The sequence below is a fragment of the Micromonospora sp. NPDC050397 genome (genome assembly GCF_044901685.1).
GTDB lineage: Bacteria > Actinomycetota > Actinomycetes > Mycobacteriales > Micromonosporaceae > Micromonospora_G.
This window is the reverse complement of record NZ_JBJDPS010000004.1, coordinates 57,320-114,990: the sequence shown is the minus strand read 5'-3', so window position 1 is coordinate 114,990 and position 57,671 is coordinate 57,320. Positions and strand designations below refer to the sequence as shown.

49 protein-coding genes, 1 tRNA gene and 1 riboswitch (2 of these 51 running past the window's edge) are annotated in these 57,671 nt (G+C 70.8%); of the genes, 25 read left to right on the top strand and 25 right to left on the bottom strand.

Going from position 1 to position 57,671, the window contains the following annotated elements; genetic code table 11:
* From ACI2K4_RS16280 to ACI2K4_RS16270, 3 genes are all read left to right on the top strand, one after another.
* Window positions 1-1,421, top strand: partial view of a discoidin domain-containing protein gene (locus ACI2K4_RS16280; RefSeq protein ID WP_404512063.1) — the end only. It extends 2,074 nt beyond the left edge of the window; only the last 1,421 of its 3,495 coding nucleotides appear in the window; its start codon lies beyond the left edge, outside the window; its stop codon occupies window positions 1,419-1,421.
* 673 nt (window positions 1,422-2,094) lie between these two features.
* On the top strand, window positions 2,095-2,673 hold the full coding sequence (locus ACI2K4_RS16275) for a dienelactone hydrolase family protein (RefSeq protein WP_404512061.1): 579 nt from the start codon (window positions 2,095-2,097) through the stop codon (window positions 2,671-2,673).
* Window positions 2,674-2,950: 277 nt separating this feature from the next.
* Window positions 2,951-3,505: a hypothetical protein gene (locus ACI2K4_RS16270; RefSeq protein WP_404512059.1), complete on the top strand. Its 555-nt coding sequence runs from the start codon at window positions 2,951-2,953 to the stop codon at window positions 3,503-3,505.
* 110 nt (window positions 3,506-3,615) lie between these two features.
* On the opposite strand, the gene ACI2K4_RS16265 is transcribed toward ACI2K4_RS16270, so the two are convergent.
* The 7 genes from ACI2K4_RS16265 to ACI2K4_RS16235 all read right to left on the bottom strand — a co-directional run bounded on the left by ACI2K4_RS16265 (window position 3,616) and on the right by ACI2K4_RS16235 (window position 9,226).
* Window positions 3,616-4,920, bottom strand: a complete 1,305-nt coding sequence (locus ACI2K4_RS16265) for a hypothetical protein (protein ID WP_404512057.1) — start codon at window positions 4,918-4,920, stop codon at window positions 3,616-3,618.
* 147 nt (window positions 4,921-5,067) lie between these two features.
* Entirely contained in the window at window positions 5,068-5,850 is a 783-nt protein-coding gene (gene uppS, locus ACI2K4_RS16260; protein WP_404512055.1) for a polyprenyl diphosphate synthase, read from the bottom strand.
* A 24-nt stretch (window positions 5,851-5,874) separates the two neighbouring features.
* On the bottom strand, window positions 5,875-6,072 hold the full coding sequence (locus ACI2K4_RS16255) for a hypothetical protein (RefSeq protein ID WP_404512053.1): 198 nt from the start codon (window positions 6,070-6,072) through the stop codon (window positions 5,875-5,877).
* 272 nt (window positions 6,073-6,344) lie between these two features.
* Window positions 6,345-7,016 (bottom strand): pentapeptide repeat-containing protein, encoded by a 672-nt coding sequence (locus ACI2K4_RS16250; protein WP_404512051.1) that lies wholly within the window; start codon window positions 7,014-7,016, stop codon window positions 6,345-6,347.
* Window positions 7,017-7,060: 44 nt separating this feature from the next.
* Window positions 7,061-7,348, bottom strand: a complete 288-nt coding sequence (locus ACI2K4_RS16245; protein WP_404512049.1) for a hypothetical protein — start codon at window positions 7,346-7,348, stop codon at window positions 7,061-7,063.
* A 202-nt stretch (window positions 7,349-7,550) separates the two neighbouring features.
* Entirely contained in the window at window positions 7,551-7,760 is a 210-nt protein-coding gene (locus tag ACI2K4_RS16240) for a hypothetical protein (protein ID WP_404512047.1), read from the bottom strand.
* 257 nt (window positions 7,761-8,017) lie between these two features.
* Window positions 8,018-9,226 (bottom strand): helix-turn-helix domain-containing protein, encoded by a 1,209-nt coding sequence (locus ACI2K4_RS16235; protein WP_404512046.1) that lies wholly within the window; start codon window positions 9,224-9,226, stop codon window positions 8,018-8,020.
* Window positions 9,227-9,313: 87 nt separating this feature from the next.
* On the opposite strand from ACI2K4_RS16235, the gene ACI2K4_RS16230 reads away from it, so the two are divergent.
* From ACI2K4_RS16230 to ACI2K4_RS16220, 3 genes are all read left to right on the top strand, one after another.
* Window positions 9,314-9,955: a GNAT family N-acetyltransferase gene (locus ACI2K4_RS16230; protein ID WP_404512044.1), complete on the top strand. Its 642-nt coding sequence runs from the start codon at window positions 9,314-9,316 to the stop codon at window positions 9,953-9,955.
* A 17-nt stretch (window positions 9,956-9,972) separates the two neighbouring features.
* Entirely contained in the window at window positions 9,973-10,527 is a 555-nt protein-coding gene (locus ACI2K4_RS16225) for a UTRA domain-containing protein (RefSeq protein ID WP_404512042.1), read from the top strand.
* 315 nt (window positions 10,528-10,842) lie between these two features.
* Complete coding sequence (locus tag ACI2K4_RS16220) at window positions 10,843-12,000, top strand: hypothetical protein (protein ID WP_404512040.1); 1,158 nt, start codon at window positions 10,843-10,845, stop codon at window positions 11,998-12,000.
* Window positions 12,001-12,043: 43 nt separating this feature from the next.
* Here ACI2K4_RS16220 and ACI2K4_RS16215 read toward each other — a convergent pair.
* From ACI2K4_RS16215 to ACI2K4_RS16195, 5 genes are all read right to left on the bottom strand, one after another.
* Window positions 12,044-12,118: transfer RNA gene (locus ACI2K4_RS16215), tRNA-Val, on the bottom strand.
* A gap of 152 nt (window positions 12,119-12,270) precedes the next feature.
* Window positions 12,271-12,735, bottom strand: coding sequence for a peroxiredoxin (locus tag ACI2K4_RS16210; RefSeq protein WP_404512039.1), 465 nt, complete (start codon window positions 12,733-12,735; stop codon window positions 12,271-12,273).
* Window positions 12,736-12,824: 89 nt separating this feature from the next.
* On the bottom strand, window positions 12,825-13,262 hold the full coding sequence (locus ACI2K4_RS16205; protein WP_396815380.1) for a DUF3052 domain-containing protein: 438 nt from the start codon (window positions 13,260-13,262) through the stop codon (window positions 12,825-12,827).
* A 111-nt stretch (window positions 13,263-13,373) separates the two neighbouring features.
* Window positions 13,374-15,815, bottom strand: coding sequence for a transketolase C-terminal domain-containing protein (locus tag ACI2K4_RS16200; protein ID WP_404512950.1), 2,442 nt, complete (start codon window positions 15,813-15,815; stop codon window positions 13,374-13,376).
* Between the two features lie 141 nt (window positions 15,816-15,956).
* Window positions 15,957-16,421 carry a MarR family winged helix-turn-helix transcriptional regulator gene (locus ACI2K4_RS16195; protein WP_404512036.1) on the bottom strand — a complete coding sequence of 155 codons (465 nt, stop codon included), beginning with the start codon at window positions 16,419-16,421 and terminating at the stop codon, window positions 15,957-15,959.
* A 186-nt stretch (window positions 16,422-16,607) separates the two neighbouring features.
* Here ACI2K4_RS16195 and ACI2K4_RS16190 point away from each other — a divergent pair, with 186 nt between their 5' ends.
* Entirely contained in the window at window positions 16,608-18,272 is a 1,665-nt protein-coding gene (locus tag ACI2K4_RS16190) for an alkaline phosphatase D family protein (RefSeq protein ID WP_404512034.1), read from the top strand.
* A gap of 132 nt (window positions 18,273-18,404) precedes the next feature.
* Here ACI2K4_RS16190 and ACI2K4_RS16185 read toward each other — a convergent pair whose 3' ends face one another.
* Window positions 18,405-18,809, bottom strand: a complete 405-nt coding sequence (locus ACI2K4_RS16185) for a YjbQ family protein (RefSeq protein WP_404512032.1) — start codon at window positions 18,807-18,809, stop codon at window positions 18,405-18,407.
* A 233-nt stretch (window positions 18,810-19,042) separates the two neighbouring features.
* Here ACI2K4_RS16185 and aceE point away from each other — a divergent pair, with 233 nt between their 5' ends.
* Window positions 19,043-21,799 carry a pyruvate dehydrogenase (acetyl-transferring), homodimeric type gene (gene aceE / locus ACI2K4_RS16180; protein ID WP_404512030.1) on the top strand — a complete coding sequence of 919 codons (2,757 nt, stop codon included), beginning with the start codon at window positions 19,043-19,045 and terminating at the stop codon, window positions 21,797-21,799.
* A gap of 94 nt (window positions 21,800-21,893) precedes the next feature.
* Here aceE and ACI2K4_RS16175 read toward each other — a convergent pair whose 3' ends face one another.
* Window positions 21,894-22,361: an SRPBCC family protein gene (locus ACI2K4_RS16175; RefSeq protein ID WP_404512028.1), complete on the bottom strand. Its 468-nt coding sequence runs from the start codon at window positions 22,359-22,361 to the stop codon at window positions 21,894-21,896.
* 134 nt (window positions 22,362-22,495) lie between these two features.
* Between ACI2K4_RS16175 and ACI2K4_RS16170 the strand changes: the two genes are divergently transcribed.
* Both ACI2K4_RS16170 and ACI2K4_RS16165 read left to right on the top strand, forming a co-directional pair.
* Window positions 22,496-23,881: a GH1 family beta-glucosidase gene (locus ACI2K4_RS16170; protein WP_404512026.1), complete on the top strand. Its 1,386-nt coding sequence runs from the start codon at window positions 22,496-22,498 to the stop codon at window positions 23,879-23,881.
* Complete coding sequence (locus tag ACI2K4_RS16165) at window positions 23,878-25,158, top strand: MFS transporter (RefSeq protein ID WP_404512024.1); 1,281 nt, start codon at window positions 23,878-23,880, stop codon at window positions 25,156-25,158. The genes ACI2K4_RS16170 and ACI2K4_RS16165 overlap by 4 nt, the downstream gene beginning before the upstream one ends.
* Window positions 25,159-25,203: 45 nt before the next feature.
* Here the strand turns inward: ACI2K4_RS16165 and ACI2K4_RS16160 are convergent, their stop codons facing one another.
* Both ACI2K4_RS16160 and ACI2K4_RS16155 read right to left on the bottom strand, forming a co-directional pair.
* Window positions 25,204-26,388: an SLC13 family permease gene (locus ACI2K4_RS16160; RefSeq protein ID WP_404512022.1), complete on the bottom strand. Its 1,185-nt coding sequence runs from the start codon at window positions 26,386-26,388 to the stop codon at window positions 25,204-25,206.
* Between the two features lie 295 nt (window positions 26,389-26,683).
* Window positions 26,684-27,619 carry a hypothetical protein gene (locus ACI2K4_RS16155; protein WP_404512020.1) on the bottom strand — a complete coding sequence of 312 codons (936 nt, stop codon included), beginning with the start codon at window positions 27,617-27,619 and terminating at the stop codon, window positions 26,684-26,686.
* Between the two features lie 337 nt (window positions 27,620-27,956).
* Here ACI2K4_RS16155 and gltX point away from each other — a divergent pair, with 337 nt between their 5' ends.
* Complete coding sequence (gltX, locus tag ACI2K4_RS16150) at window positions 27,957-29,366, top strand: glutamate--tRNA ligase (RefSeq protein ID WP_404512018.1); 1,410 nt, start codon at window positions 27,957-27,959, stop codon at window positions 29,364-29,366.
* A gap of 2 nt (window positions 29,367-29,368) precedes the next feature.
* On the opposite strand, the gene ACI2K4_RS16145 is transcribed toward gltX, so the two are convergent.
* Entirely contained in the window at window positions 29,369-30,064 is a 696-nt protein-coding gene (locus tag ACI2K4_RS16145; RefSeq protein ID WP_404512016.1) for a copper resistance protein CopC, read from the bottom strand.
* A gap of 228 nt (window positions 30,065-30,292) precedes the next feature.
* On the opposite strand from ACI2K4_RS16145, the gene ACI2K4_RS16140 reads away from it, so the two are divergent.
* On the top strand, window positions 30,293-30,943 hold the full coding sequence (locus ACI2K4_RS16140) for a hypothetical protein (protein ID WP_404512014.1): 651 nt from the start codon (window positions 30,293-30,295) through the stop codon (window positions 30,941-30,943).
* Between the two features lie 203 nt (window positions 30,944-31,146).
* Here the strand turns inward: ACI2K4_RS16140 and ACI2K4_RS16135 are convergent, their stop codons facing one another.
* On the bottom strand, window positions 31,147-31,848 hold the full coding sequence (locus ACI2K4_RS16135; protein WP_404512991.1) for a hypothetical protein: 702 nt from the start codon (window positions 31,846-31,848) through the stop codon (window positions 31,147-31,149).
* A 392-nt stretch (window positions 31,849-32,240) separates the two neighbouring features.
* A complete protein-coding gene (locus ACI2K4_RS16130) occupies window positions 32,241-32,897 on the bottom strand; it encodes a phosphatase PAP2 family protein (protein WP_404512012.1) in 657 nt (218 codons plus the stop codon).
* Window positions 32,898-33,031: 134 nt separating this feature from the next.
* Here ACI2K4_RS16130 and ACI2K4_RS16125 point away from each other — a divergent pair, with 134 nt between their 5' ends.
* The 7 genes from ACI2K4_RS16125 to ACI2K4_RS16095 all read left to right on the top strand — a co-directional run bounded on the left by ACI2K4_RS16125 (window position 33,032) and on the right by ACI2K4_RS16095 (window position 40,444).
* Window positions 33,032-34,282 (top strand): PucR family transcriptional regulator, encoded by a 1,251-nt coding sequence (locus ACI2K4_RS16125; RefSeq protein WP_404512010.1) that lies wholly within the window; start codon window positions 33,032-33,034, stop codon window positions 34,280-34,282.
* Between the two features lie 88 nt (window positions 34,283-34,370).
* Window positions 34,371-35,543, top strand: coding sequence for an acyltransferase domain-containing protein (locus tag ACI2K4_RS16120; protein WP_404512008.1), 1,173 nt, complete (start codon window positions 34,371-34,373; stop codon window positions 35,541-35,543).
* Window positions 35,540-36,478: a beta-ketoacyl-ACP synthase III gene (locus ACI2K4_RS16115; RefSeq protein ID WP_404512006.1), complete on the top strand. Its 939-nt coding sequence runs from the start codon at window positions 35,540-35,542 to the stop codon at window positions 36,476-36,478. The genes ACI2K4_RS16120 and ACI2K4_RS16115 overlap by 4 nt, the downstream gene beginning before the upstream one ends.
* Window positions 36,479-36,596: 118 nt before the next feature.
* Window positions 36,597-36,839, top strand: a complete 243-nt coding sequence (locus tag ACI2K4_RS16110) for an acyl carrier protein (RefSeq protein ID WP_121156257.1) — start codon at window positions 36,597-36,599, stop codon at window positions 36,837-36,839.
* A 2-nt stretch (window positions 36,840-36,841) separates the two neighbouring features.
* Window positions 36,842-38,065: a beta-ketoacyl-ACP synthase II gene (fabF, locus tag ACI2K4_RS16105; RefSeq protein ID WP_404512004.1), complete on the top strand. Its 1,224-nt coding sequence runs from the start codon at window positions 36,842-36,844 to the stop codon at window positions 38,063-38,065.
* Window positions 38,066-38,127: 62 nt separating this feature from the next.
* The gene (locus tag ACI2K4_RS16100; RefSeq protein WP_404512002.1) at window positions 38,128-39,552 is read left to right on the top strand and encodes an acyl-CoA carboxylase subunit beta; all 1,425 of its coding nucleotides are present in this window, start codon (window positions 38,128-38,130) and stop codon (window positions 39,550-39,552) included.
* A gap of 82 nt (window positions 39,553-39,634) precedes the next feature.
* Entirely contained in the window at window positions 39,635-40,444 is an 810-nt protein-coding gene (locus ACI2K4_RS16095) for a class I SAM-dependent methyltransferase (protein WP_404512000.1), read from the top strand.
* A gap of 71 nt (window positions 40,445-40,515) precedes the next feature.
* On the opposite strand, the gene ACI2K4_RS16090 is transcribed toward ACI2K4_RS16095, so the two are convergent.
* From ACI2K4_RS16090 to ACI2K4_RS16075, 4 genes are all read right to left on the bottom strand, one after another.
* Window positions 40,516-42,819 (bottom strand): hypothetical protein, encoded by a 2,304-nt coding sequence (locus tag ACI2K4_RS16090; protein ID WP_404511998.1) that lies wholly within the window; start codon window positions 42,817-42,819, stop codon window positions 40,516-40,518.
* Window positions 42,816-43,892, bottom strand: a complete 1,077-nt coding sequence (locus ACI2K4_RS16085; protein WP_404511996.1) for a glycosyltransferase family 2 protein — start codon at window positions 43,890-43,892, stop codon at window positions 42,816-42,818. Before ACI2K4_RS16085 ends, ACI2K4_RS16090 begins: the two co-directional genes overlap by 4 nt.
* A 119-nt stretch (window positions 43,893-44,011) precedes the next feature.
* Window positions 44,012-45,742 carry a glycoside hydrolase family 3 protein gene (locus ACI2K4_RS16080; RefSeq protein WP_404511994.1) on the bottom strand — a complete coding sequence of 577 codons (1,731 nt, stop codon included), beginning with the start codon at window positions 45,740-45,742 and terminating at the stop codon, window positions 44,012-44,014.
* 73 nt (window positions 45,743-45,815) lie between these two features.
* A complete protein-coding gene (locus ACI2K4_RS16075) occupies window positions 45,816-46,307 on the bottom strand; it encodes a DUF3145 domain-containing protein (RefSeq protein ID WP_404511992.1) in 492 nt (163 codons plus the stop codon).
* A gap of 392 nt (window positions 46,308-46,699) precedes the next feature.
* Between ACI2K4_RS16075 and ACI2K4_RS16070 the strand changes: the two genes are divergently transcribed.
* The 3 genes from ACI2K4_RS16070 (at window position 46,700) to ACI2K4_RS16060 (ending at window position 50,722) form a co-directional block, all read left to right on the top strand.
* Window positions 46,700-47,029: a hypothetical protein gene (locus ACI2K4_RS16070; protein WP_404511990.1), complete on the top strand. Its 330-nt coding sequence runs from the start codon at window positions 46,700-46,702 to the stop codon at window positions 47,027-47,029.
* 215 nt (window positions 47,030-47,244) lie between these two features.
* Entirely contained in the window at window positions 47,245-48,210 is a 966-nt protein-coding gene (locus tag ACI2K4_RS16065; RefSeq protein WP_404511988.1) for an alpha/beta fold hydrolase, read from the top strand.
* 388 nt (window positions 48,211-48,598) lie between these two features.
* Window positions 48,599-50,722 carry a HelD family protein gene (locus tag ACI2K4_RS16060; protein ID WP_404511986.1) on the top strand — a complete coding sequence of 708 codons (2,124 nt, stop codon included), beginning with the start codon at window positions 48,599-48,601 and terminating at the stop codon, window positions 50,720-50,722.
* Between the two features lie 111 nt (window positions 50,723-50,833).
* Here the strand turns inward: ACI2K4_RS16060 and ACI2K4_RS16055 are convergent, their stop codons facing one another.
* On the bottom strand, window positions 50,834-51,832 hold the full coding sequence (locus ACI2K4_RS16055) for an SMP-30/gluconolactonase/LRE family protein (protein WP_404511984.1): 999 nt from the start codon (window positions 51,830-51,832) through the stop codon (window positions 50,834-50,836).
* 216 nt (window positions 51,833-52,048) lie between these two features.
* On the opposite strand from ACI2K4_RS16055, the gene ACI2K4_RS16050 reads away from it, so the two are divergent.
* The 3 genes from ACI2K4_RS16050 to ACI2K4_RS16040 all read left to right on the top strand — a co-directional run bounded on the left by ACI2K4_RS16050 (window position 52,049) and on the right by ACI2K4_RS16040 (window position 57,165).
* The gene (locus tag ACI2K4_RS16050; protein ID WP_404511982.1) at window positions 52,049-54,628 is read left to right on the top strand and encodes an ABC transporter permease; all 2,580 of its coding nucleotides are present in this window, start codon (window positions 52,049-52,051) and stop codon (window positions 54,626-54,628) included.
* 157 nt (window positions 54,629-54,785) lie between these two features.
* Window positions 54,786-55,706 (top strand): cation diffusion facilitator family transporter, encoded by a 921-nt coding sequence (locus ACI2K4_RS16045; protein WP_404511980.1) that lies wholly within the window; start codon window positions 54,786-54,788, stop codon window positions 55,704-55,706.
* A 238-nt stretch (window positions 55,707-55,944) separates the two neighbouring features.
* Window positions 55,945-56,075: riboswitch (cyclic di-AMP (ydaO/yuaA leader) on the top strand.
* 16 nt (window positions 56,076-56,091) lie between these two features.
* On the top strand, window positions 56,092-57,165 hold the full coding sequence (locus tag ACI2K4_RS16040) for a hypothetical protein (RefSeq protein ID WP_404512949.1): 1,074 nt from the start codon (window positions 56,092-56,094) through the stop codon (window positions 57,163-57,165).
* Window positions 57,166-57,311: 146 nt separating this feature from the next.
* Here the strand turns inward: ACI2K4_RS16040 and ACI2K4_RS16035 are convergent, their stop codons facing one another.
* Window positions 57,312-57,671 carry the 3' portion of a hypothetical protein gene (locus ACI2K4_RS16035; RefSeq protein ID WP_404511978.1) on the bottom strand. 117 nt of this gene lie beyond the right edge of the window, so the window shows 360 of its 477 coding nt (coding positions 118-477); the start codon falls outside the window, past its right edge; the stop codon is at window positions 57,312-57,314.

The following is a 57,671-nucleotide window of genomic DNA, read 5'->3' as shown; positions in this document are numbered from 1 at the left end:
ACTCCTCCTGCAACGCCAACGAGGCCCCGGCGAAGGCGGTCAACGGCAGCGTCGGCGGCGGCACCACCGACAAGTGGTGCTCGACCGGCGCCAACAAGTGGCTCCAGGTCGACCTCGGCTCGACCCAGTCGGTGAACCGGTTCGTGGTCCAGCACGCCGGGGCCGGCGGTGAGCAGACCGGCTGGAACACCCGCGACTTCACCATCGCGACCAGCACCAACGGCACCACCTGGTCGACCGCCGCCACGGTCACCGGCAACACCGCCTCGACCACCACGCACACGATCAACGCGGTCCAGGCCCGCTACATCAGGCTGAACATCACCGCACCGGAGTCCGGCGGCGGCACCGCCGCCCGGATCTACGAGTTCGAGGCGTACTCCGGGACGACTCCCCCGCCGACCACCAACCTCGCGGTCGGCAAGCCGGCCACCGCCGACTCCTCCTGCAACGCCGACGAGGCCCCGGCGAAGGCGGTCAACGGCAGTTACACCGGCGGCAACCTCGACAAGTGGTGCTCGACCGGCGCGAACAAGTGGCTCCAGGTCGACCTGGGCGCGGCGACCACGGTCAGCCAGTTCGTCGTACGGCACGCCGGGGCCGGGGGCGAGAACACCGCCTGGAACACCCGCGACTTCACGATCGCGACCAGCACCAACGGCACCACCTGGTCGACCGCCGCCACGGTCACCGGCAACACCGCGTCGTCGACCACGCACGACATCACCCCGGTCCAGGCGCGCTACGTCCGGCTGAACATCACCGCGCCGACCAACACCACGGACGGGGCGGCCAGAATCTACGAGTTCGAGGCGTACGGCACCGCCACTCCGCCGGCCCGGATCAACCTCTTCGACGGCAGCAACCTGTCGCAGTGGGAGCACACCAACGGGGCGGCGGCGACCTGGCCGGTCTCCGGCGGTTCGGCCGAGGTGCTCGGCGGTGACCTGCGTACCAAGCAGAGCTTCGGCGACTTCAAGCTGCACGCCGAGTTCTGGATCCCGAACCTGCCGCCGGAGGTGACCGGCCAGGCGCGCGGCAACAGCGGCGTCTACCTCCAGGACCGGTACGAACTCCAGGTGCTCGACTCGTTCGGCGACACCACGCCGGCCGACAACGAGTGCGGCGGCTTCTACCAGAAGCGGGCGCCGGACAGTAACCGGGCGACGGCGCCGGAGACCTGGCAGACGTACGAGATCACCTTCCGGGCGGCCCGCTGGAACGGCACCACCAAGACCGAGAACGCACGGGTGACGGTGGTCTGGAACGGCGTTGTCGTACACAACAACGTCGAGATCAACGGCTCCACCGGCGGCGGTGCCGCCGAGGGACCGAGCGTCGCCCCGATCCGGCTCCAGGACCACGGCGACCCGGGCGCCAACGTCCGTTACCGCAACATCTGGATCGAACCGCAGGTCTGACCACCGTCCGACGGGCCGCTGACGGTCCTTCGGCGCGGGCAGAAAGCCGGCCACCGTACGACCCTCGACCGTCCGTGACGGTAACCGGGGATCGTACGGTGGCCGTTCGCGTGGACCCGGGTGGTCGCCCGCGGACCACCGGTGAACCTCCACCCCGAGTTGCCCGTCCCTCATTACGCGAGGGTCAAAACCAGGTTAGGAGCAGAAATGCCAGAAACGAAATCGAATAAATGGTGGTGGGCCAACTGTTCGAGAAAGTTGGCGGCCCGGCATTCTTCGACGCACTTCCCGAGAGAGTGCGGGATTATGTCAATGAGAAATTGCCCGGGCTCAGAATGCCGCCACCGCCTCCTCTCACACTCACGATGGGTGCCTGGGGGCAGACGGCACCATCACCTCGGACCGCGACGAACTCGCAGCGCAACCCGCAGGATCTGAGATCCGTAGCGGCCAGCCTCGCCTCCTCGGCTTCCCGCATCAGGCCCCCCGCTCGGCGCGCATCCCCTTCAGCTTCCACACCGGGGGCCGTGTCAGACACGGGAGCGCAGCAACACCAGCAACCGGGACAGACTCAGGCCCGGCCACGCTGACAAGGGAAGGGTGAACTGTCGGGGGTGCGGGCCATACTCGTCGCGGCGGAGCCGCCGGCTCCGTACGAGTCGGAGGAGCGGACATGGCCGAAGTTTTGTTGTTCCACCACGCGCAGGGGCTGACGTCCGGCGTACGCGCGTTCGCCGGGCAACTGGAACGGGCGGGTCACACCGTCCACCTACCCGACCTCTACGACGGAGAGGTCTTCGACAACGTCGACGACGGCATGGGGTACGCCCAGAAGCTCGGCTTCCCGCACGCGATCCTCGAACGGGGCCGGGCCGCCGCCGAAGGGCTGCCGGCCGGGCTGGTCTACGCCGGTTTCTCCCTCGGTGTGCTGCCGGCGCAGCTCCTGGCCCAGACCCGGCCCGGCGCGAAGGGCGCACTGTTCTACTACTCCACCGTCCCGGCCGAGGAGTTCGGGAGCTGGCCGGCGGGGGTGCCGGCGCAGATCCACGCGATGGACGCGGACGCGTTCTTCGTCGACGAGGGCGACATCGACGCGGCCCGCGCGCTGGTCGCGTCGAACCCGGAAACCGAGCTGTTCCTCTACCCCGGCGACCGGCACCTGTTCGCCGACGGCAGCCTGCCGGACTACGACGAACGGGCGGCTACCCAACTCACCGAGCGGACGCTCGCCTTCCTCGAGAAAATCGGCTAGCCCGGACGCCACCGCCGCGGACCGCCCGGCCCGCCCGGCCCACCCGGAGCGTCCCTCTCCGGCAGCGGGCGGAAGGTATGACGTGGCAAATTCGTACATGGAATTTCATGTACTCACACGTTTTAACGTGTACGACCGAACCGAGTCATCACTTCCAGCCGGCCCGCCGCCCACGGCCCGCCCCACCACCCGCCCCCACGACCCGCCGCCCACCGGAACCGATCACGCCTCGCCAACGTCAGTCAAAGAGGAAGATCGTCGATCCGGGAGGAGAGTCATGCGTACCCGCAGTCGCGCGACCGTACTGGCCACCGTCGTGCTCGCGCTGGCGAGCACGGGCTGTGCCGGGCAGGCCGGGGACGGCAACAGTCCCGGCGTCCGCGAGGAGGTGATGACGAGCACGTCGGCCCAGAACGACCCCGCTCTCGACCAGGCCGCGAACGACGTCGACGGGCTCCTGAAGTCGAAGTACGCGCAGTGGTACGCCGGCAAGGTCCTGGAGAACCCCGGCCGGACGATGGTCATCTACCGGAAGCCGGGAAGCGACCTCGACCAGGCCGTACGGGGGCTGGTGAGCGGCGTGCAGGTCCGGTTCGTGGACGCGCTGCTGTCGGAGCGGGAGATGCTCGCCCTGACCGAGCGGGTGATGGCCGATGCGACGTACTGGCGGGAGCAGGGCGTCAGCGTGACCGGGGCGGGGCCGTTGCCCGACGGGTCGGCGGTGCGGGTGATGACCGCCACCGGGGCCTCCGAGGAGGGCGACCGACTGTCCCGCCACTACCAACAGCGGATCGTGGTCGAGCGGGCCTCGGTGACCTTCGCGGGCGGCTGAGCAGGCGGTCCCGCCGACCGACCGACGGCGGCACCCGCACCGCGACGCGGGCGCCCTCCAGCCTGGAGAGCGCCCGCGTCGTGGGCATGAGCGTCGGCGTGCCGGACCGGTTACGGCGCGAAGTGCACGCCGAGCCGGGAGAGCTGCTGGTTCACGTCGACGTACCACCACTTCCAGGAGCACTGCCGGGAGTTGGGGTCGCTGATCGGCCCACTCGGCACACCGTTGCAGGAGACGATCTCGTCGCGCTCGTCCGACCGGAGGCTGATGATGCCGCGCGCCGTACCGCTGGTGCCGGACTGCACGTAGACCGGACCGCCGCTGTCACCGTTGCCGATGCCCGCGACCCGGTTGGCCGCTTCCGCCTGCACCAATCCCCTGATGGTGCCGAACCCCTCGATGTCGAAGCTCTGGTTCAGCGCCACCACGGACCAGCCACAGGCGGTGCCGGAGAACGACCCACCGGTGCAGACCGCGTTGCCGACGTGGTTCGAGGACGGGCCGGTGATCGTACGTCCGACGTTCGTGTCGCCGGAGGCGAAGGACGGTCCCTCGTAGACCGAGTAACCGGCGTTGGTGAGAATCAGTTCGCCGTCGTACTCCCGGGTGGCGTTGGCGAGGGTGTTGCCGATGACCGCACCGGTGCCGGTGGTCCACTGTCCGCCGCCGCAGTGCGCGGCGGTGAGCAGGTAACGGGCCGCCCCGTTCAGACCCCGCACGCCGAACCCGGAAGTGCAGGCGCCACCGCCGAGGATCAACGCGCCACCCCAGTACGGCACCGTGTCCGAGCCGCGCGAGGTGAACTCCCTGGGCGTCTCCACCGCCACGTCGAGCGGGACCGTGGCGGTCAGCTCGCCGTCGACCCGCTGGAGGTCGGTGCCGGCGATCCCGGCCCCGACCGCGCCGACCGCCTTGACGCCGACCCTGAGGCTGTTGCCGTCGTTGGCCGGGCTGGTCGAGATCACCTTGACCCCGGAGACGGTACGTCCGATCACCCGGTCGGCTTCCTTCAGCAGCTCGTCGAGCGAGTGCTTGGCCGCCTGCACCTCGATGGCGATCCCTCCGCTGCGCACCGCCTCGATGGTGGCCGCGACCGCCGCCGGCAGCGCTCCCCGCCAGTAGACCGTCACCGTGTTGCTGGCCGCGTCGACCCGGTCACCGGCAAAGCCCGATCCCGCCTGGTCACCGCCGGCCGCCCGGATGCTGTCCGCGGCCTGGTTCAGTTTCTCCTGTACGGCGAAGAGCGGCGCCAGCTTCGCCGCCTCGCCGCCCGGCGGGCCGGTCAACGTGGTCTTGGTGCCCGCCGACCCGGGACCGAACGGTCCCTCCGGTGCCGCCGCGGCGGGCACTCCGGCACCGGCTACCAGCACCAGGGCGCCCGCCACGGCACCGGCCATTTTCCATACTCGACTCATACCAGTCTCTCCTCCGACAGGGGTGGTGGCCCGTACGAGCCTTACATCGAAGGATGGCAATGGTGTTACAAGATCATGGATGTCGAGTACATGACAAAATAGTCGGCAATTGCCCGATAAGAGGAGCAGCGTCGGGCAGGTACGCGCTCAGGCTCCGAGCCGGCGGTGCCGGGAGGCGTACGAGCGCAGCGCCCGCAGAAAGTCGACCTTCCGGAACCCCGGCCAGTAGACGTCACAGAAGTACAGCTCGGAGTGGGCCGCCTGCCAGAGCAGGAAGCCCGACATGCGCCGCTCGCCGCTGGTGCGGATGACCAGGTCAGGATCGGGTTGGCCACTGGTGTAGAGGTGTCCGGCGATGGCGTCCACGCTCAGCCGCTGGACGATGTCCTCGATGCTGTGGCCGGCGGCCGACTCCTCCTCCAGCAGCGACCGTACGGCGTTGACGATCTCCTCCCGGCCGTCGTAGCCGATCGCGATGGTCAGGTGGAAGTCCGTCGCCCGATCGTGGGTCGCCTCGGCGGCGAGCTTCAACGCGTGCCGGGTCGAGTCCGGCAGCACGTCCAACCGCCCGGCAAGATGAACCCGCCACGGGCTGGTCGGCCGGACCAGGGGCGCGACCACCACCTCCTCGACCATCCGCATCAGGTTGTCCACCTCGGCGGAGTCGCGCTTCTTCATGTTGTCGACGGAGGCCAGGAAGACGGTGACGTGTCCGATGCCGACCTCGGCGCACCAGCCCAGCACCTCCTCCAGGTGCGCGGCGCCGTACCGGTGGCCGATCTTCGGATCTTCGAAACCCATCTGCCGGGCCCACCGACGGTTTCCGTCCATCACCATCGCCACATGCTTCGGCAAGTTGGCGGTATTCAGTCGGGCGCGTAGGCGCCGCGCGTAAAAGGCATAGGCTGCTCGCAACAATGGCTCGCGCATGGAGCAGATCCAACCATCGACCGGTCAACCGGAACCGACCCTGGTCGGTGCTGTCCCACCGCGTACCCGGATCGCCCAGGCTAGCTGGGGACATCCGTTCGGCGTGCACTGCCGACAGGTGCCGGGCTGCCAGGAGTTGCCGCCCGGCTGGTGCTGCCGCCAGGTCAACTCGGCGGAAAGCAGGATGACGCCAGCGTTGATCGGCTCAAGATTGCGGCTCATCGTTATGACCCCACTCCTCTTGGTAACGCTCGCGCTACTGCGATCAGATCGGGTGCAGGCGGGCGAGGGATACCGTCCGGCTGGCCCGTGCTGCACTGCCCTTCGGACGGTTGACCAAACATGAGCGCGACCGGTCACGACACGAAGTCGACCCGGCCGGTCCGATCGACGTGAACCGTCACAGGCTCGGTCGATACCGCCGACCGCCCCGCTCGAATAGACCGCCGTCTCGGTCGAGCACCGGCGGCGTACGCCGGACAGGCATTCGCCGGTCACCGCGCGTCCTCCGCGACGGTGAGGTTCAGGTCGTGCACGACCATGGTGGCCAGGTCGGGAAGCTGATCTCGGGAGAGCGTCACCCCGCGCAGGCTGGTCAGCTCGCCGACGATCCCGGTCAGCCCGTTGCCCCGCAGGTCGGCGCCGCGCAGGTCGCACGCCTGGAGCTCCAACCGGTCGAGCTTGCAGTCCCGTAACACCAACTGCGGCAACCGGCTGCTGGTGAAATTGGCGTTGACCAGGTTGCAGTCGACCAACGCCACCGGCCCACTGCCGGCAACATCGCGCAGGGTGGCAAAGTCGAACCGGCAGCCCTCAAAAATGACGTTGGTGAACACCGCGCCGATGAAGTGCGCCCCGGTCAGCCGGCAGTCCCGCAGCACGCAACACTCGATGACCACGTCGGAGAACTCGGCGTGGGAAAGGTCGACGCCGTCGAAGACCGACCCGCTCAGGGTGACCCGCTCCCACATCGCCTCGGTGGCGTCGACCCCGCTGGCCTGACTGTTGCCGATCCGGGTCTCGTAAAGTCGGTTGCCGGCCCAGGAGCTGTTGCCGGCCAACACCCCGACCAGGTCACCGTCGGGCGGCTCGGTCACCTGGTCCAGCTCCCGTGGGTCCAGGTCCGGCACCGCGATGTCGAGCCGACCGACTCGTCTCGTCTGCATAACCCCTCAACGATCTCGGGGCCGGGACCGTCCCCGATCCGGCCTCATGGCGTACGCCGAACCGGCACCCAACCGAGGAAGCGCTCGTAGAGGACACGAGCGTCGGGTGGCGGGCCGAGGGTCGGGTCGATGGTGTGCAGGTCGTTCAGCGCATCTACGAACTGGGACGCGAGAAAGAGCGTCAGGTTCACCGTCCGGTCCCGGAAACCGTTGGTCAGATCGAGCCGGGCGTCGGCGCACGGCCACGGGTAGGCGTCGAGCCGGCAGATCCAGAGCGGACGCAACGGCAGGTGCGACTCGGCCAACCGGCCCTGTCCACTCCCCCTCACCACTCGGGCCGCCCGGGAGGCGCCTCGACCGGCTCGTACCCGTCCGATCGGCAGCGGAGCCAGCATCGGAAAAGCAGTCGTTGGACGTACACGATGGGGTTTGAGCTGGTGGGACGGGCCGGGAGCGGCCCGGCGGCCCGGTGTCGCGGCCGGCTGGCGGCCGGGACCGGGTCAACGTGACGCTGGCGTACGTGATGCCGCCCGGTCACGATTCGGCCTCGCGCTCGGCGGCCAGCATCTCCGGATCGGCCAGGTAGCCCTCGGCGCTGCGGAGCAGGTGACAGTCACCGGGTCCGGCACAGCGGTCGCACATCGTGTTGTCGGCGTGCGCGGCGACAACATTGCGGGACCGCCGCACGATCAGATGCCACATGTCCCGCCCGAACATCGTCCCGTGCGGACTCCGGTACGTCACACCGACCACCAACAGAATTCCCGGGTTCCGATGAACCGACTCGGAATCAGTCTTCGATCGTCGGTAACCCGCACATTCCACCGCCATCGCATCGTCTGCTCCCCCTTCGGATGTGAGGGACGCGGCGACCGAACAGCCAAGAGCGGGTATGGCTATCGATCGCCGCGTCCGTCACCGAAGGTATGGCGATGGTGACGTACCGACAGGCACGCGGCGGGTAACTACCCCACAGCGGGGTAGTTGGCGACGGGAGAGGGTCAGGCGACGCCGATTCGTTCGGCGAGTGGGCGGAGTTCGGGACGGGTGGTTGGTGTTTCGCGTACGAGGAGTTCTCGCACCAGTGCACGCATGACCAGATTGAGGTGCGATTCTTCGGGGATCGCCCGGTCGGCACGTACCAGCATGTACACCGATGCAAGGTCGTCACGTTGGTTCGCGTAGCCACGGGCAAGGTGAAGATAGTGCGAGTGCTGGCGCTCCCGGCTCGGCGACCGGGTCACGTCGATCCGCTCGGCGATCCGGAGTGCCTCGGCTGACCGGGACAGTTCGAGCGAGACCGCACTTCGGTGCACACCCACGTTGATCGACCCGAAGTAGAGGTGGTGCCAGTTCGTCTCACCGGTCCTGGCTGCGGTTCGCTCGGCGAAGTCGAGGGCGGTTTCGGCCCGGCGGTCGTAGCCGAGACGCGCTTCCTGGATCGAGAGCATGAGGTGCAGTGAACCGAGCAGGGAGATCCGCTCCTCGCTCTGGTCGTCGATGCTCTCCAGGTCCGCCGCCGCGTCACGGCAGAGCGCCCCGGACTCCTCCGCGTGCCCGGCGGCCGACAGGACGTTGGCCATGTGCCAGGCGGCGGCAGCCCGGTACATCGGGTCGTCGGCGTCGCCGGCCGCCGCGAGAGCACGATCGGCACCGAGCAACGAGACGTCAAGTGCACCGATGCGCTTGCCGAAGGCGCGTACCAGCATCATCAGGTCGGCCGTCGCTCGCAGCGCCTCCCGCCGCTGCTCGCCCTCGACGGCCGCCACGGTGGCGCGAGCCCTCGTGATCAGCTCGGGCAGCACCGAACCGGTACGCGAGTACCGATCACCCGAGTCGTACCAGGCGTTCCAACCCCACTCGATCCCCCGCCGCAGCCCGTCCAGATCCGGCGGCCCGTCAAGCTTCGGCGCGTACGCGTGCAGCGCAGCGCGTACGGGAGCGACGGTCTCGTGTTCGGCCTGCTCGTCGGGGAGGCTGCCGACCGGCAGGCCAGTCAGCCGGTAGAGGTCGCGGACCTTGAGAATCCGGGCGATCTCGATCCAGTCGCCGAGTGAGGTGACCGAGCGTTCGCCGGACTCCCACTTCCGCCAGGCGGACACCGTCACGCCCTTGAGTTGAGCGGCGACTTCCTGGGTCAGCCCGGCTCGCTGACGGTAGAGCTTGATCCGCTGGCCCGGCGTCATGCCGGTGTCGACTCCCAGGTCCATGGGTCCCGCCTCCCACGTACGGCCATTGACCTCTGACGTTACTCGCTCCGGACCCAACGCAATGCGGACGGTACGCACAATGGATCGGTGGGTCACGAAGCCAAGATGACCGATCAGCAAGGCTGGCCGGCATGCCTGGCAATTGCGAGCAAGATGAGTCGGGAGCATCGGCCGCTGATCATCCGATCCGCTCGGGATGCCGACATAAACATGATCATGTCTTGGCGCCGTGAGCGGGTCGCCTGGTTGGCGGCACGCGGAGAGGAGCAGTGGTCGATCCCGCTTCCTCGGTCGGCGGTCGCCGCCACGGTTTCCGCCGGACAGACCTGGCTCATCTGGCACGACCAGGAACCGGTAGCCACCATCACGCTGACCCTCTACGTCGACGTTGACTCCCTCTGGAAACCCGACCGCGACCCCGAGGCCCTGTGGTACCCGGAGGACCACCCAGCCGACGCGCTGTACGTGGCGAAAATGATGGTCCCGTTGCGACATGCGGGCGCAGACTTGGGCGGCGAGATGTTGGACTGGGCCAGTGGACGCGCGTACGAAGCCGGGCTGAACTGGCTCAGACTCGACGCGTGGACGACGAACGTGCGGTTGCATCGCTACTACCAGCGGCAAGGCTTCCGACACGTCCGGACGATCGAGTCTCGGGTCTCGGGCGCATGCTTTGAACGACCCGCACAGCCGTACACGGGCAACCGACTGAGGACCGAGCTGCACTGAGCCTGGAGGAGCTAGCGATGAGCACCCCGCGTTGGACCAGCACCTCCGACCCCTACGTCATCCCTGGTGTTGGCGACGCATGGGCCACTGAGGCTGCGGCTCGTGGACGTACCGGCACGCAACAGCTCCTCGGCGTCGAGACGTTGGTCCCCGACCTGGCTGTCCGAGCAGCGCTCGACCTAGGCGAGGACGATCAAGCCGTGGTACGGCGCCGCCTGATTCTCGAAGATGACCAGCCCGTCGAGCTGGCCGACTCCTACTACCCGGTCTGGCTAGCCGGCGGCACCCCTCTCGCGGAGAACCGAAAGATCCGAGGCGGCGCCGTCGCTGTTCTCGCGGAACTGGGCCACTCTTCCGCAACCGTCACCGAGAACATCACCGCCCGCCAACCGACCGAAGCGGAACGGACGGCGCTCGGCATCAGCGATCACGAGCCCCTGCTCGTCATGAAACGACTGTGCCGAAACGGCAGCGGCACCCCAGTCGAGTACGTCATCACCCACACCGTTGCCCGACTTTCTCCAGGTTTCACCTACCAGATGCAATTAACGGAGTATGCAACCAATAGCTGATTTAGCCACGAGCATGCTTCGCCAGGGAGGCTGCAAATCGACAGGAATACCTTCAGTTCGATTTAACCTGATTTAACCCAGAAAACACCGAACTACTACTCCTAGTTGCCCCAAAAATGCTATCCGTTGAGTAAATCCAGGTCGTTATTGTCACACCCGAGGGCTACGGTGATACAGGCAGTCGGCAACCCTGGAGAACCAGTGACCACCTCTGAGCCCAATAGTTCAAGCCGCTTCCCCACACTTCTCGGGAAATCAGCCCTAGCACAGGAGGTCGTTCGCCTAACTCCTCAACAACGCGAAATCCTACGCTTAATGGACGAGGCCGTCCTGATCTGGGATACGGTCGTGTCGTCTGCGGCGATCCTGACAGACGATACCGATCCCCGCCCATGGAATGAGCGCCTGGAGGCAGCGTTCTCAGATGCCTTCACTATTGACGCCGATTCCATTAACGGAGACCTGGAAGCCCTAACCAAGCACATCGAGAGCTTCACGCAAGTGCAACTACCAGAATGGACGAAAACCCTGAAGCGGGAAGGAGCACGACAATTCCTCGTTAAGTTGCTCGGCTCTGGGACATACTATCGATTGGAACTTGCACTAAAACAAGATTGTGCAATCTTGGCAGTAGCCCTTCGCCGAGCGACTCGCAACCTCATGCCATACGCGGTTGCTTTCGACGATTTAATCTCGGCGCTGCCCAGTGGACAAGCCCACCAGTTACCCGTCCTAACCGGCACACCTCGCGCACTCCTACTGCTCTTCATTCGCCTAGATAGAGCACTAGAAAAACTTGTCACCTTCAGCTCGACAGCCACCCTAATCCGGGGTCGGGAATCGGAGGCAACACCCTTTGAACTAGCAGACCTAGCAATTCTTACGGAGAGATTCAGGAAGATTGTCTCAGGCCGCAGCAGGAAAGCAGTCACAGAACTAAGCGCAGCCCTCGGACGCAAGATTCAAGGAGCCCGAGACGCCCTGGATCACTCCGCAGATCCTGTAACCCAAGCCGCAAACTCTTTGATCGAACTACTGGACAGGCTACTCCGCGCAGCGTTCTCCGACGATGAGGTCATCGAGTGGATCGGAGCAAACTACCCCCACGCCAAAGATTTGACCTACTTCGACATTAAGGGGGCAGCTAGAAAACTTCGCCCCACCAAAAAAGGGCAGGTTCTTTGCTTCGTCTACGCCGGACTTGCCGTCGACGAACTGTCTCCACTTCACGAACTGGCCGCAACCGCCGTTGTCACCGTTCGCACTCAACTGCAGAAGCTGAAGCATGCGGATATGGGAACCGCCGAAGAAGCCGCCGAGGTTGCGAAACACCTGAATGCGATCGAAGGCTTCTTGCATCTGGCCATCTCTGTGGCCTGGGCATCGATGCCAACAGAGCGCCTTGATGGACTCCGCGTACGACTCGAACCACAAAAAGCCGACAAGCTAACTTCATCGAGCATCAACAAGTGAAAGGTCAGAGAGCCCTCCGATGGCTATCGGCGGTATAGCTCAATGGTGGGCGCGGCAGGTTTCGAACCTGCGACCCCTCGCTTGTAAGGCGAGTGCTCTCCCACTGAGCTACGCGCCCGGAACGCCCACACGTACGGCGTCCGGCGGCGGCAAGCTTACCTTGCCGCCATGGTGTGGGTCACCCGAGGCGGGCAATCCTCGGGGGCTGAGATCTTGGAAGTCCCCGCATCCCCACGCGGGAGGACTTCCAAGATCTCGCTAAGGCCCTGGTCAGGCGGTGGCAGCGGCCAGCGCCTTGCGCCAGCCTGCCTGGTCTCGCGCTACGCCGGGTTCGTTCATCTCGGCGAAGCGGACCACACCCGCCCGGTCGATCACGAAGGTGCCCCGGTTGGCGTACCCCTTGACGTCGTTGAAGACGCCGTACGCCTGGGTCACCCCGCCGTGCGGCCAGAAGTCGGCCAGGAGGGGGAACTCGAATCCCTGCTCCAAGGCCCAGACCTTGTGGCTGTAGACCGAGTCGACGCTGATGGTCAACAACTGGACGTTGTCGTTGACGTAGTCGTCAAGGTTGTCGCGCGCCTCGGTCAGTTCACCCTGACAGGTGCCGGAGAAGGCCAACGGGTAGAACACCAGCAGCACGGTCCGCCGTCCCCGGAAGTCGGAGAGGCGTACCTCCTGGTTGTTCTGGTCCTTCAGCACGAAGTCGGGCGCCTCGGCACCAACCTCGATCGGCATGTGTCAGCTCCTGTCAGTTTGGCGCGCGGACCAACCGAGCACCGGTCCCCCGACCGGCACCCCGTGTCTCTCCGCGCCCTGGTGGTGGTCTACTTCTTCGCCTTGGCTCCCCGGCGCAGGACCAGGCGGGCCCCGCTCCAGTCCTTGCCTGCGTTGATCGTCGAGGTCTGCTGGAGGCCGGCGGTAGGCGCCGACTCACTGACCTCACTCGGCTCAACGTGGCCGTCCCGTCCGGCCTTCGGCGTCAACAGCCACACCACGCCGTTGTCCGCCAGCGGGCCGAGGGCATCCACGAGAAGCTCGAAGAGGTCGCCGTCGCCGTCCCGGTACCAGACCAGTACGGCGTCCACCACCTCGTCGGTGTCCTCGTCGACCAGTTCCCCACAACGGTCGGTCAGGGCGTCACGGAGTTCCTGGTCGACGTCGTCGTCGTACCCCATCTCCATGACGACCATGCCCGGCTCGATGCCGAACCGGTCCGCCAGGCTCCGTACTCCGTCGGCGGCCTGACCAGCGGTCGCGCTCACTGTCGCGTGCCTCCTCATCTCAGCTACACCCGGCACCGGTTCGGTGCCGATAGGGCAAAGTCCACACAGTTGTGCCGCCCGGCGCAAGTGGCGCACCGAGTGGAAGGGAATTTACCGTGCCAGCAGCGTACGGGCACCCTGGGTAATGGCATCTTCGGACACCAGCACCTCGCGCGCAGCCGGACCTAATGGTACAAACGAGTCGATTGACGCAACGCGCCGCACAACACCCACATATCCTGCATCCACCAGGCCGGCGACGACGCCCTCCCCGACTCCACCGGACCGGCGTGTCTCGTCCACTACCAGCACCCGACCAGTAGCGGAAGCCTCCCGGAAGATGTCCGCCACCGGCAGCGGGGCCAGCCAGCGAAGATCAACAACACGGGTGCCGATCCCCTCCTCGGCCAACCTGGCCGCCGCTCGCAGGGACATCCTGACTCCGTTACCGAATGTGATGATGGTGATGTCTTCGGCGGACCCTACGCCATAGACCCTGGCCCGTCCGATCGGCACGTGCCCCCCGGCCCAGCCGCCCGGCCCCAGGTAGGGGGCCAGCCACTCGTCGTCGCCCTCGGCGTAGAGGTCCCGGGTGTGGTAGAGCGCGATCGGCTCCAGGAAGACGCAGACCGTCCCGTCGACCGCGGCGCTGGCCAGGCAGGAGCGCAGCATCGGCGCGGCGTCGTCGGGCCGCGCCGGGACCGCGAGCACCAGACCGGGAACATCCCGGAGTACGGCAACCGAGTTGTCGTTGTGGAAGTGCCCGCCGAACCCCTCCTGGTACGCCAGCCCCGCCACGCGTACCACCATCGGGTTGCGGTAGGCGCCGCGCGAGAAGAACTGCATGGTGGCGGCCTCGCCGCGCAACTGGTCCTCGGCGTTGTGTAGGTAGGCGAGGTACTGGATCTCGGGCACCGGCAGCATGCCGCCCAGCCCGGCGCCGAGCCCCAGGCCGAGGATGCTGGTCTCGTCCAGCAGGGTGTCGAAGACCCGGGACGGGCCGTAGCGGTCGCGCAACCCCTTGGTCACCCCGTACACGCCGCCCTTGGCCGCCACGTCCTCGCCGAAGACGGTCATCGCCGGGTAGTCGAGCATCCCGTCGGCCAGGGCCGCGTTGATCGTCTGGGCCAGGGTCAGCGGTCCGGCCTGCTCCGGCAGCCGGTCGGCGAAGGCGGTGGCCCGTGCCCCGGCGCCCGGCCCCGCCGCCCAGGCGCCGGCCTCGGCGACGGTCCTGGAGACGCGTACGGGGCGGCGTGGGGCGAGCGGGGCGACGATGTCGGCGGCGCTGGTCAGTTTCGCCTCGCCGAGCACCTCCTCGGCCACCTTGCGCACCTGCCAGCCGACCGCGTCGTAGCGGGCGATCACCTGTTCCGGGGTGTTGATCCCGGCCTCCACGAGCAGTTTGGCGCTCATGATCAGCGGGTCCCGGGCCAGGTCCCGGTTCAGGTCGGCCGCCGGCCGGTAGGCCACCTCGGCGTCCGCCCCGGCATGACCCATCAGCCGGACCGTGGTCAGGTGCAGGATGGCGGGGCGGCGGTGCCGGCGTACCCAGTTCGCGGCCTCGCTCGCCACCTCGTACGTCTGGACCAGGTCGCAGCCGTCGGCGGAGAAGTAGCGGATGCCGGGCTTGGCCGCGAGCGTGGCGGCCACCCAGCCCTCCGGCGACCGGACGCTGATGCCGAGCCCGTTGTCCTCGCAGACGAAGAGCACCGGCACCCGCAGCCCGGTGTGGTCGCACCAGCCGGCGGTGTTGAAGGCGGCGGTGGCGCTGGCGTGGTTCACCGAGGCGTCGCCGAACGAGCAGACCACGATCGCGTCGCCGGGCCAGGCCGAACGGGCCTCGGCGGCTGCCGTACGGCTGTCGGTGGGCATCCGGGCCGAGCCGGTACGGGAGCCGCCGCGCGTCGGGGCGTTGGCCCGGCGCTGCCGTTCTATCGCGAATCCGACACCGACCGCCCTCGGCAGGTGCGAGGCGATGGTGGAGGTGGTCGGGATGACGTCGAGGGCGGCGTTGCCGAAGACCTTGTGCCGGCCCCCGGCGATCGGCTCCTGGGCCGAGGCGACGATGCCGCGCAGCACGTCCCGGGCGGCGTCGGCGATCGGGTCGCCTCCCGCACCGCCCCCTCCCCCGGCTCCGCCGGCTGCCGCCCTCCGGCCACCGGTGCCCTCGGCGACACGACCGGAGGGGTCGTCGGGGCGGCCGTTGGCGTTCGCGGTGGCGTCGGCAGCAGCGGTGCCGGGGGTGTCCTCGGTGCCGGGCGGGGCGGGGGCGGCGGCCTGGGCCACCCGGGCGCAGTAGAAGCCGCCGGAGCGGTAGTGCAGCAGTGCGGGGTCGGTGTGCCGGACGGCGGCGGCCACCGCGGCGTTGCCCTCGTGGCCGGCGGAGCCGATCGTGTAGAAGCCCTCGCCGAAGCTGCGCAGCCAGCGCGCGGCCAGGTCGAGGTGCCGGCTGGTGAGCTGGGCGTCGAAGAGTTCGAGGGCGCGGTCGCCGGTCAGCGAGGCGCCGTCGTGGACCGGCCCGTCGGCCGAGCGCACCGGGGACGGTGCGGCCAGACCGCCGACCGCCTCCCGGAACCGATCGTCGAGATCTTGAGGGGTGGTCACGTCCGACAGTTTTGCCGACTCGGGCCACCACCGGCCAGTCCAACACGGTCCGGACGCTGCCGATGTGGCGCCGGGGCAGCCGGTTTCCGGTCAGGTCAGCGGGGGTTCGGTGGGGCAGCCGCCGTCGGAGACCTTCCACAACAGGGTGCGCAGGGTGGCCAGCTCGTCGGCGGTGAGCCCGTCGAGCAGTCGGGAGTCCGACATGATCCGGTCGACCTGGTCGCGTACGCGACGGCCGGAGTCGGTGACCACGAGGGTACGCAGCCGCCGGTCGGCCGGGTCGACCTGGCGACGTACGAGATCCAGTCGTTCCAGTTTGTCCACCAGCAGGGTGACGTTGGACGGGTCGCAGTCGAGGCGTTCGGCCAGGTCACGGGCGGGCAGTGGCTGGTCCGGGTCGAGTTCGCGCAGGGCGCGGGCGACCGCCGGGGTGAGCCCCAGCGCGGCCAGGTCGACGTCCATGAAGTGCCGCATGGCCCCGGAGAGGTGCATGATCCGCCGCACCACGTCACCGGCCACGGTGCTGGGGGCGGTCGGGTCGCCGGTCTGTGCCATGTTCAGGACGGTACCCGCGCATCGACCACCTGCCCGAACGCTATCGCCAAGGTCACGTCCATGATCAATGTTCCGACGGGCTTGTCACCTCGTGTTCGGGTGGTGGTTATCGACGCGTGTCGCTGAGGGAACCGTCGATCGAAAGGCTCACGGGGTCCGAATTTTTCCGGATCCTGGGAGCTTTGCATGTCAGTCTCTCGACGTACCCTCCTGCTCAGCGGCGCGGCGATCGGCGCCGCCGGCGCCGTGACCGGCGCCCTGGCCGCCCCGGCCGGCGCGACCCCGGCCCGCCCCCTGCGCGAGGACCCGTTCACCCTCGGCGTCGCCTCCGGTGACCCCGACTCCGACGGGTTCGTGCTCTGGACCAGGCTCGCCCCGCAGCCGCTGGCCGAGGACGGGCTCGGCGGCATGCCGTCGCGGGCGGTCCCGGTCCGCTGGGAACTCGCCGCCGACGAGCGGTTCCGGCACGTGGTACGCCACGGCACCGCCATCGCCCGGCCGGAGTCGGCGCACAGCGTCCACGTCGAACTGAACGGCCTGCTGCCCGGACGGGAATACTTCTACCGGTTCCACGCCGAGCGGCACACCTCGCCGGTCGGCCGGACCCGGACCGCCCCTGCGCCGTGGAGCCTCGGCGGCTCGCTCGCCATGGCGTTCGTCTCCTGCTCGCAGTACGAGCACGGTTACTTCACCGCGTACAAGCGGCTGGCCGAGGCCGACCCGGACCTGATCCTGCACCTCGGCGACTACCAGTACGAGTACGCGCCGGACACGTACAACATCCCGGGCGGGAACCCGCGCGACCACCAGGGGCCGGAGACCCGCACGCTGGCCAACTACCGGCAGCGGCACGCCCAGTACAAGACCGACCAGGACCTCCAGGCCGCCCACGCGGTCGCGCCCTGGCTGGTGGTCTTCGACGACCACGAGGTGGAGAACAACTGGGCCGACGACGTGCCCGAGGCGGCGGACCCCGAGTTCCCGGCCCGGCGGGCGGCGGCGTTCCAGGCGTACTACGAGAACATGCCGCTGCGCCGTACGTCGATCCCGCGCGGCATCGACATGCAGCTCTACCGGCGGGTGGAGTGGGGCCGGCTGGCCACCTTCCACATGCTCGACACCCGGCAGTACCGGGACGACCAGGGCTGCGGCGACGGCTACAAGGACTGCCCGGCGGCGGTCGACCCGGCCCGCTCGATCACCGGTGCGGCGCAGGAGCGGTGGCTGCTCGACGGGTTCCGCCGCTCGTCGGCCCGCTGGGACATCCTCGGCCAGCAGGTCTTCTTCGCCCAGCGGGACAACGACGCCGGCCCGGCCACGGTGACCAGCATGGACTCCTGGGACGGCTACGTCGCCTCCCGGGACCGGATCACCCGAGGGTGGCTCGGTGCCGGCGTACGCAACCCGGTGGTGCTCACCGGCGACGTGCACGCCCACTGGGCCAGTGACCTGAAGCTCGACTACGCCGACCCGACCTCGCGTACGGTCGGCACCGAGCTGGTCTGCTCGTCGATCACATCCGGCGGCAACGGCGCCGACTCGAACCCGGCCGACCACCCGTTCCTCGCCATCAACCCGCACCTGCGCTTCTACAACAACCAGCGCGGCTACGTCCTGACGAAGATCACCACCGAGCAGTTGGCGGCGGACTTCGAGGTGCTCCCGTATGTCAGCACCCCGGACGCGCCCGTGCACACCCGCGCCTCGTTCGTGATCGAGGACCGGGTGCCAGGCTTGCACCAGACGTACGACCGGCCCCTGGACCCGCCCGCCGCCGCGCGTCGCACCACGCCCCCCACCGACACGTCCCGCGCCGACGACACGGTCACCCGCGAGACCGTACGCCCGTAACACCCCTGCCCGCCCGCCCCCTTCGGGTCGGTCGTTGATCACGAAGTTATCGCGCTCGTCGCCGGGCGGCGTTTTGATGCGACAATTTCATGATCAACAGGGTGGGGGCGGACGGGCCGGGCGGGGCGGGGGCTAGCCGGGGAGGAACGAGAAGCGCACCTGGCGGGTGGGGTTGTCGCCGTTCGGGTCGACCAGGCAGATCGACTGCCAGGTGCCGAGGGCGAGCCGGCCGCCGAGCACCGGCACACTCGCGTACGGGGGCACGAAGGCCGGCATCACGTGGTCCCGGCCGTGGCCGGGTGAGCCGTGCCGGTGCCGCCACCGGTCGTCGGTCGGCAGCAGTTCGTCCAAGGCGGTGATCAGGTCCTGGTCCGAGCCGGAGCCGGTCTCGATGATCGCCAGCCCGGCCGTCGCGTGCGGGACGAAGACGTGCAGCAGCCCGTCGCCCTGCCCGTCGACGAACGACTCGGCCTCCCGGGTGATGTCCCGGACGGTGGGAGTCGAGCCGGTCCGGACGTTGATGACCTCGGTACGCATGGAGGCCAGTCTGCCTCAGGCGTTAGGAAGGGGCCCTTCCTCTACCAAAAGCGATAACAAGGGGCCCTTCCTTCGCCGAAGGCGGGTGCTAGCTGACGAACATGTTGCCGCCAAGTTACTGGGGGGTACGTGTGTCGAGTGTCGCGTCTGTGGCCACTAGGCGTGACGGAACCGGGCATGAGGGGGCAGGATGGCGCCAGAGACTAATCCCACACACAACCTAGGGAACGCCTGTGGCCACGGAACGCAAGCGCCCGGTAATCAGCGACGGCCTGCCGAGCCAGCTTCCGGACATCGACCCCGAAGAGACCAGCGAATGGGTCGAGTCGCTTGACGGAGTCATCGACGAGCGCGGTGCCAAACGCGCCCGCTACGTCATGCTCCGTCTGCTGGAGCGCGCGAGAGAGCGCCAGGTCGGCGTACCGCCGCTGACCACCACCGACTACATCAACACGATCCCCTCCGAACGCGAGCCCTGGTTCCCCGGCGACGAGCACGTCGAGCGGCGGATCCGGGCGTACATCCGGTGGAACGCGGCGATGGTGGTGCACCGCGCCCAGCGCCCGGAGATCGGCGTCGGTGGACACATCTCGACCTACGCCAGCTCGGCGTCGCTCTACGAGGTCGGGTTCAACCACTTCTTCCGGGGCAAGAACCACCCGGGTGGCGGTGACCACATCTTCTACCAGGGCCACGGCTCCCCCGGTATGTACGCGCGCGCGTACCTGGAGGGGCGGCTCTCCGAGCACCAGCTCGACGGCTTCCGGCAGGAGCTGTCGCATCCGGGCGGCGGTCTGCCGTCCTACCCGCACCCACGGCTGATGCCGGACTTCTGGGAGTTCCCCACGGTCTCCATGGGTCTCGGCGGCATGAACGCCATCTACCAGGCCCGGTTCAACCGGTACCTGCACAACCGGGGCATCAAGGACACGTCCGACCAGCACGTCTGGGCGTTCCTCGGCGACGGCGAGATGGACGAGCCGGAGTCGCTCGGCGCGATCGGGGTCGCCGCCCGGGAGGAGCTGGACAACCTCACCTTCGTGATCAACTGCAACCTGCAGCGGCTGGACGGCCCGGTCCGGGGCAACGGCAAGGTCATGCAGGAGTTGGAGTCGTTCTTCCGGGGTGCCGGCTGGAACGTCATCAAGGTCGTCTGGGGCCGGGAGTGGGACCCGCTGCTCGCCGCCGACACCGACGGCGCGCTGGTCAACCTGATGAACACCACGCCGGACGGTGACTTCCAGACGTACAAGGCCGAGTCCGGCGCGTACGTCCGGGAGCACTTCTTCGGTCGGGACGCCCGCACCCGCAAGCTCGTCGAGGGCATGAGCGACGACGAGATCTGGAACCTCAAGCGGGGCGGTCACGACTACCGAAAGCTCTACGCGGCGTACAAGGCGGCGACCGAGCACACCGGGCAGCCGACGGTCATCCTGGCCAAGACCATCAAGGGCTGGACGCTCGGCTCGCACTTCGAGGGCCGCAACGCCACGCACCAGATGAAGAAGCTGACGCTGGACGACCTGAAGTCGTTCCGCGACCGCCTCTACCTGGACATCCCGGACAGCGCGCTGGAGGCGAACCCGTACCTCCCGCCGTACTACCACCCGGGCGAGAAGTCGGACGAGCTGGCGTACCTGCGCGAGCGGCGTCAGCAGCTCGGCGGTTACCTGCCGAGCCGGCGGACCAAGCAGAAGGCGCTGGCGATCCCCGGGCCGGAGCGGTTCGCCGACGTCAAGCGCGGGTCGGGCAAGCAGAAGGTCGCCACCACGATGGCCTTCGTCCGGCTGCTCAAGGACGTGATGAAGGACCGCGAGTTCGGCAAGCGCTGGGTGCCGATCATCCCGGACGAGGCGCGTACCTTCGGCATGGACTCGCTCTTCCCGACGCAGAAGATCTACTCGCCGCACGGGCAGAAGTACACCTCGGTCGACCGGGAGCTGTTCCTGTCGTACAAGGAGGCGACCAGCGGCCAGATCCTGCACGAGGGGATCAACGAGGCCGGTTCGGTGGCCTCGTTCACCGCCGCCGGGTCGGCGTACGCCACCCACGACGAGCCGATGATCCCGCTGTACATCTTCTATTCGATGTTCGGCTTCCAGCGCACCGGCGACTCGTTCTGGGCGGCGGCGGACCAGATGGCGCGCGGCTTCGTGCTCGGCGCCACCGCCGGACGGACCACGCTCAACGGTGAGGGTCTCCAGCACGAGGACGGGCACTCGCACCTGATCGCCGCGACCAACCCGGCCGTCGTCGCCTACGACCCGGCGTTCGCGTTCGAGATGGCGCACATCCTGGAAAACGGTCTGCACCGGATGTACGGCGAGGACCCGGAGAACATCTTCTACTACCTCACCGTCTACAACGAGCCGATCGTCCAGCCGGCGGAGCCCGCCGACGTCGACGTGGAAGGCTTGCTCAAGGGCATCTACCGCTACGCGCCGGCGCCGTCGGTGACCAGCGCCGGGGGCGGCGAGACGCCGCGGGCCAACCTGCTCGCCAGCGGTACGGGCATGCAGTGGGCCCTGAAGGCACAGCAGTTGCTGGCCCAGGACTGGGGTGTGGCGGCCGACGTCTGGTCGGTCACCTCCTGGACCGAGCTGCGTCGTGACGCGGTCGAGGCCGAGGAGCACAACCTGCTCAACCCCGGTGGCGAGCAGCGGGTGCCGTACATCGCGCGCAAGCTCGCGGACGCGCCCGGCCCGGTGGTCGCGGTCAGCGACTGGATGCGGGCCGTGCCGGACCTGATCTCGCGCTGGATTCCGGGCGACTACACCTCGCTCGGCACCGACGGGTTCGGTCTCTCCGACACCCGGCACGCGCTGCGTCGGCACTTCCACGTCGACGCGGAGTCGGTCGCGGTGGCGACGCTGCGGCAGCTCGCGCTCCGCGGGGTAGTACCCGCCTCGGTCCCGGCCGAGGCAGCCGCGAAGTACGCGATCAACGACATCTCGGCGGCTCCGGTCGGCGAGACCGGCGGCGACTCGTAACCGGCTAGCCGTACGGGACAGCCGTATCCCTGTCCCCGCATCGTCGAAGGGCCCGCCCCCGTGGGGCGGGCCCTTCGCTCTGGGCGGGCACGGGTCAGCCGACCGGGACGGGTGGTGACGAGTTGACGGTGGCCAGTCCGGTGAGCCGGGCCAGCGAGCCTTCCAGGTTGGAGCCGACCCGGCGCATGCCCCAGCGGAGCAGGGCGCCGCTGATCGGGCCGGCGGGCCAGCGCACCATGATGAGCCGTACCTCGGTCGCGTCGTCGCCGTCGGGGGCGAGTTCGACGTACACCTCCGTGCGTGCCTCGGAGCGGGCGCCGGCACCCTCGGTCCGCTCGCGCCAGGCGATCAGCGTCGGCGCCTGGTAGGCGATCACCTCGGCGTCGACGGCCGGACCGCGGATGACCCGAACCCGTTGCCGCCGGCCGAAACCCTCGCCCGAGAGGACCTCGGCCTGCCTCACTCCAGCGAGCCAGGCCGGCAACCGCTCGGCGCGCTGGACCACGTCCCACACCGCGTCGATGTTCGCTGCCACCCGCACGCTGCGTTCAATGAGCATCATCTCTATCTGCCTTCATTGAGGACATCGTACGAACATTCGCAGCTTATGCGCATATTGGCACCAAACCGGACGTCTACCCATCGACACGCCGACGGACTAGAGTCCGAGCAACTTTCGCGTTTCGAGGAGGGTGGATGACCGTGCCACTGCCCGAGATGACCTCGCCACCGCCCCGGACGACCGTTCCGCTGCCCGACTTTCCCGCCGGATTTGTTTGGGGCGTCTCCACCTCGGCGTACCAGATCGAGGGTGCGACCAGTCAGGACGGTCGCGGAGCATCCATCTGGGACAGATTTGCCCACACCCCGGGCACGGTCGTCGACGGCAGCACCGGCGACACCGCTTGCGACCACTATCACCGGTACGCCGAGGATGTCGCCCTGCTCGCCGGGCTCGGCGTCGACGCGTACCGATTCTCGGTCGCCTGGCCCCGGATCCAGCCGGACGGGACCGGTCAGGCCAACTCCGACGGCCTCGCCTTCTACGACCGGCTGGTGGACAGCCTGCTGGCACGGGGCGTCGACCCGGTCGCCACGCTCTTCCACTGGGACCTGCCGCAGGCACTCGAGGACAAGGGCGGCTGGCTGGCCCGGGACACCGCCGGCCGGTTCGCCGACTACGCCGCCCTGGTCGCCGGCCGGCTCGGTGACCGGGTCGCGCTCTGGCTCACCCTCAACGAGCCGTTTGTCCACATGAGTTACGGCTACGGGCTGGGCACGCACGCCCCCGGCCAGACCCGCTTCTTCGACGCGTTCCCGGTCGCCCACCACCAACTCCTCGGCCACGGGCTCGCGGTGGCCGCGCTGCGCGCCGCGACCGGCGGCCCGGTCGGGATCACCAACAACTATTCCCCGGTCCGGGTGCTGGGCGACACCGACGCCGACCACCTGGCCCGCGCCGCCTACCACGCGCTGCACAACCGGCTCTTCACCGATCCGCTGCTGGGCCGGGGTTACCCGGAGATACCCGGTGCCGACGCGACCGTGGTCCATCCTGGCGACCTGGACACCATCGCCGCACCGATCGACGTGCTCGGGGTCAACTACTACAACCCCACCGGCGTACGCGCGCCGAGCGACCCGGACAGCCCACTCCCGTTCGACCTGGTGCCGCTCGACGGCTACCCGACCACCAGCTTCGGCTGGCCGGTCGACCCGGAGGGACTGCGCGAACTGCTCACCGGACTGCGCGCCGAGTACGGCGACCGCCTCCCCCCGATCCAGATCACCGAGGGCGGCTGCTCGTACGACGACACGATCGACGAGCAGGGCCGGTGCCACGATCCGGAACGGGTCGCGTACCTCGACGGGCACCTGCGCGCACTGCACCGGGCGATCGTCGACGGCGTCGACGTACGTGGTTACTACGTCTGGTCGCTGCTGGACAACTTCGAGTGGGCCGAGGGATACACCAAACGCTTCGGCCTGGTGCACGTCGACTTCGACACCCAGGTCAGGACCCCAAAAACCTCGTACGGCTGGTACCGCGACCAGATCGCCGCCACCGGCACCCTGGAATGACCGCCGTGCAGCCGATCCCGGGAACCCTGCCCGCCGCGCTCGCCGAACCCACCGTCCCGGTACGCCGAGGCTGGATCGCCCTGATCTTCAGCGCCAACCTGGGCGTCTGGATGGCGTTCTTCACCCCGATCCAGATCCTGCTGCCGCAACAGGTCGAGTCGATCTCGCCGGCCGGCAAGGAGGGCATGCTGGCGGTGGTGACCGGGCTGGGGGCGCTCGCCGCCGTGCTGGCCAATCCGCTGGCCGGGGCGCTCTCCGACCGTACCGTGCTCCGCCTCGGCGGGCGCGAGGTCGGCCGCCGGCACGTCTTCACGGTCGTCGGCGCGCTGCTCGCCGCCGGGTCGTTCGCCCTGCTGGCCCAGCAGCGCACCATCGCCGGTGTCGCGCTGGCCTGGGTCGCGGCCCAGGCCAGCCTCAACGCGATGCTCGCCGCGCTGACTGCGGCGGTCCCGGACCGGGTCCCGGTGGCCCAGCGCGGGGGCGTCTCCGGTTGGGTCGGCATCCCGCAGGCGCTCGGGCTGGTGGTCGGCGCGGTGCTGGTCACCAGCCTGGTCACCGGCGGCACCGGGGCCGGTTACCTGGCGTTGTCCGTCGCCCTGCTCCTGCTGGCGCTGCCGTTCGCGCTGCTCACCCCGGACGATCCGCTGCCGCGTACGCGCCGGACGGCGCTGCGCTGGCGCGAACTGCTCGCCGGGATGTGGGTCGACCCACGCCGGCACCCCGATTTTGCCTGGGCCTGGGGCACCCGTTTCCTGGTCCAGATGGGGAACGCGCTCGGCACGCTCTACCTGCTCTACTTCCTTCAGGACAAGGTGCGCCACGGTGACCCGGAAGCCGGGCTGCTGGTGCTGATCCTGCTCTACACCGCCGGCATGATGGGCACCGCCGTCGTCTCCGGCCGGCTCTCGGACCGGTCCGGGAGGCGTCGGGTCTTCGTGATCTGGTCCGGGGTGATCATGGCGGTGGCCGCGCTGCTGCTCGCCGTCGCGCCGGTCTGGCCCGCCGCCCTGGTGGCCGCGTTCCTGCTCGGTGCGGGATACGGCGTCTACCTGGCCGTGGACGCGGCGCTGATCACACAGGTGCTGCCGGTGGCGACCGACCGGGGCAAGGATCTCGGAGTGATCAACATCGCCAACGCCGCGCCGCAGGTGCTCGGTCCGGCGCTCTCCGCCCCGATCGTGGTCCACCTCGGCGGTTACCCGACCCTCTACGCCGTCACCGCCGCCGTCACCCTGCTCGGCAGCATCCTCGTCCTCAACATCCGCTCCGTGCGGTAAGGAAGGGCCCCTTATTAACGCTATGCGTTAATAAGGGGCCCTTCCTTACCAGCGTTGCAGGAGGAGGACGGTTACGGCGGCGGTGACCGTCACGGTGGCGGTCAACGCGCCCGTACGCAGGAACCGTCCCCAGCCCGGCCGCAGCCCCGCCGCCCGGCACCGCTCCAGCCAGAGCAGCGTGGCCAACGACGCCCAGGGCAGCACCAGGGGTCCGGCGTTGGTGCCGATCAGCAGTCCGAGCAGTTGGTCGGTGTGCCCGAGCGGCACCACCGCCTCGGCGGCCACGTACGCCGGCAGGTTGTTGATCAGATTGGCGAGTACGCCACCGACCGCCGCCGACCGCCACACCCCGGCCAGCCCGGGATCGACCCCGATCAGCACGGCGAGCAGGTGCGACAGACCGAGCCGGCCGACCGCGTCCACCACCAGGAAGAGGCCGCCGACCAGGGCCAGCAGGCGCCAGGGCAGCAGGCCCCAGTGCACCGCGCCCCGGTCCCGGACCGCGAACGCCACCAACAGGACGATCGCACCGGCCACCGAGACCACCTCGATCGGCACCCCGACCAGGATGCCCAGCACGAAGAAGCCGCAGGTCACCGCCGCCGTACGGAACAGCACCGGGTCCCGGGGGCGGTAACGCGGCGGCGGCTGGAAGCTCCGGTCCGGGCGCAGCCCCCGGCGCCAGTAGCAGAACCAGAGGCAGGCGGCGGTGGCCAGCAGCGCGGCCAGTTGGGGCAGGGCCATCCGCTCGGCGAAACCGAGGATCGGCAGCCCGACCCGGTCGGCGGCGAGCAGGTTGGTCAGGTTGGAGACCGGCAACAGCAGGCTGGCGGTGTTGGCCAGCCAGATGGTGGTCATCGCCAGCGGCAGCGGCGCGATGCCGGCCCGGGCCGCCACGGCCAGCATCACCGGGGTCAGCAGGACGGCGGTGGTGTCCAGGTTGAGAATCATGGTGGTCAGTGCGGCCAGCGCCACGCTCAGCCCGAACAGCGCCGGGTAGCTGCCCCGGGCCACGATCGCCATCCGCGCCGCGAGTACGTCGAAGAACTCCGCCCGCGCCGCCAACTCGGCCAGGATCAGCACCGACAGCAGGAAGACCAGGATCGGGGTGATCCGGCGCAGGGTGGTGTCGGCGTCGGCGGCCGGCACCAGCCCGGTGGCGAGCGCCACCAGCCCCAGGGCGAGCAGCCCGAGCGCGAGCCACCCCGACCAGTCCAGCCGACGTACCACCCCGCTCGCCCCCCTGCCCGCACCCGACCCCGCCCGACCCGTCGGTCGGCCCCGATCACCGCTGGTCAGGCGGACGACGACGGCGGAGCCGCCCGCGACGATAGCGGGACGGCACGGCAACCGCCCGCTGGGGCGGCAACCGCGAGCGAGGTCACACGGCGTACGTGGCTGGCGAAACGGCGATGGCCCCGGACCGAATCCCGGTCCGGGGCCACCCGGTACGCGTCACTCCATCACCCTCGGAGGCCGGTCATTGCCGCCGTCAGGTGATGGCTACCTCCACGAGCTGAGCCACTTACTGCTTCCGCTTCGCCTTGGCCGCCTGGGCCCGCGCCCGCCGCCGCTCGGTCAGCGCCTGCAACTCAGCCGGCGAGCCGCCAGCCACGCGGGCACCGGCAGCGTCCGGTGAAAGGACCTGGCCGAAGCCGATCACAAACGCCACCACGTCGATGATCACGTGAGTGTTCTGGGTGGTGAAGAGCGAGATGACCTCGTTCGAGTCGGAGTTGTCGCCGATGGCGGTCAGGGCGAAGTTCGACAGGTCCTGGCCCTTGACGTAGTTCACGTTCGAGGTGTTGGGCCGGGAGATCCCGGCCGGCCAGACCTGCACGAACCCGTTCGCCGCGGACCCGGTCACCGTCACGTTGAGGAACACGGCCTCGCCGTAATACACGAACTGATCGAGCGCGATGTCCACCGAACGGTTGGCGATCAGTTGCCCGTTGGCGGCGATGTTGCCGTTCGGGTTCGTGATGAACTGCCGTCCCCAGGCGTAGCGGGTGTCGACAACTCGGGTCGGCGTGACCGGGATGATGGTGTTGGACGTGCGCTGGGTGTGCACGAATTCCGAAAAGGTGGTGTTTCCGGCCGGTGCGCTAACCCAGAGGTTGCCGTACTGGTCGGCGCTGATCCCGCCGGCCGGCGTCCCGTCGGCGAGCCATTCGCCGGACGGGACCAGACGCAGGGCCGGTCCCGCCTGGAACCCCATCGGCTGGGCGGTGTTGCGCAGCTCCAGGGTCGCGCCGCCGTCGTTGCTGTTGGTCAGGTTGGTCGTGGTGGTGCCCGCGTTGTTCGTGGCCCCCTGAACGACGGCGTCACCGGGCGCCGCCTGGGCCGGCGTCGCGGCCATGCCGGCCACCGCACCGGCACCCGCGACTCCGGCCGCGACCGTTCCGGCCCGGCGCAGCAGCCGCCGACGTCCGACGACCTTGTCCCCGTTTTGCTCCTGCATTGGGTGAACCCCTCCAGGTGAAATCCGCTCGCGATCGCGAGGAATACGGATCTTCCCAGCCCGACCGTTTAGGCCGCTACCCGCTTTTGTGCCGGGATCGGTCACCCGTCCGGTCGGCAACGAACGCCCGCCGTCCGGCCAACGACGGAGGAACGTTCGGCCATCGTCGTATCGCGGCAATGGCCACCACCGGACGGACCTGGGCGGCACGACGCACACGGCACGCGGTGGCGGCACCACCCTGGGCGGCACGACGCACACGGCACGCGGTGGCGGCACCGGGGCGGTACGCAAACCTGGTGGCGGGGGCGGACGGGGTCGGCCGTAGGCTGGGGCGGTGACGGTACGCGTACGCTTTGCCCCTTCCCCGACTGGCATGTTCCACGTCGGCGGTGCCCGGTCGGCCCTGCAAAACTGGATCTACGCGCGGCAGCAGGGCGGTGTCTTCGTGCTCCGGGTGGAGGACACCGACGCGGCCCGGAACCGGCCCGAATGGACCGAGGGCATCCTCTCCGCGCTGGACTGGATCGGTGTCGAACGGGGCAGCTACGAGGGTCCGTACTTCCAGTCGGCCAACGCCGAGCAGCACCGGGCCGCCGCCGAGAAGCTCTACGGCCTCGGCCGCGCCTACTACTGCGACTGCACGAGGGAGCAGGTCCAGGCCCGTACCGGTTCGCAGTTCCAGGGGTACGACGGCTACCACCGCGACCGGAACCTGGGGCCGGGCGAGGGTCGGGCACTGCGCTTCCGTACGCCGGACGAGGGCTCGACCGTGGTGGTGGACCTGATCCGGGGCGAGCCGACGTTCGAGAACAAGCTGATCGAGGACTTCGTGATCGCCCGGGGCGACGGTTCCCCGGTCTTCCTGCTGGCCAACGTCGTGGACGACATGATCATGGAGATCAGCCACGTCATCCGGGCCGAGGAGCACCTGCCGAACACGCCCAAGCAGCAGTTGCTCTGGGAGGCGCTCGGGGTCAAGCCGCCGGTCTGGGCACACGTGCCGGTGGTGGTCAACGAGAAGCGGCAGAAGCTCTCCAAGCGGCGGGACAAGGTCGCCCTGGAGGCGTACAAGGACGAGGGCTACCTCGCCTCTGCGATGCGCAACTACCTGATGCTGCTCGGCTGGGCGCCCTCCGGCGACCGCGAGATCGTGCCCTGGTCGGTGATCGAGTCGGAGTTCCGGCTGGAGGAGGTGAACCCCTCCCCCGCCTTCTTCGACGAGAAGAAGCTGCGCGCCTTCAACGGCGAGTACATCCGGGCGCTGCCGGTGGACGAGTTCGTCGCCACCTGTCAGCCGTGGCTGACCGGCACCGACACCATCGCCCCGCCGCCGTGGCAGCCGGAGGAGTTCGACCCGGCCGCGTTCGCGGCGGTGGCACCGCTGGCCCAGACCCGGATCGCGGTGATGAGCGAGATCGTGCCGAACGTCGACTTCCTGTTCCTGTCCAGCCCGCTGATCGACGAGGCGGCGTGGACCAAGACCATGAAGGAGGGCGCGGCCGAACTGCTCGACGCCTCGATCACCGCGTTCGAGGCGCTGGAGACCTGGGAGACCGAGCCGCTCAAGGAGACGCTGGAGCGGGTCGGCGCCGAGCGTGGGCTCAAACTCGGCAAGACCCAGGCCCCGGTACGCGTCGCGGTGACCGGCCGTACGGTCGGTCTGCCGCTGTTCGAGTCGCTGGTCGTACTCGGCCGCGAGCGTACGCTGACCCGACTGCGCGCCGCCCGGGTTCGGCTCCCCTGAGTTCAGTCCAACCGCGCTCGGCGGCGACGCGCCAGTAGACCGCCGCCGAGCGCGACCCCCAGCAGCACCGCACCACCGACCGCCCACGGCCAGCGGGCCGACCCACCGTCTCCGTTGCGGTCGGTGCCGGCGACCGGGGCGAGGTCGGGATCGGCCGTCGGCGACGTCGCCGCCACTGCGGGCGCCATCGGCGTCGGCGTCAAGGACGGCATCGGCGTCGGCGTCAGGGACGGCATCGGCGTCGGCGTCAGGGACGGCATCGGCGCCACGGACGGTGGTGGCGTGGCGGACGGGGTCGGCGGTGTGCTCGGCGGGGCGCCGACGGTAAGGGTGAACCGGATCCTGCCCTTGACCGGATGGCCGTCACCGGACGGAAGCTCGTACCCGACGGTGTAGAGACCGGCCGGGCCGGCCCGGAACCCGACCGCGACCTTGGCCCCGGCGAAGGTCGGCGGGGCACTTGCGGCCGAAACGTTATCCGGCCCGGTGACCGTGATTTTGGTGGCCTGGGGATCGAGTTTGGCCAGGAAGGTCAGGGTCACCCGGGCCGGCGCCCAGTCCAGCCGAGCCCCGTCCTTCGGATCGCTGCTGGTCAGCGAGTTGTGGGCGGCGGCCGGCGAGGCCGACAGGGTTACCCAGGCGACACCCGTGGCAACGCTGAGCAGTACGGCTGCTACCGGGGTGAATTTGCCCCCCATGGAGTCCTCCGCGAAGATACGATTCGGCCACCGATCAACGGCTCGTCATCATGTCGACCCTAGATCGCAGATGGCTACAAATACTGCTCGAACAGGTGCAACCGAGCGACGTTCTGCGGAGTCTTTGTAGTGAACGCGACGAACCTGCCCCGGCAGCAGACCGCGTTTCCACCGACAGCGCGTGACCTGCGACAAGGCCATCCATCGAACGGGGCGAGGAGGTCAGCGATGATCCGAGGGACGAAGCACCGGCTCACGATCGTCGTCGCGCTGATGGTCGCGGTCGGCGCCGGGCTCGGACTGGCCACTCCCGCGTCCGCCGCGCCCGCGCCCGGGCCGAACGTCGTCACCATCAGCGGTGACGGGCTCGCCGAACCGCTGAGCATCCGCGCGGACGCCGACGCCGAACTGTTCGACGCGGTCCACGAACAGGTGAGTTGGTTGCGGGGCAACGGCCAGACGGGTTCCCCGGCTCCCGGTGACCTGGGTCCGAAGTACACCGTCGTGGTGCTGACCAACGACGTGGCGAAGCAGACCTTCGATCTGTATCCGATGGCCAAGGGTGGCCCCCGGGCGTACCGGCCGGCGAAGCAGCCGGACAAGAGCAGGGTCACCGCCGCCTGGTTCTACGGCCGTCTCTCAATGACCGAGACGTTGCAGGCCGCCGGGGTGCCGCTGCCGAACCAGGCCACCTCGGTCAACGGCGGCATCGGCGGCGGCGAGCGGGTCATCCGCGAGGACAGCCTGACCCCGGGCAAGGACCTGGGCCGGATGCTCGGCGAACTGCGCGGTCTGCTGTTGCTCAACGGCGCGGTGGTGGTGGCCATCACGATCTGCCTCGCCGGCATTTCGCTGCTGGTCCGCCGCCGCACCCGCTGAGCCGACCGCACCGGCACCCGCTGAACCGACCGCGCTGGCGCCCGCCGAGTGGACCTCACCGGCGCCCGCTGAGCTGACCGCGCCCACGCCTGCCGAGTCGACCTCACCGGCGCCCGCTGAGCTGATTGCGCGGGCAGCGTCCGTGGCCGGGCGACCATGAGCCGCCGACCCGGAGACCGGGACGATCGGGCCGCCGTTGTCGCTCAACACCACCGGTCCGGCGGTCGCTGACGCCGGTCGCCGCGCACCCGCGGACGGACCGCGCCGTGCCGGTGCCCGCCGGCCCATCCGTGACGGTTCGGCTGGCAGGTGGGCTCCAGGTAGTCCTCCGGGTCGTCGGAGTCGTCCAGCTCACCCAGGTCGGCCGACTCGGCGGTCCGCTGCCGGGGTACCAGCCCGCCAACCACCACCTCGACCGCGCCCTCCTCAGCCGGCGGCTCCGCCACCTGGCCAGCGGTCACGCCCGAGCCGTTGACCCCGGTCGGGCCGTTCATCCCGCTGCCCGAGCCGCTGATTCCGGTCGAGCCGTTGGCCCCGCCGCCCGGGGCGTTCAACCCAGCCGGGGCGTTCATCCCGCTGCCCGGGCCGGCGGCCACTTCGGCCCCGGCCGGCACGGCTCCGCAGACCCAACGCAGCGGTTTGCCGGTGAGGCCGGTCGAGGGCTCCTCCGGATCGCTGCGCAGCGGTGCCTGCTCGCCTCGGGCGCGGCCGTGCTCGGCCTCCCCGTGCGCCATCCCGGGCCTCCTCTTGATTGCCGTCGCCGTGTGGGCGGTCGCCCGGACGACGCAGGTCGTGGTGGTGGTAACCACCGTGGGACCGTACGAGCCGTACCGGGCAGTGTCACCGTACTGGCCGGAGGTGACGGGTCCGACGCCGCCGTGGCTGGAGATCAGGATGGCTGACACGCGTCGGTCCCGAGGGCGCGTCAATCGTCGATTCAGCAGAGCCTCGCGTTGTCCGGTCGTACGGCGCTGTACAACCATCCGTCGATCCCACCACACCATGGGGCTCCTGCCATCCGACGAATCGATGACCGGAGCGGACCCGATGTCCGTCAAACGACGGAGAGACAGCCGATGATCACAAAGAGTCCGCCCTCGGCCAATCCCGATCCCGATCCTCATCCCGGAGCCGAAGTCGATCTCGGAGCCGAAGTCGATCCCGGAATGATCCCGAAGCCGAAGCCGGAGCCGAAGCCGAAGCCGAAGCCGGAGCCGGAGCCGGAGCCGAAGCCGAAGCCGAAGCGGCTGGCGCCCACCGCCGACCAAGCGGCGTCCTGTCGGCGACCCGTCGGGTTCTACCGCCGACCGGCCGCCAACGCCCGCACGCCCGCTCGGGGCGCGATCCGGTCCGTCCCGTACACCGCGAGCGGGACAACGGCGAGCCCGAGCAGCCAGCCGCCGAGCACGTCGGCCGGCCAGTGGGCCAGCAACGCCAGCCTGGTCACCCCGATGGCGACCGCGAACACCGCCGCCAGGCAGACCGCGACGACCCGCCCGGCCCGCGCCAGCCGGGGCCAGAGCAGGAGTACGGCCAGCAGCGCGGCGGCGGTGGCATTGCTGGTGTGCCCGCTCGGGAAGCCGTTGCTGTGCACCACGACAAACCCGTCCTGCGGTCGGGGGTGGTGCACCCACAGGTGCATGAGGCTCCACAGCACCGGCACCAGCACGGTCACCACCGCACAGCAGGCGGCGAGCCGGCGCTCACCCCTGGCCAGGAGTCCCGCACTCACCACCGCACCGGCGACCAGGTACGGCACCGTGGCGGCCACGTCGGTGGCGAGGCGTACCACCGCCACCAGTCCGGAGCGCTGCTCCCCGTACGCCCGGAAGGCGTCGCTGACCGCGAGGTCGAAGCCGTCCAGCGGGGCCCAGCCCCCGAGCACCAGGGCGAAGAGGCCGAGAAAACCGATCAGCGCTAGCAGCGGCACCACGACCGGGGGGCGGGCGATCATCCCAGCACTATGGCACGACCGGCCCGCCGGCACCCGGTCATCGCCTCACCTGTTAGGAAGGGCCCCTTGTACAACCGAAAGCGATAACAAGGGGCCCTTCCTTACCCCGCAAGGGGGCGTGGGAGGGTGGCGGGGTGGGTGGGGAGGCGGACGGGGGCGAGTTGGCCGCCACGCTGCGCCGGATCGAGCGGGCGGCGGGCACGCTGGCCACCGCGAGTATGGCCCGGATGGACGAGACCCTGCCCTGGTTCCGGGGGCTCCCGGCGGAGCAGCGGGCCTGGGTGATGCTGGTCGCACAGTCCGGCGTCAGCTCGCTGGTCGAGTGGCTACGACACGGCGGCGGGGGCAGCGAGAGTTCGCAGGAGGTCTCCGACGAGGTCTTCGCCTCGGCGCCCCGGGCGCTGGCCCGGTCGATCAGCCTGCAACAGACCGTCGCCCTGATCAAGGTGACCATCGACGTGGTCGAGGAGCAGGTTCCCGAGCTGGCCGCCCCGGGCGAGGAGCGCCTGCTCCAGGAGGTGGTGCTGAAGTTCTCCCGGGAGATCGCCTTCGCCGCCGCCCGGGTCTACGCGCGGGCCGCCGAGTCGCGCGGCTCGTGGGACGCCCGGTTGCAGGCGCTGCTGGTGGACGCGCTGCTGCGGGGTGACTCCTCGGACGTGCTGGCCAGCCGGGCGGCGGCGCTCGGCTGGGCGGACGCGCCGCCGGTGGCGGTGGCGGTGGGGCGTTCGCCGGGTGGCGAGGTGGCGGCGGTGCTGCACACGGTCTACCGGGCGGCCCGCCGGATCGGGGTCGAGACGATCGGCGGGGTGCACGGCGACCGGCTCGTACTGGTGCTCGGCGGCGCGATCGACCCGATCGCCGCGACTGGGAGGCTGCTCGGTGCCTTCGGCGACGGGCCGGTGGTGGTCGGGCCGGCGGCGCCGAGCCTGGACGAGGCGACCGACTCGGCGCGGGCGGCGCTCGCCGGCTTCCGGGCGGCTCCGGGGTGGCCGGCGGCGCCGCGCCCGGTGGCCGCCGCCGACCTGCTGCCGGAGCGGGCGCTGGCGGGTGACTCGGAGGCCCGGCGCGGGTTGCGGCAGGATGTCTACGGCCCGCTGGTCCGGGCCGGCGGGGAGCTGCTGGAGACGCTGGACGCGTTCTTCGCCGCCGGTGGGGTGCTGGAGAGCGCGGCGCGGACGCTCTTCGTACATCCGAACACGGTGCGTTACCGACTGCGCCGGATCGCCGACGTCACCGGCTTCTCGCCGCTCACCCCGCGCGACGCGTTCGCGCTGCGGATGGCGCTCACCATCGGCCGGTTGGACCCGGCCCCACCCGGGTCACCGCCGCAGGACATGAACGGTCGTTCATCGCAGAAGCCCCAAAACACGCATGATCATCGTTGATTTTTGTGAAGACCCTACAAAGGTCGTAGTGTGGTTTGGTGAGTTGCAGCAAGCACGTAGATGACCGCCATCAAGCAGAGTCATAACCGTGCTCGCCGTACTCTCACCTGGCCAAGGCTCACAGAAGCCCGGCTTCCTCACTCCCTGGCTCGACCTGACCGGCTCCGAGGCGCGGCTGCGCTGGTGGTCCGCGCTCGCCGGGGTGGACCTGGTGCACCTCGGCACCGAGGCGGACGCGGACGAGATCAAGGACACCGCGCGCACCCAGCCACTGCTGGTCGCCGCCGCACTGCTCGCCGCCGAGCACCTCCCGATGTACGACGTCAGCCTCGCCGCCGGACACAGCGTGGGTGAACTCGCCGCCGCCGCCCTGGCCGGGGTGCTGCCCGCCGAGTCCGCCGTAACGCTCGCCGGCGTACGCGGCCGGGAGATGGCCGCCGCCTGCTCGCTCGAACCGACCGGCATGGCCGCCCTGCTCGGTGGCGGCGCGCCGACGGTGACCGCCGCGATCGAGGCACACGGACTGCACCCGGCGAACGTGAACGGTGCCGGCCAGATCGTGGCCGCGGGCGCGATCGACCGGTTGGAGAAGCTCGCCGCCAACCCGCCGGCCGGTGTCCGGGTGCGCATGCTGCCGGTCGCCGGGGCGTTCCACACCCCCTACATGGCCCCGGCCGAACAGGCGCTCGCCACCGTCGCCGCCGGCATCGTGCCGAGCGACCCGACCCGGCTGTTCCTCTCCAACCTGGACGGGACGGCGGTCGACCACGGGCGGGAGATCCTCCAGCGGCTGGTCCGGCAGGTCACCGCACCGGTGCGCTGGGACCTCTGCATGGCCACCCTGGCCGAGCTCGGGGTGACCGGCGTGATCGAGCTCCCACCGGCCGGCACGCTCGCCGGCCTGGTGAAGCGCGAACTCAAGGCCACCGGGGTGCCGGAGATCGTCACCCTCAACACACCGGACGACCTGCCCGCCGCCCGCGACCTGATCGCCCGGCACGGCATGGCGCCCAGCCACGAACCCACCATGCAGTTCCGCGTGGTGGTCGCACCGAGCGCGGGTACCTTCGTACCCGCCGCCGAGCTCGCCGAGGGCCACTCGATCAGGTCGGGGCAGGTCATCGGCCACGTCGGCACACGCCAGGGGCCGGTCGACGTCCCCGCGCACTGCGACGGCGTGCTCACCGAGTGGCTCGTCTCACCCGACGACCCGGTCGCCCCGGGTCAACCCCTCGCCCGCATCGGAGGACACCTCTCATGAGTCGCATCGTCGCCATGGGGCACTACCAACCATCCCGGGTGCTCACCAACGACGACCTGGCCAAGATCGTTGACACCAACGACGAGTGGATCCGGGACCGGGTGGGCATCGTCACACGGCGGATCGCGGACAGCGAGACGGTGAGCGACATGGCCACCGCCGCCGCCGACACCGCGCTGTCCAACTCCGGGCTCACCGCCGCCGACATCGACCTGGTTGTCGTCGCCACCTGCAGCTCGGTGGACCGCAGCCCGAACGTCGCCTGCCGGGTCGCGGCGAAGCTCGGCATCGACGCCCCGGGCGCGTACGACATCAACACCGCCTGCTCCGGCTTCTCCTACGCGCTCGGCACGGTCGACCACGCGTTGCGGGCCGGGGCGGCCCGCAACGCCCTGGTCATCGGGGCGGAGAAGCTCTCCGACTTCACCGACTGGACCGACCGCTCGACCTGCATCATCTTCGGTGACGGTGCCGGCGCCGCGGTGGTCAGCGCGCAGGACGACGGCGACACCCCGGGCATCGGCCCGGTGATCTGGGGCTCGGTGCCGGAGAAGAGCGACGCCGTACGGATCGAGGGCTGGCGCCCGTACATCCAGCAGGAGGGCCAGCAGGTCTTCCGCTGGGCCACCACCGCGCTCGCCCCGCTCGCCCTCCAGGCCTGCGAGCGGGCCGGTGTGGCGCCGGAGGAGATCGCCGCGTTCGTGCCGCACCAGGCCAACCTGCGGATCATCGAGGGGATCGCCAAGCGGCTCGGCATGCCGAACGCGGTGATCGCCCGGGACATCGTCGAGTCCGGCAACACCTCGGCGGCGAGCGTACCGCTGGCCCTGTCGAAGCTGGTCGAACAGCGCGCGATCCCCAAGGGCGCGCCGGTCCTGCTCTTCGGCTTCGGCGGCGGTCTCACCTACGCCGGCCAGGTCGTCCGCTGCCCCTGAGCCGCACCCCCGGTGCGCGACACCCGCGCGCCACATGACCCCACCGCCCGGCACGCACCGGACGGTGCAGGCGGTATCGTCCGCCGCGCAGATCCAATTATCGAGAGGAACCAGCACCATGACGACCCGTGACGAGATCACCGCCGGCCTCGCCGAGATCCTCGAAGAGGTAGCCGGGGTGAACCCGGACGACGTCGCCGAGGAGAAGTCCTTCACCGACGACCTCGACGTCGACTCGCTCTCCATGGTCGAGGTCGTCGTAGCGGCCGAGGAGAAGTTCGGCGTGAAGATCCCCGACAACGAGGTGCAGAACCTCAAGACCGTGGGTGACGCGGTCGCCTACATCCAGGCGCAGTCCTGATCATGAGTCGCCCCGACGTCGTCGTCACGGGGCTCGGCGCGACGACCCCGCTCGGCGGGGACGTCGCGTCGACCTGGGACGCAATGCTCGCCGGCCGCTCCGGGGTGGGACCCCTCACCCAGGAGTGGGCCGCGCAACTACCGGTACGGATCGCCGCCGAACTGGCGGTCGACCCGTCCGAGGTACTCGACCGGGTCAAACTGCGCCGGCTCGACCGGTCCGAGGCGATCGCCCTGATCGCCGCGCACCAGGCGTGGGACGACTCCGGACTGGCCGACTCCGGGCTGGACCCGGAGCGGCTCGGGGTCAGCGTCGGCACCGGCATCGGTGGCGCGCAGACCCTGCTCGCCCAGGACGACATCCTGGAGGAGAAGGGGGCCCGCCGGGTCTCCCCGCACACCGTGCCGATGCTGATGCCGAACGGGCCGGCCGCCTGGGTCGGGCTCGAACTCGGCGCCCAGGCCGGTGTGCACTCGGTGGCGAGCGCCTGCGCGACCGGCGCGGAGGCGATCGCGCTCGGCCTGGACATGATCCGTTCGGGTCGGGCCGACGTGGTCGTGGCCGGTGGCACCGAGGCGGTCATCCACCCGCTACCGATCGCCGGGTTCGCCTCGGCGCGGGCCATGTCGATCCGGAACGACGACCCGGAGACCGCGTCCCGCCCGTGGGACAAGGGCCGCGACGGCTTCGTCCTCGGTGAGGGCGCGGGTGTCCTGGTGCTGGAGCGGGCCGACCACGCCGCGGCCCGTGGCGCCAGGGTCTACGCCCGGCTCGCCGGTGCCGGGATCACCTCGGACGGCTACGACATCGTCCAGCCGCACCCCGAGGGCGCCGGCTTCAAGCGGGCCATCCGGTTCGCACTCGCCGACGCCGACCTCGGCGGGTCGGACATCGTGCACGTCAACGCACACGCGACGTCGACCCCGGTCGGCGACATGCTCGAGGTGGCCGGTCTGCGCTCCGCGCTCGGCGACCACCCGGTGCTGACCGCCACCAAGTCGCTGATCGGGCACCTGCTCGGCGCGGCCGGCGCGGTCGAGTCGATCGCCACCATCCTGTCCATGCGGGACGGGGTCGTGCCGCCGACGATCAACCTCGACGACCCCGAGGACGGCCTGCTCGACGTGGTCGCGAACAAGCCACGCCAGCTCGACATCCCCGCCGCGCTGAACAACTCGTTCGGCTTCGGCGGACACAACGTGGCGCTCATCTTCACCCGGGTCTGAGAACCGCCCGCACCGGTCGGGCACGCGCGGCGTGCCCGACCGGTCCGTGAATGGAGACGTACGTGACCACCACGTCAGTCAGCGCCGACTCGTCAGTCGTCGACCAGCGCGATCCCGAGATCCGGCTCCGCTCACTCTTCGACCCGGGATCGTTGCGCCTGCTGGCGCCCCGGGACGACTCGGGTGTGCTCTGCGCCCGGGGCGAGATCGAGGGCAGCCCGGCCATCGCGTACGCGACCGACGCGACCCGGATGGGCGGCGCGATGGGCACCGTCGGGTGCAAACACGTCGTCGACGCGATCGACACCGCGGTCCGGGAACGGGTCCCCGTACTCGGGCTCTGGCACTCCGGCGGCGCCCGGCTCGCGGAGGGCGTGGTCGCGCTCGACGCGGTCGGGCAGATCTTCGCCGCCATGGTGCGCGCCTCCGGCCGGGTGCCGCAGATCTCGGTGGTGCTCGGCCCTGCCGCCGGTGGTGCCGCGTACGGCCCGGCGTTGACCGACATCGTGGTGATGAGTGGCGCCGGCCGGATCTTCGTGACCGGCCCGGAGGTGGTCCGCAGCGTCACCGGCGAGCAGGTCGACATGGAGCGCCTCGGCGGCCCGGAGCCGCACGGCCGGCGCTCGGGCGTGGTCCACGTGACCACGGTGGACGACGAGTCGGCCCTGGCCGAGTCCCGGCGGCTGGCCGCCCTCCTGGGGCACCAGGGTCGGTTCAGCCCGGCCGACATCCCGGCCACCGACGGGCCCGACCACGACCTGGCCGCGCCCATGCCGCCCGCGTTCAACCGGGCGTACGACGTCAAGCCGGTGGTCCGGGCACTGCTGGACGCCCCCGGGGTGGAACTGCACGCCAAGTGGGCGCCGAACGTGGTGACCGTGCTCGGGCGCTTCGCCGGCCGCACCGTCGGCGTGGTGGCGAACAACCCGCTGCGGTTGGGCGGCTGCCTGGACGCGTCCAGCGCCGAGAAGGCGGCCCGGTTCGTGCGCATGTGCGACTCGCTCGGCGTGCCGCTGATCGTGCTGGTCGACGTGCCGGGTTACCTGCCCGGCCTAGGCCAGGAGTGGGACGGCGTGGTACGCCGTGGCGCCAAGCTGCTGCACGCCTTCTCCGAGGCGGTGGTTCCCCGGGTGACCCTGGTGACCCGCAAGGCGTACGGCGGCGCCTACATCGCGATGAACTCCCGCGCGCTCGGTGCGACCTCGGTCTTCGCCTGGCCGAACGCGGAGGTCGCCGTGATGGGTGCCTCGGCCGCGGTCAACATCCTGCACCGCAAGAAGCTCGCCGCCACCCCGGCCGACCAGCGGGAGGCGTTGCGCGCCCAACTGGTCGAGGAGCAGACCCGGACCGCCGGTGGGGTGAACCGGGCGTTGGAGATCGGCGTGGTCGACGCCGTGATCGAGCCGGCACAGACCCGGCGGCGGCTCGCGGAGGCCCTGGCCGCCGCCCCGGGCGCCCGTGGCACGCACGGCAACATCCCGCTGTAGCGCACCGATCGACGCAGGACGCGGGGCCGGACGCCGGTCCCCACGTCGAACTCCCGCGCGCCGCTCCGATTAGGGTTCACCCGTGGAAGCGACCGAGATCCGCAAGCTCGCCGCCCTGGAGGACACCCACTGGTGGTACCGGGAACGCCGGGCCCTGCTGGCCCGCGCGCTGCGCCGGCTCGCCGCCGCCGGCAACGGGCCGGACGCCGCCAACGGCAACGAGCCGGGTAGCGGCAACGGGCCGGGTAGCGGCAACGGGCCGGACGCCGGCAACAAAGCCGGTAACGGGACGACGGGCGGCCGGGCGCTGGACATCGGGGCGGCCGGTGGCGGCAACACCCGGGTGCTGCGGGCGCACGGCTGGCGTCCGGTGGCGCTGGAGTACAGCCCGGAGGGGGCCGAGGTGGCCGCCGAGCGAGGGTTGCCGGTGCTCCGTGCGGACGCCCGGTACCTTCCACTGCCCTCGGCGAGCCTCGGTCTGGTGGTCGCCTTCGACATCCTCGAACACATCGAGGAGGACGATCTCGCGGCGGCGGAGATCCGGCGTACGCTGCGCCCCGGCGGGACCGCGCTGATCGCCGTACCGTGTGACATGCGGCTCTGGTCGGCGCACGACGTGGCGGTCGGGCACGTACGCCGCTACGACCGCGCCTCGCTCGTCTCGGTGCTGGAGAAGGCTGGGCTCGTCGTCGACGAACTCTGGAGCTGGAACGTGGTGCTCCGTCCGGTGGCCGCCTGGCGCCGCCGCCGCTCCACCGGCTCGGACCTGGACGACCTGCCGGCGCTGGTGAACCTCGGCCTGCGGACGATCATCACCGCCGAGCGCTACCTGCCGGTCAAGTCGCTGCCCGGCGTCTCGCTCATGCTCCGCGCCCACCGTCCGGCGAGCTGACCGCCGGCACCGGGCCGAGCCGGACACGGCCTCCGGCACCGAACCGAGCCGGACACGGACGCGCCGGCCGGTCAGCGGAGTCGGTAGACGGCCAGGGTGCCGTTGTCGAAGCGGAGGTCGGCCAGGCCGGCGAGTTCCCCGGGCTCCTCGCCGACGGTCCGGTCCACCAGCAGCCACCGTACGGCGTACCGGTCGCGCAGGGCGGTCAGACCGGCGATGGTCGGGGCGACAAAAACCTCGTCGTTGGCCCGGAGCCGCTCGGGGTCCCAGAACGGCACGTACGGCCCGTCCGGCAGCCCGACCAGGCGGGGCGTGAACGCCCACCCCTCGACCAGCACCGAACGTTCGGTGTACGCGCTCACCCAGAACGAACGCGCGTCGCACCGGTCGTTGACCACCACCCGGCAGTGCACGTTGGTGGCCACCACGTCGTCCGGGTCGCTGTGCTCGTGGATCCAGCGGGCCGCCGAGACCCGTGACTGCGGCATCGGCACCACCGCGTACGCGCCGCCGTTGGCGTACCGCCGCGCCGCGCCCGCGTCCATCACCAGCCCCGGCGCCCCGGCGACCAGGATGCCGGTGAGCAGCACGACCGCTCCCCGTCCACGCAGTCCCGCCCAGCGCTGGGCCAGCACCGGCCAGAGCAGTACGCCGAGCAGCGCCACCCCGGCCAGCGCCGCCGCCCACCAGAGCAGCGGCCGGAGCGCGTCCCAGGCCGGGGCCGGGGCGGGGTGGACGGTGGCCTGGTTGTTCCACTGGACCAGGATCAGCAGCAGCGCGAACCCGGCCGCGCCGAGGGCGAGCAGCGCCCGGCCCCGGCGGCGCAGCCGGGCCCGCTCGACCAGCTCGGCGTACCCCCAGCCGGAGGCGATCACACCGAAGGCGAACGCGGCCCGGGTGAAGTACTGGTTGCTGCTGCCGGGGTGCCCGACCACCAGGTAGATCACCGGCCCGACCAGCGCGCCGCCGAGCAGGAAGACCTGCACCGGTTCGAGCCGGAACCGACGGTGCGCGACCAGGGCCACCACGCCGGCCAGCCGCAGTTGCAGGTTGAGCAGGAAGGCCAGTCCCGCCAGGACCCAGAGCAACACGCCGGTGCCGGCCGCCCGGTCGGTGGCTACGCCGACGTACGGCCGCAGACCGGAGAACGGGTCGACGGTCACGCCGTGGCTCTCGAAGGCGAACAGGATCGCGGTGGCGAAGCCCTGCGCGGCCAGCGCCAGCACCCCGGCCGCGATGACCGGCCAGGCCAGCCGGCGGCGTACCACCAGCAGGACCAGCGCGGTCAGCCCGAGCGCGCCCGCGACCACCGGCACCGAGCTGGCCTTGGCCCCGGTCGAGGCGGCCAGCAGCAGCGCCGCCAGCACCCAGGCGCCCCGGCCCAGCGGCGGCACCGTGACGCCCCGGGCCGGACCGATCCGGTCCGCCAGGACCGCGATCAACGGCAACAGCAACACCCAGCTGTACGTCATCGACGGGCTGCCCCAGACGATGAACGTCGCCTGGGTGCCGAAGAGCTGGCGCAGACCGTTCTCGTAACCGAACTCGCCGACGGTGAACATCAGTGCCGCCGCCACCGCGCCCGCGTACGGTCGGCCGCTGACCCGCCAGCCGACAACCGCCACCAGCAGCACGGCGAGCAGGCAGAGCGCCGGTACGGCCAGCCGGAAGAAGACCGTGGGCAGGTCCACCCCACTGACCAGGCTCGCCGCCGCCATGTGGGCGAAGCCGAACCAGTGGTAGTGCAGCGGCTCACCGGCGACCTGCGGCACCTCCGGCGGCATCTGGTGGGTGGCCGCCCCGGCGATCGAGAGCTGGAAGGGCAGGTCGATGTACTGCGCCTGGTGCTCGTCGGTCGGCAGGATCGGGTTGCGGTAGAGGAACGACTCGGCGAGGTAGAGGGTGAAGCCGCTGACCACCGCCGCGATCGACCAGGCCCAGCCGGTCGGGACCGGGGTGTAACCGGTGACCCGCCAGTGCCGGCGCAGCCGTGGCACCGCCACGAAGAGCAGCACCACCACCGCCGGCCACCAGCGCAGCCAGCGTTCCAGGCCGAGTCCGGTGAGCACCGCCCAGGCGGCCAGCTCCAGCACCAGCCCGACGGCGGCACCGATCGCCAGGTCCTCGACCAGGGTGTGCGGCCGGGCCCGCAGCGCGCGGTAGACCAGGGTGCCGGGCAGCACCACGGCGAGCAGGGCGTAACCGGCGTACCGGACGATGTCGAGCAGTGGGGTGTCGGCGCTGAGCAGGATGGCGACGACCACGACGAGACCGGCGAGCGCGGGCGCGTACCGGTGGGCCGCGACGACGGCGCGGGCGGGCCGGGCGGGGGGCGGTGTGCCCAGTGCCGGCGCCCCGGGGGCGACGGCGGTCACCGCAGCGTGTCGGCGAGGGCAGCCGGGTCGCCGCCGTTGGCCGGAGCGGCCGGGCCGCCGCCGTTGGCTGGAGCGGCGGGCGCACCGCCGTTGACCGGGGCGGCGGCGTGGGCGGCCGGCGGGACAGGTGGTTCGCCGTCGGCGGTGTCGGTGGCCACGAAGTAGGCCGGGCGCCCCTGCACCGCCGTGTAGATCCGGGCCACGTACTCCCCCAGTAGACCGAGACAGAGCAGTTGGACGGCGCCCAGGAAGAGGACCGCCACGTAGAGCGACGGCCAGCCGCTGACCGTCGCGCCGAAGAAGTACGCGACCACCGCGACCACCACCAGCAGCCCGCAGACCGCCACGCCGGCCAGGCCGAGCCAGGTGGCGAAGCGCAGCGGCGCGGCGGAGAAACTGGTCACGCTGTCGGCCGCGAGTCCCACCATCCGGGACATCGGGTATTTGGTCCGCCCGGCCGCCCGCTCGTCCCGCAGGTAGGTCACCTCACCGCTGGGAAACCCGAGCCAGGGTACGACCAGCCGGAGCACCGGGGAGCGTTCGGGCAACTCCCGCAGCGCTTCCACGGCCGCCCGACTGAGCAGCCGGAAGTCACCGGCCTGCGCCGGCACCTGCTTGCCGACCAGCCGTCGCATCAGCCGGTAGTACAACCCGGCGGTCCACCGCTTGAAGAACGTGTCGGTACGCCGGTCGGCCCGCACGCCGTACACGATGTCCAGGTGCCGGACCCGGGCGGCGCCGAGCATCTCGACGATCGTCTCCGGCGGATCCTGCAGGTCGGCGTCGAGACTCACCACGTAGTCGCCCCGGGCCCGGAGCACCCCGGCGATCAGCGCCGCCTGGTGCCCGCTGTTGCGGCGCAGGCGCAGCACCCGCAACTGGGGCCAGTAGGTGCGCACCCCGGCCAGCGCGACCGCCGTACCGTCGGTGCTGCCGTCGTCGACCGCGACCACCTCGTACGCCTCGTCGAGCCCGTCGAGGACGCCGCGCAACCGCTCGACCAGCAGCGGCAGCACGCTCTCCTCGTTGAACATCGGCACGACCACGGACAGCGCCGGTCCCGGTTGCGTCACCGCCCGCGCACCCCCGTTCCGGTCGACCCGGCGGACAGCCGAACGCTACCAGCCGTGGCGGTTTCGCGAGCCGCTGACGGACCGCCCCCGGGCGCCGGCACGGTTGCCCCGCCGACGTTTCAGGCCGTGCAGGAGCTACGCGGCAGACTGGTCACCGGCACCGGGGAGCGACCGGTCGGCCGGGCCTTGCCGGCGAGCACGTCGGCCAGCGCCGCCATCGACACCGCGCTGGACGAGTACGTCGCCAGCAGCACCGGCGACGCCGCCGATTCCAGCAGGTACGGGGTGTCCATCGCGACCGTCACCCCGGCGGCCGGGTTCAGGTCACCGGCGGCGTCACCGTAACCGACCAGGTGCACGATCGTGCCGCCCTTGGGCACCACCGCCACCCCGGCCGCGCGCAACGCGTCGGTCAGGGTGGCCGCCGTCCTGTCCCGCCCCTTGGCGGCGGTGACCGTGACCGGACCCCGGACCGGCGCCTGGGCACAGGTGCCGCGCAGCGCGGTGACCGAGGCGGTCGCCACCTTCCGGGCCGCCTCCTGGTGCGCCGCGGTGGCGAGGGTGGACATCGCCGGCACCTGGTGTCCGGCGAGCGTGAACTTGAGGGTGAGCACCCGGGTCACCGCCTCCACCAGCCGGGTACGCGGCAGCGTCCCGGCCCGTACGGCGGCCAGCAGCCCGTCGTACGCCTGGGTCAGGTTCGGCGGCATCAGCAGCAGGTCGTTGCCGGCGTTGATCGCCCGTACGGCGGCCTCGCCGGGCGGGTAGACCATCGCCGGGGCCATGTTCATCCCGTCCGAGACCACCACACCCTTGAAGCCGAGCTGACCGCGCAGCAGGTCGGTCAGCACCTTGTGCGAGAAGGTCGCCGAGGTGCCCTTGTCGACCGAGGTGACGTCGAGGTGGCCGGACATCACCAGCCCGGCGCCGGCCGCGATGCCGGCGGTGAACGGCGGCAGGTCCCCGGCGTCGAGCGCGGCCCGGTCCTGGGTGAGCACCGGCAGGTTGTCGTGCGAGTCGGCGGCGGTGTGGCCGTGCCCGGGGAAGTGCTTGAGGGTGGCCGCGACGCCCGCCCCCTGCAACCCCCGTACGGCGGCGGCGACCTGGGCCGAGGTCGCCTTCGGGTCGTCACCGAAGGAGCGGGACCCGATCACCGTGCTGTGCGCCCCGAGCACGTCGGCGTCCGGGGCGAAGTCGACGTTCACGCCGAGCGCGGCCAGCTCGGTGCCGGCGGCCCGCCAGGCGCTCTCGGTCAGGGCCGGGTCACCGGCGGCACCGAACGCCATCGCGCTGGGCAGCACGGTCACCCCGGTACCGATCCGGGTGACCACGCCGAACTCCTGGTCGGTGCCGACCAGCAGCGGCGCGGCGCCGGCGGCCAGCTTGCCCCCGGCCTGCTGCAGTCCGGTGGTCAGCCCGCGCACCTGGGCCGGGTTGTCGACGTTGCTGGTGACCTGGTTCTTGCCAGTCGGGTCGTCGGCGGAGAAGCCGACCAGGATCAGCCCGCCGAGCCGGTACTTCGCGATCATCTCGGCCGGGGTCGCCACCCCGGCCAGTTTCTGGTTGCCGGCCGCCGAACCCGCCGAGACCTCGGTTGCCGAGTCGCCGTACGCGTACGGCATCAGCACCTGGCCGACCAGGTCCTCGTCGCTCAGCCGGGCGACCAGCTCGGCCGCCCGCGCCGCCGGCTCCGATCCGCCGGACGGGTTCGGTGCGGCGGTGGGGCCGACCGGCCCGCTGGCGCTCGGGGCCGGTGCGGCGCCCGGGTCGGATCGACCGGCACAGCCGGACGCGGTCAGCGCGGCCATGACGGCGAGCGCGGCGAGGGTACGCCGGAGGGGGTTCGGCATCGCGCTATCCCATCAGTTTCTCCCTTATCCGGGCAACTTGACCGAGGGCGGATGGGTGACGGAGCAGCACGGGTCAGCCGACCCGAGTGAGCAGCGTCACCGGAGCGCCGTCGCCGGCATACCGGTACGGCTCCAGCTCGGCGTCCCAGGCGGTGCCGAGCGCCTTGTCCAGGGCGTGCGACAGCGCCTCGGGAGCCCGGGCCGACGCCATGATCTCGCGCAGCCGGTCCTCGCCGAGTTGGATGTCACCGGCGGCGCCGGTGGTCGCCCGGAACAGCCCGCGTCCGGGGACGTACATGAACCGTTCGCCGTCGACCCCGGCGCTCGGTTCCTCGGTGATCTCGAAACGGATCATCGGCCACTGCCGTAGGGCAGCAGCCAGTTCCGCACCCGTCCCCGGCCGACCGGACCAACTGCACTCCGCCCGGCGCGAGCCGGAATCGACGGGTTGAACCGTCCAGTGCAGATTGACCGGCACGGTAAGGACGCGCGCGATCGCCCACTCGACGTGCGCACACACGGCGAGTGGGGTCGAGTGGACGTATACGACGCCACGCGTTGGCACGGTGACCTCCCGGAGAGCGAGGTGCGTCTTCCCCTACGACCTCGATCACCAGGCGATCTGGAACACATGATGACTGCTGTGACTGATGGTGCGCCAGAGAATCGGAATTTTGGCATGCCGGAATAGCCGTACCGCTAGTGGGTGTTCATTCCTCACGACAGGCCGCGGTCGCCGTCCGGCTCTCGTGGTCGTGTAAAGTTCACTCGGCGTCCTGTGTCGCCGCGCGATCGTATGTGCGGCATCTTCGGGCGCCACCGTTCGGTCTCAGCGAGTTTCAGAGCGGTTACCAGCAGTTCCGAGCAGTTTTCGGCGGCCCCCCGGCCACCAGGCGCGTCCGGCGTGTGTGCCGCCGCGCATTCCGTCTCCCGTTATGTCTGGCAAGGAGTACTTCCGTGGCGAGCAACACCTCAAAGACCGCGCGCGCGTCAGTCCGCGCCGGCCAGGCCGGTCAGGGTGGCGCCCTGAGCGTGCTCGGCGAGTTCAAGTACCTGATTCCGCTCAACGGCGGCAAGCACGCCTACGTGCGGAACCTGACCAACGGCAAGACCGTCCACCTCCGTACCGACTCCGACGCCTTTGTCGAGGAGGTTCGGCAGCTTGCCGCCGCCGGTCACGCCGCCAAGATCCGGGCCGAGATCACCGGCCTGGCGACGGCGTACCCGGGCGACGGCTGGGACAGCGCCGAGAAGCGGCTCGTCGACGCTGGCGTCTTCACCGCCTGAGTCCGACCCCGTACGCACCACACGAACGCCCCCCGGCCGCGCCGGATGGGGCGTTCGTCCTTTTTGTGCCTTGTGGCGAAATCTCGGCTCCCGTACCCCGTCACCGCGCTCGCCGGCCCCGGCAACTGACCGGTAACCGACCACGGTCCCCGGGCAAGATCATGGGTACGCTTGTTACCCGCAGGTAGGCAACCTCGGGTGAGCGGGAGGTAGCCATGTCCGACCAGACCCCGTCCCAGCGTGTCGGGCTCGAACCCACTCACGTAACCCTCGCCGACGGCCTGCCTCTCCACGTGACGCAGACCGGACCGGCCACCGCGCCGGTGACCGTCCTGCTGCTGCACGGCTGGACCCTGGACCACCGGATCTGGCACCGGCAGGTGGAGGCGGTGGCCGGGACACTCGGCGACTCGGTCCGACTGGTCGGCTACGACGCCCGGGGACACGGCCGGTCCGGCGTGAGCGCGCTGGGCGAGGCGACCCTGGCCCGCCTCGGTGACGACCTGGCCGAACTGATCACCCAGGTGGCGCCGACCGGGCCGGTGATCCTCGTCGGTCACTCCCTCGGCGGCATGACGATCATGGAGTACGCCCACCGCCACCCGGACGCCTTCGCCGACCGGATAGCGGGCCTGGTCCTCGTCGGCACCAGCGCCGAGGGGCACACCCACACCTGTTACGGCCTGCCCAGCGGGCTCACCCGGTTGATCCGGCTCGCCGAGACCACCGGAGCCGGCGTACTGGCCCGGTGCGGCGGTCTGCGTACGCCCGGCCCGGTCTTGCAGGCGCTGCGACCCGCGCTGCGCTGGCTGCTCTTCGGCGACAACTGTGCGTCGGACGACCTCGATCTCACCGCGTCGGCGACCGGCCGTGCGGCCCTGGTCTCGATCGGCGGGCTCCGGTCCTCGATCGGCCGGCAGCACCGACTGGCCACCCTCGCCGCGCTCGGTGACCTGCCGGTGGCGGCCCTGGTCGGCGACCGGGACCGGCTCACCCCGCCCCGGTGCACCGAGTCGATCGTCGAGGCCCTCCCGAACACCGAGCTGACCCTCTGCGCCGGCGCCGGCCACATGCTCATGCTCGAACGCCCGGACGAGGTGACCGCCGCCCTGCTCGCCGTGACCCGCCGAGCCCTACGCCCCGCCGCCCCGGTCCCCGCCGCCCGTCGCCCCCACCCCTGACCACCCCGCTCCACCCCACCCCACCCCACCCCGGCTCACCCCGGCCTACCCCACCCCGCCCGCCCGGCCGGACCCGGCGCACGCTCGTCGATCATGAATTTGTCGCGCTCCCGAGTGAGTCCCGGATGCGGTAATTTCATGATCAACGGGCGAGCAAGGGGCTGGCAAGAGGCGAGCAACAGGCTGACAGCAGGCGGAGGGCGGGAGACAGACACCCCGGATCGGGCGATCGGCGCGAGGCGTTACGACGGCAACCCGTACCCTCGCTACCTGGCCACCCTGCGCGGCCCCGCGCCCACCCCGGCCAGCCCGACCGGCTTCGAGGTGATCGTGGGGCGGCACCGAGCACCGATCGTGGAACGCCACCGAACACCCGGGAGACTGCACGTTGACCGACCTGACCACCCTGCAACAGGAGATCGCCGCCGAGCAGCGGCACCTCGACCTGGTCTACGCCCGGCTGGCCCAGCTACGCAGAGGCGCCGCCCAGGCTGAGCAGGAGGGTTATCAACTCGCCAGGGTGGGCAACTTCGGCGCGCTGGTGGAACGGGACGCGATGGTCTTCCACGCCGCCCGGCGCCGGCACGCGCTCGACGCCGAGCACGAGGGGCTGGTCTTCGGTCGGTTGGACCTGCGCGACGGGCAGGTGCTGCACATCGGCCGGCTCGGCGTACGGGGTGAGCGTTCCGAGCCGCTGGTGATCGACTGGCGGGCACCGGCCGCCGCCGCGTTCTACCAGGCCACCCCCGCCGACCCGCTCGGCGTGGTACGTCGACGCATGATCCAGTCCTCGAACGAGCGGGTGACCCGGATCGAGGACGACCTGCTCGACCCGGCCGCCGCGCCGCCCGGCATGCGGGTGGTCGGCGACGGAGCGCTGCTCGCCTCGCTGGCCAAGGCGACCGGTCGGGGCATGCGCGACATCGTCGCCACCATCCAGCGCGAACAGGACGAGGCGATCCGGTCCCCGGCCGGCGGCGTGACGATCGTCTCGGGCGGGCCGGGCACCGGCAAGACCGCCGTCGCCCTGCACCGGGCGGCGTACCTGCTCTACTCCGACCGGAACCGGTTCGCCGGGGGCGGCGTACTGGTGGTCGGACCCTCCGGGGTCTTCGTCGAGTACATCGCCTCGGTGCTGCCCTCGCTCGGCGAGGAGACGGCCACCCTGCACTCGCTCGGCTCGCTCTTCACCGGGGTGGTCGCCACCCGTACCGACCCGGCCGAGGTCGCCACGGTCAAGGGCTCGCTGCGGATGCGTCGGGTGCTGGAACGGGCGACCCACGACGCCGTACCGGACGGCCCGACCGAACTGCGTCTGCTCTACCGGGGCGAGTTGCTCCGGCTCGACGCCGCCCAACTCGACGCGATCCGGACCCGGGCGCTGCCCCGGGGCGCGCGGCGCAACGAGGTACGGCGGGCCGGCATCGACGGCCTGTTCCAGGCGCTCTGGGAGCAGGCGAGGCGGATGCCGGTCGGCCGGTTGCCGGAGCGGGCCAGCTTCGAGGACGACCTCGCCGAGCGGGCCGACTTCCGGGACTTCATCCGGGCCTGGTGGCCCCGACTGCACCCGTGGCACGTACTCGGCTGGTTGAGCCGGCCGGAGCGGCTGCGGGCGTACGCGTCGGGGCTGCTGTCGAACCGCGAGATCAGGGCGCTCGGGGCGTCGTACCGGAACCTGGACGCGGACGGGCCGACCATCGCCGACGTGGCGATCCTGGACGAGCTGGACGAGCTGCTGGGCAAGCCGATGCGCCCGGCCAAGCGGCGGCGGGACCCGTTCCTGCTGGCCGGCGGCGTACGCGAGGTGAGCACGTACGCGGACCGGCAGCGGGCGGCGCGGGCCCAGGCGACCGAGCGACCGGAGGACTACCGCGAGTACGCCCACGTGGTGGTGGACGAGTCGCAGGACGTGTCGCCGATGCAGTGGCGGATGCTCGGGCGGCGCGGCCGGCTCGCCTCCTGGACCGTGGTCGGCGACCCGGCCCAGACCGCCTGGACCGGCGACGCGCGCGAGCTCGACCAGGCCCGGGACAAGGCACTCGGCCGGCGGGCCCGGCACACCTACACCCTCTCCACCAACTACCGGAACCCGGCGGAGATCTTCGAGGTGGCGGCCAAGGTGATCCGCGAGGTCTCCCCCGACCTGGTCCTGCCGACCGCGGTGCGTACCACCGGGGTCGAGCCGATCGAGCTGACGGTGCCCGCCGCCGAGTTGCCCGGGGCGACCCTGCGGGCGGTGACCGACCTGCTCGGCGAGGTGCAGGGCACGGTCGGGGTGATCACCCCGGTGCCGCGCCGGGGCGAGGTCGCGGGTTGGCTGGCCGACCTCGCCGGCCCCCGGCTCCAGGTGGTGACCAGCCTCCAGGCGAAGGGCATGGAGTACGACGGCGTGGTGCTGGTCGCCCCCACCGAGATCCGGACCGACTCCGAGTCGGGCGTACGGACCCTCTACGTCGCCCTCTCCCGCGCCACCCAACGCCTCACCACCCTCGACACCCCACCCTCCCCCTAACCCCCTGCCCCCTGCCCCCACCCCACGTCGCCGATCTAGGGCGAATCGTCGCTGGACGATCTCCTGGCACGCTGATTTGCCCTAGATCGACGGGGGGTGGGGCGGGGGAGTTTAGGGGCGGGGGATGGAGGTGACGGTGTAGGGGGTGGTGGGGGTGGGTGGGGTGGTGAAGCGACCGTTGGGCAGGTAGAGACGGTTGCCGTACGCGGCGACCGTGGTCGGTACGTCGAAGCCGGGCGAGGTGACCTGCTCGACCAGCCGGCCGCTGGTCCCGGCCCGGTCCAGTGTGTACTCGGCGACCGTGTTCAGCCGGTTCTGCACGACGTAGAGGCTCCGGCCGTGGCGGAGCAGCCCGTCGCCGTTGGTCAGCACCTCGCCGCCGAGGTCGACCTTCCGGCTCACCCCGGTCGCCGGATCGACCCGGAACAGCGTCCCGGTGCTCGACTGCACGACCAGCAGGGCGCGCCCGTCCGGGGTGGTCTCGATGCCGTTGGCGTTGATCCCGGTGCCGTAGCCGATGTCGCCGGTCAGCGGCACCGTGAGCACGTCGTCGGCGTCGGGCAGGCCACCCCACCGGTTCAGGGGGAGCTTGTACAGCACCGGGTTGGTCGAGTCGGTGAACCAGGCCGCGTCCGGGGTGAGCACCACGTCGTTGACGAAGCTCGGCACGGCGTTGAACTGGTAGCTGGCAAGGATTTCACCGCTGAACGCGTCGTAGACCCGGGCGGCGGCACCGGAGGCCATGTTGCCGCCGCCGACAAAGAGCCGGCCGCGCAGGTCGACCTTCATCCCCTGGGACGGCGTGCCGGAGCCGGGATGGATCTCCTCACCGCGTCCGGTGACCAGGTTCACCCGGTAGATCGCGCCGCTCGCGCGCGAGCCGAAGAAGGCGTACGGCAGTGCGCCGATCGCGATCCCCTCCGGTTGGAACCCGTCCGGCAGCGAGAACGTGCCGGGAAAGATGGTTGGCGTCCTGGTCGAAGCACCCGCCGTCGAAGCACCCGCCGTCCCGGTGGTCGGCCGGGCGGCGGCGACCGGGACCGGCGCGGCCAGGGTGCCGGCCAGCGCCACGGTGACGAACAGGACGGTGGTACGGGGTCGAACTCGCATCCTCGATCTCCTCCCCCGCCACAACGGGCGGGCATCGGCCGATGTCGCTCGGTACCGGGATCGATGGTGCCCGCTCGTCCGGGCTGTCCGCTACCTGACAACGGCTCCGCTTCCCGGGCGGTGGTGATCACGTCACACTGTGCCCGTGCCGGCCACCGCCCTGACAGCGACCACGAGACGTGGACCCCGGACCGGGGCCGTACCGGGTCGGCCGGCGTGAGCTGGCCACTGCTGCGCCTGGCCGTCGCCGGGCTGCGGGCCCATGCCGTACGGCTGCTGCTGACCGCCGCCGCGGTGGTGGTCGGGGTCGGTTTCCTGGCCGGCACCCTGGTCTACGGCGACACCGCCCGGGCCGCCTTCTACGACGACCTGGCCCGCTCGGCGCGGAACGTCGACGTGGTGGTGGAGCCGGCCGAGACGCTGGTGTCGGCGGAGACGGTGTCCCGGATCAGGGCGGTCGACGGGGTGGCCGAGGTGGACGGCCGGGTGATCGCCTGGCTCGGCCTGCTCGACCGGGACGGCCGGCTGCTGACCCAGCAGGGACACGTCGGTTACGGACTCTCCGTGCCGGGGGTGGCCTCGCTGGCCCCGTACGACGTGGCGGCCGGACGGCTGCCCACGGCGGCCGGTGAGGTCGCGGTGGACAAGGCCACGGTGGCCAACACCGGGTACGTCCTCGGTGGCCCGGTGTCGCTGCTGGACCAGGCTGGTACGCCGCACCGGCTGACCCTGGTCGGGGTGGTCGACCTCGGGGTGAACCGGCTCTTCGGCAACTCCCCGGTGGCCGTGCTGACCGACGCCGACCTGGCCGCCCTGACCGGCACCGAGCGGTACGCCCAGGTGGTGATCCGGGCCGAGCCGGGAACGGACCCGCGCGAGCTGGCCGACCGGGTCGCCGAGGTGACCGGTGACCCCCGGTTGACGGTCCTCACCGGCGACCGGCTCCGGGACCGGCTCGCCGAGCAGGCGGGCAAGTACGTCGACGGCTTCCTCGCGGTGCTGATCGGGTTCGGGCTGGTCTCGCTGACCGTCTCCGCGTTTGTCATCTACAACACCTTCGCCATCCTCGCCGCCCAACGCGTACGCGAGCTGAGCCTGCTGCGTTGCGTCGGCGCGACCCGCCGGCAGGTCGGGGTGGCGGTGCTGCTGGAGGCGGTGGCGCTCGGCGTACTGGCCTCGCTCGGCGGGCTGGCGGCGAGCCTGCTGATCGGCTACGGGCTGATCTGGGGGCGGGAGCTGGTCGCCACCGACATCCCGTTGCACGCCCCGGTGGTGCGCTGGCCGACGGTGGCGGTGGCGATCGGCTTCGGCACGCTGGTGGCGGTGCTGGCCGCGCTCGTACCGGCGTTGGGCGCGGGCCGGGTGCCGCCGCTGGCCGCACTGCGCGGCAGCGCCACCGCGGAGCTGCACGACGCCACCGGTCGGCGGCGCCGGGTCCGGCTGCTGGTCGCCTCCGGGCTGGTCGGGGCGGGGGTGCTGGCGATCGGCGTCGGGGTGCCGCTGGCCTTTCCCGGGCTGCCGCTGGTGCTCGGCGGTGGCATGGTGGTCTGGCTCGGCGCGGTGGTGGCGGCGCCGCTGCTGGTCCCGCGCGCGGTGGGCGTACTCGGCTGGCTGCCGGCCCGGTTGTTCGGCCCGGTGGCCGGGCTGGCGGTGCTGAACGCGCGGCGCAACCCGCGCCGGGCCGCCGCGACCACCATGGCGCTCACCGTCGGGGTGGCGCTGATGTCGATGTTCGCGGTGCTGCTGGCGACCGCCCGGGACCAGACCGGCCGTGAGCTGACCGAGAACTTCCCGGTCGACTTCGTGCTGGACCGCAACCGGATCGACGGCACACCCGGGGCGACCCGGGGCGAGCTGCCGGCGGAGCTGGCCGACGTACTCCGGGCCGATCCGGCGTTCGCGACGGTGGCCGAGGTACGGCTCGCGCCGGCACCGGTCGACCGGCAGGTACGGATCTGGTCGGTGCCGCCGGAGCAGTTACGCGGCCCGGTCCGGCCGGAGGTGACCGAGGGCGACCTGGCCCGGCTCGGGCCGGACACGGTGGCGGTGAACCGCCGGGTGGCCCAGGCCCGGGGCCTCGGGCTGGGCGACCGGTTCGCGCTCGGGTTGCCCGGCGTCACGGATCCGACCGGGGCGCCGGACCCGACCGGGGCGCTGACCGTGGTCGCGCTCTACGACGACGCGCCGACCGGCGGCGCGGCCCTGGTGCACTGGGACCGGTTCGGCTCCGCGTACGGTCCCGGGGCGGCGAACGAGTTGCTGGTCGACCTCGCCCCCGGCTTCGCCACGTCGGACGGCCGGCGGGCGCTCGACGGGGTGCTGCGCGACTACCCGGTGGTACGGGTGAGCAGCGTCGCCGACCAGGCCGACGAACTGGGCGCCACCCTGGACGAGTTGCTCGGCATCTTCGCCGCGCTGCTCGGCATGTCGTTGCTGATCGCGGTCTTCGGGATCGGCAACACGCTCTCGCTGTCGGTCTTCGAGCGGACCCGCGAGTCGGCCACGCTGCGCGCGCTGGGGCTGTCCCGGCGGCAGCTCGGCCGGATGCTGCTCGCCGAGGCGGGGCTGATCGCGCTGGTCGGCGCGCTGGCCGGAATCGCCCTCGGGGTGGGCGTCGGCTGGACCGCCGCGCTCGGACTGATCGACAGTTACGGGCACGGGCTGCCGGTCGTACCGGTGGGGCAGCTCGCGCTCTGCGCGAGCCTGGCCGGCGGCGCGGCGCTGCTGGCAGGGGTGCTGCCGGCCCGGCGGGCCAGCCGGGCGCCGATCGTGGCGGCGATGGCGGCCGAGGGCTGATCCGGGGCCGGCACGACCAGGTGCGGGCCGACGACCGTGACCGTGCCCCGCCGGACGCCCGGTGACCGACCCGCTCCTCGAAGAGTCCGAAGATTGCACACATTGCGATGTGAGCATATGTTGGGCCGTACGGGTACCGGCGGCGGAGGGTGTGTGCGTGGGCGCGGGTCATGACCACGGCGCGCGGACGGTGCGCGCGGGCGAGCGGCACCGGGGACGGCTCTGGTCCGCCCTCGGGCTGCTCGTGGTCTTCACCGTGGTCGAGGCGGTCGCCGCCCTGGCCACCGACTCGCTCGCCCTGCTCTCCGACGCCGGGCACATGTTCACCGACGTGCTCGGGATCGGGATGGCGCTCGCCGCGATCACCGCGACCCGGCGCGCGACGGACGACCCGCAGCGAACCTTCGGCCTCTACCGGCTCGAGGTGCTCGCCGCCCTGGGCAACGCGGTGCTGCTCTTCGGGGTCGCGCTCTACGTCCTGGTCGAGTCGGCGCTCCGGTTCGGCGCGGAACACCCGCCGACCGTGCTGGCCGGACCGATGCTGGTGGTTGCGATCCTCGGTCTGCTGGCCAACCTGGTCGCGTTCGCGCTGCTGCGCCCCGGCGCGCGGGAGAACATCAACCTGCGCGGGGCCTACCTGGAGGCGCTCGGCGACCTCTTCGGCTCGGCCGGGGTGATCGTCGCCGCCCTGGTGATCGCGAATACCGGCTGGTGGTGGGCCGACCCGGTGGTCGCGGTGGCGATCGGGCTGTTCATCCTGCCCCGGACCTGGCGACTGGCCCGGGCGGCGGTCCGGATCCTGGTGCAGGCCGCGCCGGAACACCTGGACGTGCCGACGGTGGCCGCCCGGCTCTGCGCCGTACCCGGCGTCGCCAACGTGCACGACCTGCACGTCTGGACCCTCACCTCGGGCATGGAGGTGGCCTCGGCCCACCTCACGCTCGCGTCGGGCGCGGAGGTCGGCGCGGTGCTGGCCGCCGCGCGGGAGGCGCTGCACGACGACTTCGACATCGCGCACGCCACCCTCCAGGTCGAGCCCGGCACCGCGACCGAACCCTGCGGACCCGCCGACTGGTAGCCCACACCCCATCCGTACGCCGCGCAAAGCCATCGACTCCTTACTTCGACCGACAAGGCGACCACTCTTCGCTTACCTGGTCCTTAAATTTTGTCCCTCGACCGGGTGAAATTTTCTGCTTATATCCGACATATCATTTCGACTCGTGTTCAGGGTAAAACCAGCCAACACTGTCCGTACTGGACCCGACCGGTAGGCTCGGCTCCGGTCTCCGCCGGGCGGCGCCCTCCGGCGCCTGCGGTGACCGTCGCCTAATCGCACGTGCGAGCCGGGGAACCATCGCGTTTTTGGGGTGCATCCGCGTCAGCGGTAGGGATCTTCCGTCCCGAACCCGTCAGCTAACCCGGTCGGCGGCTGACGGAAGGACGTGTACCGAATGCCATTCATGGCGCCCGTACGACCCCGTGCCGCACGGTTCGCGACCCTGACCGCGCTCGCGGTCACCCTCGCCGTGCTGGCCTCCCCCCTCACCCCCACCAGCGCGCTGGCCGCCGCCGGCCCGGTCTCCGCCCTGCCCGGAACGCTCGCCGCCGCCCCCGGCGGCACCGACGACGAGGGTGGCAGCGCCAGCCTCCGGGAACAGCTCGAGGCCGCCGCCAAGGGTTACCTCGACGCCCAGGCGAAGCTGGACAACTCCACCAAGCGGCAGCAACAGCTCGCCGCCCACCTGGTCACCCTGGAGGCCGACGTGGCCGCCCGGACCCAGACCGTCGGCGAACTCGCCGGCATGGCGTACCGCACCGGCCGGCTCGGGCCGCTGACCGCCCTGCTCAACAGCGACTCGCCGGACGGCTTCCTGGACCGGGCCACCTCGCTCGGCACCGTGGCCGCCAACGAGGACCGCCAGCTCCGGAACCTGATCGAGGCACGCGACCAGGAGAAGCGGGCCAAGACGGCGATCGAGGGCGAGATCCGGGAGCAGCGCAAGCAGCTCACCGTCATGGGCCAGCGCAAGCAGCAGGCCGAACGGGCGCTGGCCCAGGCCGGCAGTGGCGGCGCCAGCCCCGGCGTCACGGCCACCACCAAGTCGTCCTCGGCCAAACCGGCCCCGCGCAACTCCGACGGCTCCTGGCCGGCCGAGTCGTGCAGCGTCGACGACCCGACCACCACCGGCTGCATCACCCCACGCACCCTCAACGCGATGAACCAGGCCAAGGCGGCCGGCTTCACCCGCTTTGTCTCCTGCTTCCGCAGCGGCGGATCGGGCGAGCACCCGAAGGGCAAGGCCTGTGACTTCGCGGCGCAGACGGGCGGGTTCGGTGGGGTCGCCACCGGCGGCGACAAGACGTACGGCAACAACCTGGCGGCGTACTTCGTGAACAACGCCAGCCGCCTCGGCGTGCTGTACGTGATCTGGTTCAAGCAGATCTGGCTACCCGGAACCGGCTGGAAGGCGTACAACGGCGGCGGCGACCCCTCCAGCGACCACACCAACCACGTCCACCTCTCCATGAACTAACCCCTGTCCCTGCCCCCTGTCCCCCCCTCCCCCGCCCGCCCCGCCCCCGCCCCCGCCTCGTCGATCTAGGGCAAATCGTCGCTGGACGATCTTCGAACCAGGTGGATTTGCCCTAGATCAACGAGCGGGGTGGGGGAGGGAGGGGGTCAGGGCTGGGCGTTCCAGAAGCCGATCAGGGTGGCGGCCCACCAGCCGAGTTGGGAGATGGTGGCCGCCGCGGCGGCGGGAAGCAGGGTGGACCAGGGCAGCGGGCCGTCACCGGCGGCGGCGAGCCGGTCGCTGACCCGGCCAAGGAAGATCCCGTTGATCCCGACCACGAGTACGGCGAAGAGTTTGAGGCGTACCAGTCCGGACGACGTGTCCGGACCGAGCGCCGCACCACTGACCAGCAGGCCCACCAGGCCCAGCCAGATCAGCAGGTGCGAGCCCCGGGCCGTGGTGAGTACGGTGCCGATCCGCTCCCGGCGCAGCAGCCAGCGGAGACTGAACCAGTCCACCGTCAGCAC

Coding starts and splice junctions, on each gene's coding strand:
- ACI2K4_RS16220 (WP_404512040.1), top strand. CDS start 10,843: ATGGACGAGGCCGTCCTGATCTGGGATACGGTCGTGTCGTCTGCGGCG.
- fabF (WP_404512004.1), top strand. CDS start 36,842: ATGAGTCGCCCCGACGTCGTCGTCACGGGGCTCGGCGCGACGACCCCG.
- ACI2K4_RS16080 (WP_404511994.1), bottom strand. CDS start 45,742: ATGCCGAACCCCCTCCGGCGTACCCTCGCCGCGCTCGCCGTCATGGCC.
- ACI2K4_RS16055 (WP_404511984.1), bottom strand. CDS start 51,832: ATGCGAGTTCGACCCCGTACCACCGTCCTGTTCGTCACCGTGGCGCTG.
- ACI2K4_RS16145 (WP_404512016.1), bottom strand. CDS start 30,064: ATGGGGGGCAAATTCACCCCGGTAGCAGCCGTACTGCTCAGCGTTGCC.
- ACI2K4_RS16210 (WP_404512039.1), bottom strand. CDS start 12,735: ATGCCGATCGAGGTTGGTGCCGAGGCGCCCGACTTCGTGCTGAAGGAC.
- ACI2K4_RS16275 (WP_404512061.1), top strand. CDS start 2,095: ATGGCCGAAGTTTTGTTGTTCCACCACGCGCAGGGGCTGACGTCCGGC.
- ACI2K4_RS16190 (WP_404512034.1), top strand. CDS start 16,608: ATGTCAGTCTCTCGACGTACCCTCCTGCTCAGCGGCGCGGCGATCGGC.
- ACI2K4_RS16110 (WP_121156257.1), top strand. CDS start 36,597: ATGACGACCCGTGACGAGATCACCGCCGGCCTCGCCGAGATCCTCGAA.
- ACI2K4_RS16140 (WP_404512014.1), top strand. CDS start 30,293: ATGATCCGAGGGACGAAGCACCGGCTCACGATCGTCGTCGCGCTGATG.
- uppS (WP_404512055.1), bottom strand. CDS start 5,850: ATGCGCGAGCCATTGTTGCGAGCAGCCTATGCCTTTTACGCGCGGCGC.
- ACI2K4_RS16265 (WP_404512057.1), bottom strand. CDS start 4,920: ATGAGTCGAGTATGGAAAATGGCCGGTGCCGTGGCGGGCGCCCTGGTG.
- ACI2K4_RS16225 (WP_404512042.1), top strand. CDS start 9,973: ATGAGCACCCCGCGTTGGACCAGCACCTCCGACCCCTACGTCATCCCT.
- ACI2K4_RS16065 (WP_404511988.1), top strand. CDS start 47,245: ATGTCCGACCAGACCCCGTCCCAGCGTGTCGGGCTCGAACCCACTCAC.
- ACI2K4_RS16270 (WP_404512059.1), top strand. CDS start 2,951: ATGCGTACCCGCAGTCGCGCGACCGTACTGGCCACCGTCGTGCTCGCG.
- ACI2K4_RS16255 (WP_404512053.1), bottom strand. CDS start 6,072: ATGAGCCGCAATCTTGAGCCGATCAACGCTGGCGTCATCCTGCTTTCC.
- ACI2K4_RS16040 (WP_404512949.1), top strand. CDS start 56,092: ATGGCGCCCGTACGACCCCGTGCCGCACGGTTCGCGACCCTGACCGCG.
- ACI2K4_RS16195 (WP_404512036.1), bottom strand. CDS start 16,421: ATGGCACAGACCGGCGACCCGACCGCCCCCAGCACCGTGGCCGGTGAC.
- ACI2K4_RS16170 (WP_404512026.1), top strand. CDS start 22,496: ATGACCGTGCCACTGCCCGAGATGACCTCGCCACCGCCCCGGACGACC.
- ACI2K4_RS16175 (WP_404512028.1), bottom strand. CDS start 22,361: ATGATGCTCATTGAACGCAGCGTGCGGGTGGCAGCGAACATCGACGCG.
- ACI2K4_RS16155 (WP_404512020.1), bottom strand. CDS start 27,619: ATGCAGGAGCAAAACGGGGACAAGGTCGTCGGACGTCGGCGGCTGCTG.
- ACI2K4_RS16165 (WP_404512024.1), top strand. CDS start 23,878: ATGACCGCCGTGCAGCCGATCCCGGGAACCCTGCCCGCCGCGCTCGCC.
- ACI2K4_RS16185 (WP_404512032.1), bottom strand. CDS start 18,809: ATGCGTACCGAGGTCATCAACGTCCGGACCGGCTCGACTCCCACCGTC.
- ACI2K4_RS16250 (WP_404512051.1), bottom strand. CDS start 7,016: ATGCAGACGAGACGAGTCGGTCGGCTCGACATCGCGGTGCCGGACCTG.
- ACI2K4_RS16235 (WP_404512046.1), bottom strand. CDS start 9,226: ATGGACCTGGGAGTCGACACCGGCATGACGCCGGGCCAGCGGATCAAG.
- ACI2K4_RS16130 (WP_404512012.1), bottom strand. CDS start 32,897: ATGATCGCCCGCCCCCCGGTCGTGGTGCCGCTGCTAGCGCTGATCGGT.
- ACI2K4_RS16115 (WP_404512006.1), top strand. CDS start 35,540: ATGAGTCGCATCGTCGCCATGGGGCACTACCAACCATCCCGGGTGCTC.